Annotated in this window: 54 protein-coding genes, 1 tRNA gene, 6 pseudogenes and 1 riboswitch (1 of these 62 running past the window's edge); of the genes and pseudogenes, 32 read left to right on the forward strand and 29 right to left on the reverse strand. The window is 62.2% G+C overall.

From position 1 onward, the window contains the following. Positions 1 to 30: 30 nt before the first annotated feature. A pseudogene (locus tag AC0L39_RS13740) lies at positions 31 to 1225 on the reverse strand (acyl-CoA dehydrogenase family protein). Positions 1226 to 1459: 234 nt separating this feature from the next. Between AC0L39_RS13740 and AC0L39_RS13745 the strand changes: the two are divergent. The 4 genes and pseudogenes from AC0L39_RS13745 to AC0L39_RS13760 all read left to right on the forward strand — a co-directional run bounded on the left by AC0L39_RS13745 (position 1460) and on the right by AC0L39_RS13760 (position 6550). Next, on the forward strand, positions 1460 to 2893 hold the full coding sequence (locus AC0L39_RS13745) for an MFS transporter (RefSeq protein WP_473258711.1): 1434 nt from the start codon (positions 1460 to 1462) through the stop codon (positions 2891 to 2893). A 96-nt stretch (positions 2894 to 2989) separates the two neighbouring features. After that, positions 2990 to 4329 (forward strand): annotated as a pseudogene (locus tag AC0L39_RS13750) (acyl-CoA dehydrogenase family protein). A 31-nt stretch (positions 4330 to 4360) separates the two neighbouring features. Then, positions 4361 to 5450, forward strand: a pseudogene (locus tag AC0L39_RS13755) (Zn-dependent alcohol dehydrogenase). Continuing rightward, positions 5450 to 6550 (forward strand): phosphotransferase family protein, encoded by a 1101-nt coding sequence (locus AC0L39_RS13760; protein WP_473258713.1) that lies wholly within the window; start codon positions 5450 to 5452, stop codon positions 6548 to 6550. Before AC0L39_RS13755 ends, AC0L39_RS13760 begins: the two are co-directional and overlap by 1 nt. A gap of 9 nt (positions 6551 to 6559) precedes the next feature. Here AC0L39_RS13760 and AC0L39_RS13765 read toward each other — a convergent pair whose 3' ends face one another. Next, positions 6560 to 8980 carry a S8 family peptidase gene (locus AC0L39_RS13765; protein ID WP_473258715.1) on the reverse strand — a complete coding sequence of 807 codons (2421 nt, stop codon included), beginning with the start codon at positions 8978 to 8980 and terminating at the stop codon, positions 6560 to 6562. 170 nt (positions 8981 to 9150) lie between these two features. Between AC0L39_RS13765 and dapD the strand changes: the two genes are divergently transcribed. The 4 genes from dapD to AC0L39_RS13785 all read left to right on the forward strand — a co-directional run bounded on the left by dapD (position 9151) and on the right by AC0L39_RS13785 (position 10715). Next, positions 9151 to 9987, forward strand: a complete 837-nt coding sequence (dapD, locus tag AC0L39_RS13770) for a 2,3,4,5-tetrahydropyridine-2,6-dicarboxylate N-succinyltransferase (protein WP_473258717.1) — start codon at positions 9151 to 9153, stop codon at positions 9985 to 9987. Positions 9988 to 10059: 72 nt separating this feature from the next. Further along, positions 10060 to 10215 (forward strand): hypothetical protein, encoded by a 156-nt coding sequence (locus AC0L39_RS13775; protein ID WP_473258719.1) that lies wholly within the window; start codon positions 10060 to 10062, stop codon positions 10213 to 10215. Between the two features lie 81 nt (positions 10216 to 10296). Then, the gene (locus AC0L39_RS13780) at positions 10297 to 10524 is read left to right on the forward strand and encodes a hypervirulence associated TUDOR domain-containing protein (protein WP_473258721.1); all 228 of its coding nucleotides are present in this window, start codon (positions 10297 to 10299) and stop codon (positions 10522 to 10524) included. Continuing rightward, positions 10524 to 10715, forward strand: a complete 192-nt coding sequence (locus AC0L39_RS13785; RefSeq protein ID WP_473258723.1) for a DUF3008 family protein — start codon at positions 10524 to 10526, stop codon at positions 10713 to 10715. The genes AC0L39_RS13780 and AC0L39_RS13785 overlap by 1 nt, the downstream gene beginning before the upstream one ends. 77 nt (positions 10716 to 10792) lie before the next feature. Here the strand turns inward: AC0L39_RS13785 and AC0L39_RS13790 are convergent, their stop codons facing one another. After that, positions 10793 to 12112 (reverse strand): dipeptidase, encoded by a 1320-nt coding sequence (locus AC0L39_RS13790; protein WP_473258724.1) that lies wholly within the window; start codon positions 12110 to 12112, stop codon positions 10793 to 10795. Positions 12113 to 12160: 48 nt separating this feature from the next. Between AC0L39_RS13790 and AC0L39_RS13795 the strand changes: the two genes are divergently transcribed. The 3 genes from AC0L39_RS13795 to AC0L39_RS13805 are packed head-to-tail and all read left to right on the forward strand — an operon-like array spanning position 12161 to position 13244. Continuing rightward, on the forward strand, positions 12161 to 12616 hold the full coding sequence (locus AC0L39_RS13795; protein WP_473258726.1) for a cupin domain-containing protein: 456 nt from the start codon (positions 12161 to 12163) through the stop codon (positions 12614 to 12616). Next, on the forward strand, positions 12613 to 13011 hold the full coding sequence (locus tag AC0L39_RS13800) for a DoxX family protein (protein WP_473258728.1): 399 nt from the start codon (positions 12613 to 12615) through the stop codon (positions 13009 to 13011). Before AC0L39_RS13795 ends, AC0L39_RS13800 begins: the two co-directional genes overlap by 4 nt. Further along, positions 13008 to 13244 carry a DUF3253 domain-containing protein gene (locus AC0L39_RS13805; RefSeq protein ID WP_473258729.1) on the forward strand — a complete coding sequence of 79 codons (237 nt, stop codon included), beginning with the start codon at positions 13008 to 13010 and terminating at the stop codon, positions 13242 to 13244. The genes AC0L39_RS13800 and AC0L39_RS13805 overlap by 4 nt, the downstream gene beginning before the upstream one ends. 29 nt (positions 13245 to 13273) lie before the next feature. On the opposite strand, the gene AC0L39_RS13810 is transcribed toward AC0L39_RS13805, so the two are convergent. Together AC0L39_RS13810 and AC0L39_RS13815 are read right to left on the reverse strand one after the other, a co-directional pair. Next, the gene (locus AC0L39_RS13810) at positions 13274 to 13525 is read right to left on the reverse strand and encodes an SWIB/MDM2 domain-containing protein (RefSeq protein ID WP_218316808.1); all 252 of its coding nucleotides are present in this window, start codon (positions 13523 to 13525) and stop codon (positions 13274 to 13276) included. A gap of 27 nt (positions 13526 to 13552) precedes the next feature. Next, positions 13553 to 14146 carry a YbhB/YbcL family Raf kinase inhibitor-like protein gene (locus tag AC0L39_RS13815; RefSeq protein ID WP_473258730.1) on the reverse strand — a complete coding sequence of 198 codons (594 nt, stop codon included), beginning with the start codon at positions 14144 to 14146 and terminating at the stop codon, positions 13553 to 13555. Positions 14147 to 14388: 242 nt separating this feature from the next. On the opposite strand from AC0L39_RS13815, the gene AC0L39_RS13820 reads away from it, so the two are divergent. Continuing rightward, positions 14389 to 15930, forward strand: a complete 1542-nt coding sequence (locus AC0L39_RS13820; protein ID WP_473258732.1) for a S41 family peptidase — start codon at positions 14389 to 14391, stop codon at positions 15928 to 15930. Here the strand turns inward: AC0L39_RS13820 and AC0L39_RS13825 are convergent. The 7 genes from AC0L39_RS13825 to AC0L39_RS13855 form a co-directional block, all read right to left on the reverse strand. Then, positions 15874 to 16245 (reverse strand): response regulator, encoded by a 372-nt coding sequence (locus AC0L39_RS13825; RefSeq protein WP_473258734.1) that lies wholly within the window; start codon positions 16243 to 16245, stop codon positions 15874 to 15876. The genes AC0L39_RS13820 and AC0L39_RS13825 overlap by 57 nt on opposite strands. Continuing rightward, positions 16245 to 17099 carry an HWE histidine kinase domain-containing protein gene (locus tag AC0L39_RS13830; RefSeq protein WP_473262395.1) on the reverse strand — a complete coding sequence of 285 codons (855 nt, stop codon included), beginning with the start codon at positions 17097 to 17099 and terminating at the stop codon, positions 16245 to 16247. Before AC0L39_RS13830 ends, AC0L39_RS13825 begins: the two co-directional genes overlap by 1 nt. Beyond that, on the reverse strand, positions 17032 to 17328 hold the full coding sequence (locus AC0L39_RS13835; RefSeq protein WP_473258736.1) for a PAS domain-containing protein: 297 nt from the start codon (positions 17326 to 17328) through the stop codon (positions 17032 to 17034). Before AC0L39_RS13835 ends, AC0L39_RS13830 begins: the two co-directional genes overlap by 68 nt. A 131-nt stretch (positions 17329 to 17459) precedes the next feature. Beyond that, positions 17460 to 17867: a GFA family protein gene (locus AC0L39_RS13840; RefSeq protein ID WP_473258738.1), complete on the reverse strand. Its 408-nt coding sequence runs from the start codon at positions 17865 to 17867 to the stop codon at positions 17460 to 17462. 20 nt (positions 17868 to 17887) lie between these two features. Next, entirely contained in the window at positions 17888 to 18271 is a 384-nt protein-coding gene (locus AC0L39_RS13845) for a hypothetical protein (RefSeq protein ID WP_473258740.1), read from the reverse strand. Continuing rightward, positions 18268 to 18714 carry a COG3650 family protein gene (locus AC0L39_RS13850; protein ID WP_473258743.1) on the reverse strand — a complete coding sequence of 149 codons (447 nt, stop codon included), beginning with the start codon at positions 18712 to 18714 and terminating at the stop codon, positions 18268 to 18270. Before AC0L39_RS13850 ends, AC0L39_RS13845 begins: the two co-directional genes overlap by 4 nt. A gap of 107 nt (positions 18715 to 18821) precedes the next feature. Beyond that, positions 18822 to 19394 carry a fasciclin domain-containing protein gene (locus tag AC0L39_RS13855; RefSeq protein ID WP_473258744.1) on the reverse strand — a complete coding sequence of 191 codons (573 nt, stop codon included), beginning with the start codon at positions 19392 to 19394 and terminating at the stop codon, positions 18822 to 18824. Between the two features lie 213 nt (positions 19395 to 19607). On the opposite strand from AC0L39_RS13855, the gene AC0L39_RS13860 reads away from it, so the two are divergent. Next, positions 19608 to 20891 (forward strand): FAD-binding domain-containing protein, encoded by a 1284-nt coding sequence (locus AC0L39_RS13860; RefSeq protein ID WP_473258746.1) that lies wholly within the window; start codon positions 19608 to 19610, stop codon positions 20889 to 20891. Between the two features lie 186 nt (positions 20892 to 21077). Here the strand turns inward: AC0L39_RS13860 and AC0L39_RS13865 are convergent, their stop codons facing one another. The 3 genes from AC0L39_RS13865 to AC0L39_RS13875 form a co-directional block, all read right to left on the reverse strand. Then, positions 21078 to 21428: an HPF/RaiA family ribosome-associated protein gene (locus AC0L39_RS13865; RefSeq protein WP_473258748.1), complete on the reverse strand. Its 351-nt coding sequence runs from the start codon at positions 21426 to 21428 to the stop codon at positions 21078 to 21080. 85 nt (positions 21429 to 21513) lie between these two features. Then, positions 21514 to 21729 (reverse strand): hypothetical protein, encoded by a 216-nt coding sequence (locus tag AC0L39_RS13870; RefSeq protein ID WP_473258750.1) that lies wholly within the window; start codon positions 21727 to 21729, stop codon positions 21514 to 21516. An 85-nt stretch (positions 21730 to 21814) separates the two neighbouring features. Continuing rightward, a complete protein-coding gene (locus AC0L39_RS13875) occupies positions 21815 to 22027 on the reverse strand; it encodes a cold-shock protein (RefSeq protein WP_473258751.1) in 213 nt (70 codons plus the stop codon). A gap of 276 nt (positions 22028 to 22303) precedes the next feature. Here AC0L39_RS13875 and AC0L39_RS13880 point away from each other — a divergent pair, with 276 nt between their 5' ends. Both AC0L39_RS13880 and AC0L39_RS13885 read left to right on the forward strand, forming a co-directional pair. Continuing rightward, positions 22304 to 22759: a YaiI/YqxD family protein gene (locus AC0L39_RS13880; protein WP_473258752.1), complete on the forward strand. Its 456-nt coding sequence runs from the start codon at positions 22304 to 22306 to the stop codon at positions 22757 to 22759. 164 nt (positions 22760 to 22923) lie between these two features. Further along, a complete protein-coding gene (locus tag AC0L39_RS13885; RefSeq protein WP_473258754.1) occupies positions 22924 to 23244 on the forward strand; it encodes a pyridoxamine 5'-phosphate oxidase family protein in 321 nt (106 codons plus the stop codon). Positions 23245 to 23338: 94 nt separating this feature from the next. Here AC0L39_RS13885 and AC0L39_RS13890 read toward each other — a convergent pair whose 3' ends face one another. After that, positions 23339 to 23872: a hypothetical protein gene (locus tag AC0L39_RS13890; RefSeq protein WP_473258756.1), complete on the reverse strand. Its 534-nt coding sequence runs from the start codon at positions 23870 to 23872 to the stop codon at positions 23339 to 23341. A gap of 109 nt (positions 23873 to 23981) precedes the next feature. Between AC0L39_RS13890 and AC0L39_RS13895 the strand changes: the two genes are divergently transcribed. Next, positions 23982 to 24590 carry a DUF2726 domain-containing protein gene (locus AC0L39_RS13895; protein ID WP_473258757.1) on the forward strand — a complete coding sequence of 203 codons (609 nt, stop codon included), beginning with the start codon at positions 23982 to 23984 and terminating at the stop codon, positions 24588 to 24590. Positions 24591 to 24615: 25 nt separating this feature from the next. On the opposite strand, the gene AC0L39_RS13900 is transcribed toward AC0L39_RS13895, so the two are convergent. Together AC0L39_RS13900 and thiC are read right to left on the reverse strand one after the other, a co-directional pair. Next, positions 24616 to 26310, reverse strand: a complete 1695-nt coding sequence (locus AC0L39_RS13900) for a DUF262 domain-containing protein (RefSeq protein ID WP_473258759.1) — start codon at positions 26308 to 26310, stop codon at positions 24616 to 24618. A 51-nt stretch (positions 26311 to 26361) separates the two neighbouring features. Continuing rightward, positions 26362 to 28262: pseudogene (gene thiC, locus AC0L39_RS13905) on the reverse strand (phosphomethylpyrimidine synthase ThiC). Between the two features lie 35 nt (positions 28263 to 28297). Continuing rightward, positions 28298 to 28406: riboswitch (TPP riboswitch) on the reverse strand. 45 nt (positions 28407 to 28451) lie between these two features. Between thiC and AC0L39_RS13910 the strand changes: the two are divergent. After that, positions 28452 to 29114, forward strand: coding sequence for an SOS response-associated peptidase family protein (locus AC0L39_RS13910; protein WP_473258761.1), 663 nt, complete (start codon positions 28452 to 28454; stop codon positions 29112 to 29114). Here AC0L39_RS13910 and AC0L39_RS13915 read toward each other — a convergent pair. The 3 genes from AC0L39_RS13915 to AC0L39_RS13925 are packed head-to-tail and all read right to left on the reverse strand — an operon-like array spanning position 29084 to position 32203. Further along, on the reverse strand, positions 29084 to 29980 hold the full coding sequence (locus AC0L39_RS13915; RefSeq protein ID WP_473258763.1) for an MBL fold metallo-hydrolase: 897 nt from the start codon (positions 29978 to 29980) through the stop codon (positions 29084 to 29086). The genes AC0L39_RS13910 and AC0L39_RS13915 overlap by 31 nt on opposite strands. Before the next feature lie 13 nt (positions 29981 to 29993). Then, positions 29994 to 30923 (reverse strand): MBL fold metallo-hydrolase, encoded by a 930-nt coding sequence (locus AC0L39_RS13920; RefSeq protein WP_473258764.1) that lies wholly within the window; start codon positions 30921 to 30923, stop codon positions 29994 to 29996. Next, on the reverse strand, positions 30920 to 32203 hold the full coding sequence (locus tag AC0L39_RS13925) for a metal-dependent hydrolase family protein (protein ID WP_473258767.1): 1284 nt from the start codon (positions 32201 to 32203) through the stop codon (positions 30920 to 30922). The genes AC0L39_RS13920 and AC0L39_RS13925 overlap by 4 nt, the downstream gene beginning before the upstream one ends. Positions 32204 to 32355: 152 nt before the next feature. Here AC0L39_RS13925 and AC0L39_RS13930 point away from each other — a divergent pair, with 152 nt between their 5' ends. Then, the gene (locus AC0L39_RS13930) at positions 32356 to 34434 is read left to right on the forward strand and encodes a S9 family peptidase (RefSeq protein ID WP_473258769.1); all 2079 of its coding nucleotides are present in this window, start codon (positions 32356 to 32358) and stop codon (positions 34432 to 34434) included. Between the two features lie 52 nt (positions 34435 to 34486). Beyond that, positions 34487 to 34987, forward strand: coding sequence for a hypothetical protein (locus tag AC0L39_RS13935; RefSeq protein ID WP_473258771.1), 501 nt, complete (start codon positions 34487 to 34489; stop codon positions 34985 to 34987). On the opposite strand, the gene AC0L39_RS13940 is transcribed toward AC0L39_RS13935, so the two are convergent. Next, the gene (locus tag AC0L39_RS13940; protein WP_473258773.1) at positions 34984 to 35979 is read right to left on the reverse strand and encodes a MipA/OmpV family protein; all 996 of its coding nucleotides are present in this window, start codon (positions 35977 to 35979) and stop codon (positions 34984 to 34986) included. The two genes, AC0L39_RS13935 and AC0L39_RS13940, sit on opposite strands and share 4 nt — an antisense overlap. Positions 35980 to 36160: 181 nt before the next feature. Between AC0L39_RS13940 and crtY the strand changes: the two genes are divergently transcribed. The 8 genes and pseudogenes from crtY (at position 36161) to AC0L39_RS13980 (ending at position 45162) form a co-directional block, all read left to right on the forward strand. Beyond that, positions 36161 to 37405 (forward strand): lycopene beta-cyclase CrtY, encoded by a 1245-nt coding sequence (gene crtY, locus AC0L39_RS13945; RefSeq protein WP_473258776.1) that lies wholly within the window; start codon positions 36161 to 36163, stop codon positions 37403 to 37405. A 131-nt stretch (positions 37406 to 37536) separates the two neighbouring features. Then, positions 37537 to 38991, forward strand: a complete 1455-nt coding sequence (locus AC0L39_RS13950) for a phytoene desaturase (RefSeq protein ID WP_473262397.1) — start codon at positions 37537 to 37539, stop codon at positions 38989 to 38991. 43 nt (positions 38992 to 39034) lie between these two features. Further along, on the forward strand, positions 39035 to 39457 hold the full coding sequence (locus tag AC0L39_RS13955) for an endonuclease domain-containing protein (protein WP_473258778.1): 423 nt from the start codon (positions 39035 to 39037) through the stop codon (positions 39455 to 39457). Then, a pseudogene (locus tag AC0L39_RS13960) lies at positions 39454 to 40036 on the forward strand (LOG family protein). The gene AC0L39_RS13955 and the pseudogene AC0L39_RS13960 overlap by 4 nt, the downstream one beginning before the upstream one ends. A gap of 32 nt (positions 40037 to 40068) precedes the next feature. Further along, positions 40069 to 41040, forward strand: coding sequence for a phytoene/squalene synthase family protein (locus tag AC0L39_RS13965; protein WP_473262399.1), 972 nt, complete (start codon positions 40069 to 40071; stop codon positions 41038 to 41040). Between the two features lie 33 nt (positions 41041 to 41073). Then, positions 41074 to 41601 (forward strand): hypothetical protein, encoded by a 528-nt coding sequence (locus tag AC0L39_RS13970; RefSeq protein ID WP_473258779.1) that lies wholly within the window; start codon positions 41074 to 41076, stop codon positions 41599 to 41601. Further along, positions 41598 to 43490, forward strand: coding sequence for an acetyl/propionyl/methylcrotonyl-CoA carboxylase subunit alpha (locus tag AC0L39_RS13975; protein ID WP_473258781.1), 1893 nt, complete (start codon positions 41598 to 41600; stop codon positions 43488 to 43490). The genes AC0L39_RS13970 and AC0L39_RS13975 overlap by 4 nt, the downstream gene beginning before the upstream one ends. A gap of 124 nt (positions 43491 to 43614) precedes the next feature. Next, positions 43615 to 45162 carry an acyl-CoA carboxylase subunit beta gene (locus tag AC0L39_RS13980; RefSeq protein WP_473258783.1) on the forward strand — a complete coding sequence of 516 codons (1548 nt, stop codon included), beginning with the start codon at positions 43615 to 43617 and terminating at the stop codon, positions 45160 to 45162. On the opposite strand, the gene AC0L39_RS13985 is transcribed toward AC0L39_RS13980, so the two are convergent. Continuing rightward, a complete protein-coding gene (locus AC0L39_RS13985; protein WP_473258784.1) occupies positions 45163 to 46449 on the reverse strand; it encodes a multidrug effflux MFS transporter in 1287 nt (428 codons plus the stop codon). A 115-nt stretch (positions 46450 to 46564) separates the two neighbouring features. On the opposite strand from AC0L39_RS13985, the gene dinB reads away from it, so the two are divergent. After that, on the forward strand, positions 46565 to 47698 hold the full coding sequence (gene dinB, locus AC0L39_RS13990) for a DNA polymerase IV (RefSeq protein WP_473258786.1): 1134 nt from the start codon (positions 46565 to 46567) through the stop codon (positions 47696 to 47698). Here the strand turns inward: dinB and AC0L39_RS13995 are convergent. The 4 genes from AC0L39_RS13995 to AC0L39_RS14010 all read right to left on the reverse strand — a co-directional run bounded on the left by AC0L39_RS13995 (position 47695) and on the right by AC0L39_RS14010 (position 50059). Next, positions 47695 to 48174, reverse strand: a complete 480-nt coding sequence (locus AC0L39_RS13995) for an NUDIX hydrolase (RefSeq protein ID WP_473258788.1) — start codon at positions 48172 to 48174, stop codon at positions 47695 to 47697. The genes dinB and AC0L39_RS13995 overlap by 4 nt on opposite strands. Then, positions 48174 to 48809, reverse strand: coding sequence for a 6-phosphogluconolactonase (locus AC0L39_RS14000; RefSeq protein ID WP_473258790.1), 636 nt, complete (start codon positions 48807 to 48809; stop codon positions 48174 to 48176). The genes AC0L39_RS13995 and AC0L39_RS14000 overlap by 1 nt, the downstream gene beginning before the upstream one ends. Positions 48810 to 48894: 85 nt before the next feature. Further along, positions 48895 to 49356, reverse strand: a complete 462-nt coding sequence (locus tag AC0L39_RS14005) for a Dps family protein (protein ID WP_473258792.1) — start codon at positions 49354 to 49356, stop codon at positions 48895 to 48897. Between the two features lie 139 nt (positions 49357 to 49495). Beyond that, on the reverse strand, positions 49496 to 50059 hold the full coding sequence (locus AC0L39_RS14010; RefSeq protein WP_473258794.1) for a hypothetical protein: 564 nt from the start codon (positions 50057 to 50059) through the stop codon (positions 49496 to 49498). Between the two features lie 137 nt (positions 50060 to 50196). On the opposite strand from AC0L39_RS14010, the gene AC0L39_RS14015 reads away from it, so the two are divergent. Beyond that, the gene (locus tag AC0L39_RS14015; RefSeq protein WP_473258795.1) at positions 50197 to 50991 is read left to right on the forward strand and encodes an SDR family oxidoreductase; all 795 of its coding nucleotides are present in this window, start codon (positions 50197 to 50199) and stop codon (positions 50989 to 50991) included. A gap of 81 nt (positions 50992 to 51072) precedes the next feature. Then, a complete protein-coding gene (locus AC0L39_RS14020; protein ID WP_473258797.1) occupies positions 51073 to 52143 on the forward strand; it encodes an NAD(P)-dependent alcohol dehydrogenase in 1071 nt (356 codons plus the stop codon). A gap of 15 nt (positions 52144 to 52158) precedes the next feature. Here AC0L39_RS14020 and AC0L39_RS14025 read toward each other — a convergent pair whose 3' ends face one another. Further along, on the reverse strand, positions 52159 to 52644 hold the full coding sequence (locus AC0L39_RS14025; protein WP_473258799.1) for an anthrone oxygenase family protein: 486 nt from the start codon (positions 52642 to 52644) through the stop codon (positions 52159 to 52161). 178 nt (positions 52645 to 52822) lie between these two features. Further along, positions 52823 to 52896, reverse strand: a tRNA-Gly gene (locus AC0L39_RS14030). Positions 52897 to 53239: 343 nt separating this feature from the next. Between AC0L39_RS14030 and AC0L39_RS14035 the strand changes: the two are divergent. Next, positions 53240 to 53356 (forward strand): annotated as a pseudogene (locus AC0L39_RS14035) (DUF411 domain-containing protein); the annotation flags it as partial. 266 nt (positions 53357 to 53622) lie between these two features. Beyond that, positions 53623 to 54649, forward strand: partial view of a CoA-acylating methylmalonate-semialdehyde dehydrogenase gene (locus AC0L39_RS14040; protein ID WP_473258801.1) — the 5' portion only. Its footprint extends 467 nt past the window's final position; 1027 of the gene's 1494 nt are visible here — the first part of the coding sequence; the start codon lies at positions 53623 to 53625; its stop codon lies beyond the right edge, outside the window.

The following is a 54649-nucleotide window of genomic DNA, read 5'->3' on the forward strand; positions in this document are numbered from 1 at the left end:
CCGGCGGTCCCGGTTATTCGGATCGCCGGATCAGGAGCCGGGAAGCTCGAGAATGCGCTTGGAAATCACGTTGAGCATGACTTCGGAGGTGCCGCCTTCGATCGAGTTCGCTTTCGTGCGAAGCCAGTTGCGCGATGGCTTGCCGCCGCCGGTTTCCTCGCTTTCCCATTCGAGGCTGCGCGAACCGCCAGCCGACATCATCAATTCATGCCGGCGTTTGTTCAGCTCGGTTCCGACATATTTCATCATGTTGGGCTGTGCCGGGTGGGCCTTGCCGACCTTGATCTCGTCAAGGAATTTCTCGCCCATCGCGCCGTAGGCCAGCGCATCGACATCGAACATCGCCAGCTCTGCGCGCAGCACCGGATCGATCTCGTCGCCGGACTTGGCCGCGTGGCGGGTCATGGCAGCGCCGATTGCGCTGGTCCGGTCGCCGCCGCCAGCACCAGAGATCATCTCGCGCTCATGGCCCAGCAGGTATTTCGCAACGTCCCAGCCGCGGTTGATTTCACCAACATAGGCGGGGATCCCCTCGCCATAGCTCTTGGGCACCTTCACATCGTCGAAGAAGGTTTCGCAGAACGGCGAGTTGCCGCTGATGAGCTTGATCGGCTTCGTTGAGACGCCCTCGTTCTCCATGTCGAACAGCATGAAGGTGATGCCCTGGTACTTGTTTTCCTTGTCGGTGCGCACGAGGCAGAAGATCCAGTCGCACTGGTCTGCATAGGAGGTCCAGACTTTCTGGCCGTTGACGACCCAGTGATCGCCCTTGTCCTCGCCGAAGGTCTGCAGGGAGACCAGATCACTACCCGAACCCGGCTCGGAATAGCCTTGGCACCAGCGGATTTCTCCGCGCGCGATCTGGCCGAGAAAGTGCTTCTTCTGCTCTTCGGTGCCGAAGTGCAGCAGTGCCGGGCCAAGCATCCAGATGCCGAAGCTCGAAAGGGGCGGTCGGGCGTTGATGCGGCCCATTTCCTCGCGCAGCACTTTGGCCTCGGCCGGCTCAAGTCCGGCACCGCCATAGGCTTTCGGCCACGCCGGAACGGTGTAGCCCTTGGCGAGGCAGGCTTCGAACCAGGATTTTTGCGCGTCGTTCTTGAAAGTCGCGTTGCGGCTCGCCCCAATAGACGTCGTCTTCATCGCGCACCGGCTCGCGCATTTCGGGCGGGCAGTTGGCCTCAAGCCACTGGCGGGTTTCTGAGCGGAAGCTTTCTAGATCGGACATCACCGACTCTCCTGTTTGATCTCTCACTTAACGCTTACGTTATGGTAATTCGCACCGGCCCTGCAAGCGCGGAATTGGTAGCGCTGCACCCATCTCGCGATGCCGTAGCGTCATCGAGTTTACGTTGACGGGAAGCGCGATGCGCCTAGGCTTGGACCGAGTGTACGGGACAATGTTTGGGAGAGCATTTGTGAGCGGATTCGCATCGCCGGTGGCTGAAAAGGCTCGCCGCAAATGACCATTGTCCAGGGAAAGCTGCCGTTCAAGTTGAAGCTGATCCACGGCTTTGGCGCGGTTGCATTCGGTGTAAAGGATACCGGGTTCTCGTTCTTCCTGCTGCTGTTTTACAATCAGGTTCTGGGCATGGATGCGGGACTGGTCAGCCTGGCCTTGCTCATTGCGTTGCTGGTGGATGCGGTGATCGATCCGATCCTCGGCAATCTTTCAGACCGGACGTACACCCGCTGGGGCCGCAGACTTCCCTGGCTGTATGCTGCGCCAATTCCGCTGGCATTCGCATGGGTGATGATGTGGTCCCCGCCCGGCGGAGAGGCGCCCAGTTTCCTCGGCCTGCTTGGCATCGCGGTCGTCGTGCGTATTCTGCTTTCGGCTTGCGAAGTGCCTTCGGTTTCGCTGCTGCCCGAGATCACCTCTGACTATGATGAGCGCACCACCTTGTTCCGCTATCGTTACCTGTCGGGCTGGATCGGCGGCATCTCGATGATGATCCTTGCCTACACGGTATTCATGCCCGGCCCGGAGGGGTTGCTGCAGCGCGATGGCTATGTTGGCTTCGGCATTTTCGGAGCGATCCTGATGGCAATTTCGGTGCTCGGATCGGCAATCGGCCAGCACAGCCTTGTCGCCCGCCTGCCCGAGAGAAAGCCCGAACCATTCAGTCTGAAAGGCGCATTCTCGGAAATTTTCGAAGCATTCAGCGAAAAGGCGTTCCTGATCTTCGCGGCGGGCGGACTGGCCGCCTATATCAGCCAGGGCATGACGTTTTCGATCTCGAATTACGTCAACGTTTTCGTGTGGCAATTCGACCGGACCGCGCTCAATCTCTACCCGATCATTCTGTTTCAGTCGGTAGTCCTGATGTTCTTTATCGTCAGTCCGATGCACAAGCATTTCGGTAAGCCGAAAAGCGCCGTGATCGGCGCGCTAACTGCGCTGGCCTTGTTTCTGACGCCTTATGCGTTTCTGCTGCTCGGTGCGTGGCCGGCCGTTGGCACGCCGACCTCCACGGCGCTTTATTTCGCATTCCTCCTGCCCGCCAACACGATGGGGATCGTTGTGATGATTTCGGCGAGCTCAATGATCGCCGAGATCGTCGAGGCGTATCTGGAACGCACCGGCAAGCGCGCCGAAGGAGCGTTCTATTCGGGCAACTGGCTCGTCCAGAAATGCGCAACCGGCCTCGGCATTTTCCTGACCGGGCAGATTATCGCCATGTCGCAGCTATCCAACAATGCCGATCCGGGAGATGTACCATTCGAGGTCATCACGGACATCGTCCTGCTCTATGCGGGTATCTCCATCGTGCTTGCTCTTTTCGCTGCCTATTGGCTTGGCCGGTTTCCGATCCGGCGCGAGGATCACGAGGCGCGCGTTGCGGCAATGAAGGCCAGTCAGACGCCGGATCCCGACGTCCGCGCCTTCGAGTAGCCCCACAAATGAGAGCTTGGCGCGACTGGCACGCTCTGCCACGGTCCTGCCCAACAGATTCGATTGCAATTCAAGACTAGAGAGAGGATCAACCCCATGGATTTTCAGCCGACAGAACGTCAGGTCTATTGGCGCGACCAGCGTGCGCGATTTCATCGAAACCCACGTGCGCCCCAACATGGACACTTACAAAACGCAGGACGCCGAAGGTGATCGCTGGAAGGTGATCCAGATCATCGAGGACAAGAAGAAGCTCGCGAAAGAAGCGGGCATCTGGAACCTCTTCATGCCGCCGCGCAATGACAGCCATCATCATGTCGATGACACGTTCGAGTTTGACGGTCCCGGCCTTACTAACCTCGAATACGCGCTGTGCGCCGAGGAAATGGGCCGCATCGGCTGGGCAAGCGAAGTGTTCAACTGCTCTGCGCCTGATACCGGGAACATGGAGGTGTTTCACCGCTACGGTACGCGCGAGCAGAAGGAACAGTGGTTGGATCCGCTGATGAACGGCGAGATTCGCTCCGCCTTCCTCATGACCGAGCCCTACACCGCCTCTTCCGATGCGACGAACATCGAAACGCGGATCGAGCGCGACGGCGACGAATATGTCATCAACGGTACGCAAATGGTGGTCATCGGGCCTCGGCGATCCGCGCTGCAAGGTCGCGATCGTCATGGGCAAGACCGATTTCGAGGCCAAGCGTCACGCGCAGCAGAGCATGGTTCTGATGCCGATAGAGGCGCCGGGCGTGAACATCATCCGCCATCTCCCCGTCTTTGGCTATGACGATGCACCGCACGGCCATATGGAAGTCGAGATGAAAGACGTGCGCGTGCCGGTCTCCAACATGCTGCTGGGCGAAGGGCGCGGGTTCGAGATCGCACAGGGCCGCCTCGGCCCGGGCCGCATCCATCACTGCATGCGCACTATCGGCGTTGCCGAGGAAGCGCTGGCGAAAATGTGCCGCCGCCTTCAGGAACGCGAAGCTTTCGGCAAGCCGATCTACAAGCACTCGGTCTGGGAAGAGCGCGTTGCGCGCGCCCGCATCGATATCGACATGACCCGCCTGCTCTGCCTGAAAGCGGCAGACATGATGGACAAGGTCGGCAACAAATCGGCCAAGCAGGAAATCGCCATGATCAAGGTGCAGGCCCCGAACATGGCGCTGCAGATCATCGACGATGCGATCCAGGCCCACGGAGGCGGCGGCGTTTCCGAAGATTACGGTCTTGCTCAGGCCTATGCGCATCAGCGCACGCTGCGCCTTGCCGACGGTCCTGACGAAGTTCACGCGCGTTCGATTGCGCGCATGGAGTTCGGCAAGCACGTTCCCAATGAAGGTCCGACAGCCAACGCCCTGCGCGGCGATACCGGGCGCGCAGCCAATGATACGGGCGCGCTGAGTTCGGGCGATATGGGCGCGACGCGCTAAACCGCGCGCGGGGCAAGGAGAGAGGCCAGACATGGCGAAAGCAGCAATCCTGGAAACTCCGGGCGAACGGCTCGTGATCGGCGACATCGAGGTCGCCGATCCGATGCCGCATGAGGTCCTGATCGACACCAAAGCGTGCGGCCTGTGCCATTCGGACCTGCACTTCATCGACGGGCACTACCCGCACCCCTTGCCCGCGATACCGGGCCACGAGGCCGCTGGCGTCGTCCGCGCGGTGGGCAGCGAAGTGAGAACGGTGAAGCCGGGCGACCACGTCGTCTCGTGCCTCAGCGCCTTTTGCGGCACCTGCGAATTCTGCGTGACGGGACGAATGGCACTGTGTCTTGGTGGGGCGACCCGCCGCGGCAAGGGCGATGCCCCGCGCATGACGCTTGCAGGCGGTGATCCGGTCAACCAGATGCTGAACCTGTCGGCCCTATCCGAGCAGATGCTGATCCACGAGAATGCGTGTGTCGCGATCGACAAGGACATGCCGCTCGACCGGGCTGCGGTAATCGGCTGCGCGGTGACGACGGGCGCGGGCACGATCTTCAACGCCTGCAAGGTGACACCTGGCGAGACCGTGCTGGTTGTCGGCTGCGGCGGGGTTGGCCTTGCTACGGTGAACGCCGCCAAGATTGCAGGCGCGGGCAAGGTGATTGCGGTACGATCCGCTCCCCGAAAAGCGCGCGCTCGCAGAAACGCTGGGTGCGTCTCACACCGTCGATGCGATGGCAGAGGACGTGGTCCAGCAGATCATGGAGATCTCCGGCGGCGGCGTCGATTGGGGTATCGAAGCGGTCGGCCGTCAGGCCTCGGCCGATCTTGCAGTAGCTAGCCTGCGCCGAGGCGGGACGGCTGTTATTCTCGGCATGATGCCATTGGATTGCAAAGTCGGGCTCGGCGCGATGGACCTGCTCGGCGGGAAGAAGCTTATGGGCGCGATCATGGGGATGAACCACTTCCCGGTGGACCTGCCGCGGCTTGTCGATTTCTACATGCGCGGCCTGCTCGATCTCGACACGATCATCGCCGAGCGCATTGGTCTTGAAGACGTCAATGCCGGTTTCGACAAGATGCGCGAGGGGCATTCGGCGCGCAGTGTGGTGGTGTTCGACTGATGTCCGATCAGAAGAATGCAGGCGGTATGCCCGATATCGATTTCGACAAGGAAATGGTCGGCACGGTCGAAGTGCCAGAGGCGGACAAGCTCGACCTCGTCAAGCTGACCGACTGGTTCGAGTCCAATGTCGAAGGCTTCGCCGGACCGATCAGCTACACCAAGTTCAAGGGCGGCCAGTCGAACCCGACCTACAAGGTAGAGACGCCGGATGCGAATTACGTCCTGCGCCGCCAGCCGTTCGGCAAGCTGCTGCCATCGGCGCGCGCGGTCGACCGCGAATACAAGGCGATGACGGGGCTTTACCCGACCGGCTTCCCGGTCCCGCGCACCTATGGGCTGTGCGAAGACCCCGAAGTTCTCGGCTCAAAGTTTTTCGTGATGAGCATGGCCGATGGCCGGTCCTTGTGGAACGGCTCGCTGCCCGATTCCTCGCCCGATGAACGGCGCGAGATCTACCATTCGCTGATCGATACGATGGCGGAGCTTCACCTGAACCGGCCGGAGCAGATCGGCCTTGGCGATTACGGCAAGCCAACCGATTACTGCGCGCGCCAGATTGCGCGCTGGTCAAAGCAGTACAAGCTCTCTGAAACGGAGAACATGCCGGAAATGGAGCGGCTGATCGAATGGCTACCGCAAACCATTCCGCCGCAACATGAAAGCTCGGTGGTGCACGGCGATTACCGGCTCGACAATGTCATCTTCGCGCATGACGAGAACCGGATCATCGCAGTCCTCGATTGGGAGCTGTCTACGCTGGGTGATCCGATTGCCGATTTCAGCTACCTGATGCTCAACTGGTTCCAGCCTGCCGATGGCCGCGCTGGCCTGCTCGGCCTCGATCTGGCGGCGCTGGGCATCCCCTCGGTCGAGGAAGCCGTGGAGCGCTATGTCGCGCGAACCGGATATCCTGTTCCGCCGATGGACTGGTACTTCGCGTACAACCTCTTCCGGCTCGCGGGGATCATGCAAGGCATCAAGAAACGGGTGATCGACGGCACGGCCTCATCGGCCCATGCCAAGGCAATGAGCGACCGGGTGAAGCCGCTGGCCGAGCGCGCCTATGAATTCGCCCGCGCCGCCGGGATGCCCAAGTAGCGGTCAGACCTAGAACGACGCACTGAAGCTGACGAGCGCGCCCATGTCATCGGATGCGCTTGCGACGTGTCCGGGCTCGCGCCGATAAAACACGCTCGCCCGTGCATAGCCGAAGAATAGCGGCGATCCCCATGCGAATTCGCCCATGATCTCCCGGCCCTCGGGTGAGAGCGACAATCGCTGGCGGCCAATCACGGGCGTCTCGGTCGCGTAGTCATACGCCACAGCCAGATCGAAATTGATCCCGCCCCCGCTTACCCGCAGCGGCTGGCTGACGCGGAAGCCGAGGCTGTCGCCATTCGTCAAAGTGCTTCGCCGCGACAGGTCGAGCGACCATGCCTCGCTCAGCATTTGCGACCCCGCGCCGAGCAATTGCCCTCCGCGCGGCCGGGTGAGACCTGCCCTGATCGCAGCCCCAACTCGCCAGTTCGGTCCGATCCGCTGGGCGAGATCACCATCAACGAACAGAGTGTCCGCTCCGCGAAGGCCGAGTGCAGCATTGAAGTGCCCGCCCAGCAGCGTGTTGTCCTCGGACAGCCAGGTCAGCGCAAGCGAAGTGTCGAGGCCACCGAATGTCCGGTCCGCAGCCAGACTGAAACTGGATGTCGGCCGGCGCTCTCGCACGCCGTAAACAATATCGACCGCCTTGCGATTATCGCCAAGCCACGCGCGCCCGGTTTCGGCGGCGATACTCAGTCCCCACGGGCCGAGCTCATGCCGCGCGGCGAACGAGACATCGCTGCTGGCGAGAAAGCCTGTATCGCTGCCAGCGCGCGGTGCGATGGCGAAGGCGGGACGCTTGGCGCCCTGCAATTGCCCGACGAGACCGCTTGCGCCTTGCGATATGCCGAAACCCAGTTGCAGGTCCGGGGAGACGCGCGCAGCCACTCTGGCAGCCAGGACGCGGGCGCCCAATGCCTCTTGCGGGGTCAATTGCAGCGCGCTTGCCCATCCAAGGCCCGCCGCTCTGGGGCCCCCACCCACGGTTACCGCGAGCGACAGCCCGTCGCCGCCGCTTGCGCGGGTGATGCCCCCACGCTCGACAGCGCCGCGTAACCGCTGGATCTGCGCTGCGTTTGCCGTCTGGTGGCCGAACTCGGCATTGTAGGCCCGGCGGTATTTGTCGAGGACAACCGTACCGATGGATGCTCCATCAAGCGCGTCCCCCATAGCCGCCGAGCCAAGCGCGAAATTGTCCGCCAGCGCGAGCGCGGAGCCGCTGCCCGCGAGAGTTGTCGTGCCGGAAGGGGCGATGGCGGCGGCAATGTCGAGAATGCCCGTGCCGAACACCTGGTCGATCCCCGCAGCGCCAGCATCGCGCGCCGTGTCGAGCAGGATTTCGACGATCTGCTCGCCGGTGAGATTCGGGAACGCCTGCGCGAGCAATGCGACCGCGCCCGCGACCTGCGGCGAGGCAAAGCTGGTGCCGCTAAATACGGTGACGAATTGCTGCCCGCCAACCGTCTCGACGAACACCTGCCCGTCTTCGTAAACGCAGCAGACCCGCTCGCCGAGAGCGGTAAGGTATGACGAAGCGGAATTGCCAGCGCGGTTGCTGAAATCGGAAATCTCGCTTTGCGCATCGACCGATCCGACGATGATTACATTATCGCCGCCGGCCCTCTGGATGCTGGCGGCGAACGGGTCGGGCTGGTCGGGGTCGATCGTGGAATCGCTCCCGTCTCCGCCATTGCCTGCCGCAACGATTACGACCAATCCGGCATTGGCCGCGCGGGCGACCGCATCGAGCACGATTTGCGAAGCCGCGCCTCCGCCAAGGCTCAGATTGACGACCGTGGCGCCCGTATCGACCGCCAGATTGATGCCAGCGGCAATGTCGCGGTCAGCGAACTTGCAGCCCAGCGTGGGATCATCGGGTGTGTCCGTGCCGCACGTGCCCGGATCGTCGGCCCGGATTGCGAGCACCTGAGCGTCGAACGCAATGCCGAGAACGCCCGTATCGTCGCGCCCCGCAGCCGCGACAAGCGCCACATTGGTCCCGTGATCGTCGAGCGGGTCGATGCCCCTGTTGGCGGCGACATCTTGCGATTGCGGATGGATGCGTCCGGCAAATTCAGGGCTGTCGCTGTCTATTCCTGTGTCAACGACCGCGATGATCTCTCCGGTCCCGGTGAAGTTCTGCCGCCAGGCATCATCCGCACCGTGAAAGGCGGGCCCATCCGACCGGCGAAATTCTGCCGTGTCGAAGTTCGTAGGCGGCGGAGGCGGAGGTGGAGGTGGCGGCGGCGGTGGTGGGGGCGGCGGCGGAACCGAATTGATTGGCGTGTTGGAGGATGGCCCTCCCCCACCGCAAGCACTCAGCGCGGCGCAGACGGCGGCGGCGGCTGCGGCCTGCCCCACCCGCTTCCAGCTGATGGGCGCATTCCCCCGCGCCAAGGAACCTTCAGAGGCGCTTCGGGGTTTCGACATGTGTGCGACCTCTAATTGAAATTCCCCCCAACCCCTCCGGCATAGGCCGGAAATCTTAACGAAGGCAAGATTCCCTCGCGGGCAACCGCAATTGCATATCGCCTTGTCGCACCGCCATTCCGCAGCTAGCAGCGCTTCACAACGCTATCCTGACGTCAGCCAGAGGTACCATGACCGAAACACTCATCGCCGATATTGAAACCGCCTGGGAAAACCGCGCGGAGGTCACGCCGGGCAGCGATGTCCGTCACCCGGTCGCGGAGGCGCTCGCAATGCTCGACAGCGGCGAAGCGCGGGTGGCCGAACCCGACGGCAATGGCAGTTGGCGAGTCAATCAGTGGCTCAAGAAAGCAGTGCTGCTGTCTTTCCGTCTGAGAGACAACCGCGTGGTCGAAGGCGCGTCGGCAGGCGATCCCGCGTTCGACAAGGTTCCGACCAAGTTCGCCGGCTGGGGCGACAACCGCTTCCGCGAAGCAGGCTTTCGCGTCGTGCCCGGCGCGGTCGTACGGCGCGGCAGCTTCATCGGCAAAGGCGCAGTGCTCATGCCCAGCTTCGTCAATATCGGCGCTTATGTCGGTGAAGGCACCATGGTCGATACCTGGGCGACGGTCGGGTCGTGCGCGCAGATCGGCAAGGACGTGCACATTTCCGGCGGTGCAGGCATTGGCGGCGCGCTCGAACCGTTGCAGGCCGATCCGGTCATCATCGGAGACGGCGCGTTTATCGGCGCTCGCAGCGAAGTTGCAGAAGGCGTGCGCGTCGGCGAAGGTGCGGTGCTTTCCATGGGCGTTTATCTCGGCGCATCGACCAAGATCGTCGACCGCGCGACCGGAGAAATTCACATGGGCAACGTGCCGCCATACGCGGTGGTGGTGCCGGGCGCACTTCCCGGCAAGCCGCTGCCCGATGGCACGCCCGGCCCGTCGCTCTATTGCGCAGTCATCGTCAAGACGGTCGACGCGCAGACACGTTCGAAAACAGGTATCAACGAACTGCTTCGCGATTGATTTTCCAGCCTTTCCACGATCGGGCTTTCGGGCCGGGTTGCGCTCGGCTATAGCAGTTCAAACGGAGTTATCATGGCTTACAAAGACAAGAACGAAATCCACATCGAAGACGACGATGCACGCGGTGCCAGCACCCCTGGCATCATGCGGTATGTGCTCGGAATCAGCCTTGTTCTTGCGGTGATCGCGATGACGATCGTGTGGATCGTGCCAGCCCTCTGGGGTTGATATCGCCGCTCCGATCGGAGCCTGCCGGAACCTGCAGGCTCTGTTGGCATTTATCTCCTGGACAATATCAGGAGATCAAACGTGAGCAATTCCAACAGCTTCCAGACCAACCAGTACGTCAAGTGGAACTGGGGCAATGGCGAGGGCAAGGGCCAGATCACGGAGCGTTTCGAACGCGAGGTGACCCGGACCCTTCAAGGAACCGAAGTCACCAAAGACGCTGACGAGGACAATCCAGCCTATCTCATAAAGCAGGAAGACGGCGACGACGTGCTCAAGCGCGGCAGCGAGCTTGAAGCGCAGGACTGATGCCCGAAGCGAAGAGCAAAGCGCAGCAGCAAGCGGCAGGGGCAGCCCTGTCCGCCAAGCGGGGCGAGACGGAGAAGTCCGATCTGCAAGGTGCCTCCGTGCAAATGTATGAAAGCATGAGCGAAAGCGAACTGGAGGAGATGGCCTCCACTCCGCGCGAAGATCTGCCTGAAACAGCCAGCAACGACTGATTTCTAACGCCCAGATGCGCGATCCATTGGAATCGCGCCCCGCTTACGCACGGATGAGCGGGGCGCGGCCGATCTCGTCAATCTTCCTTGGGCAAAAGGCTCTCGATCGGAGGCTGGTCGGCGACGCGCGCTGCATATTGTTCGGCGTCGCGCAGCACGCGGATCGCGTTGCGGCTTGAAATAAGTTCAAGCTCGACCTGAGAATAGCCGCGCCGGGCAAGTTCTGCGAACAGCGCCGGGTAACCAGAAGCGTCCTCCATGCCGACCGGACCTGTTGGCATGCCGTCGTAATCTGCGCCGATGCCGATATATTCGACCCCTGCGACCTGTTTGATGTGGTCGATGTGATCGGCCATGTGGCCGATATCGGTCTCGGGCTCAGGGTTGGCTGCGTCCCACTCCGCCATTGCCGCGGAAACCACATCGGGCAGGCCGAGATGAAGCGACTTTTGCCGCGCCTCTTCCGCTTGCCGCTCGGCGTACCATTGCCGCCGCTCGTCATTAAGGAAGCCGGGCAGGCCCACTACCATCACGACCCCGCCATTTTCGGGCAGGCGCGCAAGCACGCTGTCAGGCACGTTGCGCGAATGGCCGTTTATTGCACGCGCGCCAGAGTGACTGAAAATAACCGGGGCCCTCGCTACATCGAGCGCATCCATCATCGCCTCTTCGCTGACATGGCTGAGATCGACCAGCATCCCGATCCGGTTCATTTCGCGGATCACGTCCTTGCCGAAATCGCTGAGACCGCCATGCTCCGGTTCGTCGGTGGCGCTGTCCGCCCACGGCGTGTTCGCTGAATGCGTGATGGTCATGTAGCGCGCGCCGAGCGCATACATCTGGCGCAGCACTGCCAGGCTCGACCCGATCGAATGCCCGCCTTCCATGCCCAGCAACGAGGCCACCCTGCCATCGGCCATCGCTATCTCGACCTGATCGGCGGTCTCGGCATAGCGCAGGCTGCCCGGATAGCGCGCGATCAGCCGCTTCATCACATCGATCTGCTCCATCGTCATTTGCACTGCCTCGGGCTCCGACAGGCTGGCCGGGACATATACCGACCAATATTGCGCGCCTACTTTTCCTTCGGCGAGCCGGGCGAGGTCGGTGTGCATGGTGCGGCCCTGCGGATGGGTTGCACCAGTGCCGGTCGTATCGCTGAAATCGAAATCATTGATTTGATTGTCAAAGCGCGCGCGCAGCTGGATCGGGACATCGTTATGACCGTCGAACACCGGCGCCGCCTCCAATGCGGCGTTGGCGGCGATCACCGCCGGATCGGTCTCGATCTCGGGGGCGATATCCTCGGCCACGCTCTGCGCGGCGAGCGGTGCTCCCATACAGGTGACAAGAGCGGCGATCGAGACGCCGAATGAGGAAAGGAAGGTGTGTTGCATGTTGATCCAAACTCCCGGTAACTGGCCCCGAATGCAAAGGGGCACGACATGACCGGGGTTGATAGCGCGGACGCACTTATCGAACAATTGCAGCTTGCAGCGCATCCGGAAGGGGGCTGGTACCGCGAGACATGGCGCGCGGCACCCGGCGGTTCCGGGCGGGCACGCGGCACGGCGATACTGTTCCTGCTGAAGTCCGGCGAAAGCTCGCACTGGCACCGTGTCGACGCCGATGAACTGTGGTTCTGGCAGGCTGGTGATCCGCTCGAACTGCTGATCGCGGATCAGGATAGCGGGCCGGTTCGCAGCGTGGCGCTCGGCGGGGATATTGGTTCCGGGCACGTGCTACAGGGCATCGTGCCAGCAGGCGCATGGCAAGCGGCGCGTCCTGTACCGCCCAAGCAGGGATCTGCGGGCTTCACACTGGTATCCTGCGCCGTTGTGCCGGGGTTCGATTTTGCCGGGTTCGAGCTTGCTCCTGCGGGCTGGGAGCCGGGAGCATGATAAAGCTGGTTCTGCGCGTCCTGCTCGCTGCGTTCTATGCCTATGCGGGTTATGCGCATCTCGTGCGGCCCGAGCCATTCCTTGCGATAACGCCGGATTGGGTGCCCTATCCCGAAGCTGTCATATGGTTGACGGGTATTGCCGAAATGGCTGGAGCGGCCGGGCTCCTCCAGCCGTTCTCACGCAAATTGCGGCAGGCGGCGGGGATCGGCCTGGCGCTTTATGCCCTGTGTGTCTGGCCAGCCAATATCAATCATTTCGTAATGGACATGGCGCGCGAAGATGGCGGGCTGGGCCTGGGCTATCACATCCCGCGCATGATTGCGCAGCCGATCCTGATCTGGCTGGCGCTGTGGGTGGGCGAAGTCATCGGACCGAGATCGAAAGGCGCATGAGCACCGCCGAGCAGACCATCGAAACATTGCTTGAAAAGCGCGGCGCGGGCCGAACGATCTGTCCAAGCGAAGCTGCACGGTTGCTGGCAGGACCAGGCGAAGACTGGCGCGGCCACATGGACACTGTCCATAGGGCGGCCGATGCGATGATCGCCGCAGGAAAAATCACGATTTCCTGGAAGGGTGAACGAAAAGAGCAGCGGCGCGGGCCATATCGCATCGCGCGCCGCTAGCTCCTATCGTCCGTATAAAGGCTCAGGCCTTAAGTGAGGTGCTTGGACACCGCAGCAGTCATCTTGAACATCGAGATCTGCTCTTTGCCGATCACGGCGCCCAGCTTGTCGTCCGGGTTGATCTGACGCTTGTCCTTCGAATCCTGAAGGTCATTCGCCTTGATGTATTCCCAGACCTTCGAGGTGACCTGAGCGCGCGTCATCGGACCTTTGCCGATTACGTTCTCGAGTTGACCCGAAAGTTGCACCGGTTTCTGCAGTGCGTTGGTCTTGCCAGCCATGGTATTTCTCCCTTTTATGATGGCGGGTTAGGTAGTTTCGTCTTCATCCCACGCCATTCCCACATCGGCTTCGACGCCGGTGAATGGTGCGGTCAGAACTGCGCAGGCGGTAATGCTACCCTTGATCGAGGCTATCAGATCCTCGCGGCTTGCGCCGGGCATCAGGGTGAGCGGAAGTTCGGTTGCGAACAGCTGAAATACGTATTGCCGCGTCTCGCCCACGGGCGGATCGGGCAGAAGCCATTCGGAATTGCCGTGGGCATTCTTGCCGCTGCGGGGCGGCACTTCGCCTTCGAGCAGCTTTCCGCGCTGCCCGGCAAGGCCCCAGACGAGCCAGTGGCATTGCGGCGTGGCACCATCGCTGGTCGCGTCCTCGACAATCAGGATCAGTTCCTGCGATCCGGGAGGCGGCGCGCTCCATTCAAGGGGAGGCGCAACGGCATCTTCTTCCTTCGCCGTAAAGCACGGGTCGAGCTCTTCGCCTGCGTCAAACGCAGGACTGGTGAGCGCGAAGCCGCCCCGGCCAAACGTGCGCGCATCGCCGAGTTCCGCAATCGCGAGGCCGGAATGGCGCGCGGCAGGCGGAAGCTTGGCGGCAAGCCAGTCGGGAAGGTCAGTCATGATTCTGTCTTTCCATATTACCTTAGCTAGTCCCATCGGGGGCAGGAAACGAGGCGTGCACCCCCGATTTGCCCCGGTTTCTGCGGAAAAACACGATAAAAGGACCGAAAATCGGGAAAATCCGGCACATCCCCGCCTTTGACGCGGCAAACCCACTTGCCGCAGCGGCTGGATAACCGCATGTTCATGCAGCTTGTTCATTGACGTTTCTCAGAATTTTCCTGTCCTCGGAGTCGCACCCCATGCAATTTGGTCGTACCGCACTTTCTGCAACCCTCGCGCTCGCCCTTGCGGCGTGTGGCGGAGGCGGAGGCTCCACTCCTCCACCGACAAGCGGCGGTCCGACACCAACGCCAGCTCCTACGCCGACCACGGCGGCGTGTTCGGTCAGCCAGCAGCAACAGGTCGCCTTCGACATCATCGACGAATGGTATCTGTTTCCCGACCTCATCGCCCAGAACGTCAATCCTGCGAACTTCAGCACCACGCAGGGCTATATCGATGCGCTCACCGCGCCGGCACGGGCGGCGAACAAGGATGATTTCTTCAACTTCGTGACCATCGCATCTGAAGAGGACGCGCTGATCAACTCGGGCTCCACAGCAGGATTCGGCATCCGGCTCGCCTATGATACGTTCAACGACCGGGTCTTCCTCGTCGAAGCCTATGAGAATGCACCCGGCTTTGCTGCAGGGATGGATCGCGGGACAGAAATCCTTGCGATCGGGACTACGTCCGGCAACCTTGTGACGGTTTCCTCACTTATGGCATCGGGAGGCCCGCAGGCGGTGGTCAATGCGCTTGGCCCTAGCACCGCTGGAACCACGCGCGTCCTGCAGTTTGCACAGGTCGGCGGCGCCGTTATCGAAACCAGCATTGCAAAGGCTGACTTCTCGCTCGATCCTGTTTCTGATCGGTATGGCGCCGTGACCCTGAACGATGGCGGGAAGAATGTAGGCTATGTCAACCTGCGCACCTTCATCGTCGACGATGCCACCAATCAACTCAGCACCGCCTTCGGCCAGTTCCGCTCGCAAGGGATCGACGAGGTCATCATCGACCTGCGGTACAATAGCGGCGGACTCGTGACGGTTGCGGAAGATCTCGGCGACCTGCTTGGCCGCGACGAGGTTGGATCGGTGTTCAGCGAAACGGTGTGGCGCGCGAGCAAATCCAGCCGCAACCGGACTGAACGGTTCGAAAGCAAATCGAATGCCATTGCGCCGACGAAAATTGCCTTCATCACGACGCGCAGTTCCGCCTCTGCAAGCGAGCTGGTCGCCAATTCGATGCGGCCCTATTTTCCGGACAGCAATATCGCGCTGATCGGCACCAACACCTCGGGCAAGCCAGTCGGGCAGAGCGGCTTCGATGTCGCCAGCTGCGACCTGCGTTTCCGGATCGTGACCTTCAAGACCGATAATGCCAACGGCGAGGGCGAATATTTCGACGGGCTTGCGCCGTTCTTCGTGAAGACCTGCCGCGCGAACGACGATATTTTCACGCAGCTCGGCGATCCGGTACCGAAGCCTCGATTGCGACCGCGCTCGACTTCCTCGCTGGTCGGTCATGCACCGCGATCAGCGGCGGCACCGGACAGGGCGTACAGGGTGTCGGTGGACGCGAGATACTCCAACCTGAAGGACCGAATGCCGCGCAACATGAATTGCCGGGATTGTTCTAGAAAGCTCGCGCCGCGCCTCGGCGCTGCGCGCCGGAATTACATCTCAGTCGTCGTCGTTTTCCGCGCAGGCGATCGCTTCCGCGATCACTTTCTCGGCTGAAACGGGTTTGGGCACAAGCTTCGCCTTCAGCGTGCGGATCGTCTCGTTATGCCGATCCAGATCGCCGGAATGAAGGATGTACGGGATCGAGAGGCCCTCAAGTTTGCGCGCGACCGGAAGGCAGGTTGATCCTTCGCCGAGCGACACGTCAAGGATCGCAGCGTCGATGTCGTCTGCGTCGTCGATCAGCCTCATGGCTTCGCTACAAGACGCCGCGCAAAGCATGGTACAGTCGTGGTCTTCGCCGCTGAACTGCAAATCCATCATGATGAGCGGCTCGTCCTCGAGCACCAGGAGCGTGCAGGGCTTCGGCATCAACTCACCTTGGTCGGGATTTTGACGGTGGCATGGAGGCCGGAAGCCTGCCAATCGCGAGTAATCGAACCGCGTCCGGTCGATAGCAGCCGGTCGACGATGGCCGTGCCAGTGCCGCCGGTTATCGCTTCGGCATCGACCGAAGGGCCGCCGGTCTCGTTCCAGTCAATCACAAGGTCCTTGCCATCGTCCGATAGCGCCCAGCTGACCTCGACCTTGCCGCCTTCTGCGGTCCAAGCGCCGTGCTTGGTCGTGTTGGCGGCCAATTCGTGCAGGACAAGTCCAACGACCGAAATCGCCGTGAACGGCATGCGCGCACCATTTCCGCGCATCTCCAGCCGCTGCCCGTCCTGATCATACGGAGAGAGCACCGAGCGAATTGCGTCGCCGATTGCGATGTTACCGGTCGATGCTTCATCGAGCGTTGTCTCGTACGCGCGGCCCAGCGCCTGGATGCGCGAATTGATCTCGGCTGCTTCACTCTGGACGCCGCGCACACGCCCGGTCACGTTCACGATGCCGGAGATCACCGCGAACATGTTCTTCATGCGGTGCGATAGCTCGCGAGCCATTTCGCGGGCATGTTGTTCTTCAGCTCGCGCAGCGCGCACGTCGGACACGTCCCATTGGCTCCCGAAGAAGTAAGCGAGTTCGCCCTTGTCGTTGTAGATCGGGCCAAGGTGCAGCGCGTTCCAGAAGGAGGTACCATTCTTGCGGTAGTTGAGGATCTCGACCACGACAACGTCTTCCGTCTCGAGCGCCTTGCGAATGCGGGCTACCGAGTCCTTATCGGTCTCCGGCCCTTGCAGGAAGCGGCAATTGCGGTACGACGATTTCCTCTTCGGAATATCCAGTCAGGCGACGGAATGCCCGGTTTGCAAAGACGATCGGGAGATCCTCTGCATGCGGGTCGCTCAGGCAGATCGCCATGCGGGTCTGGGCCATCGCCTGTTCGAACAGCACTCCGGATGCGCCGGAAAACTGGTCGCTTGAATGTCCTGCCCTGAATCGCTCGGGCGAGTCGTCAAACCGCATCGACCCCTGGCCGCCGCGCTTCGGATCGCGTTCGTCATCTGTGTTCACTTGTTACCTGCTTTCCTGCGTCTCGCATCGCTGGAAAAGAGGGGGAGCACAGCGAGCGCAGCTAAATGTCTGTTTCCCTACCAACGGAAAACAGGCTGCTGTGTTCCGAGAATCAGGTGGTCAGACGGCTCTCAGAGCCCTTCGGGAACGGTCTCGAATCCGGGAATTCCTGCAAGATCAATCCATTGCTGTTTGCTCTTGGTGTAGCACTGGATTTTCGGATCCAGCGCCGAAGTATCGTCCAGCGTGCCAGCCTTGATGAACATCATGCCTGCGGGCGCTTCGAGGCGCGTGAAAACAGGCGAGCCGCATGTATCGCAGAACTGGCGTCTGACCGTCGCTCCGCTATCGCCGGTGTCGTTGTAGGTCTTGACCTCGCCTTCGATGTCGAGCGCGGCTTCATCCACCCCGACTATGATCGAAAGCACGCTGCCGGCTTGGCGCTGGCAATTCTTGCAATGGCACACCACGCAGATCAGCGGCTCGGCATTCAGCGTGTATCGCACCTTGCCGCACAGGCATCCACCGGTTTGCGCCATCTCGGCCTCCCTATCCTTGGTCAGGCATCATCGCCCTGCGTGAACAGGAAAGCAAGAAACCCGAGCGCGAACACCGCATCGAGTGCGAGCACACCCGCAATGAGACCGCTGCCTCCATCGCCCAATTGCGGCGGAAGCAGCAGCGCGACCACGCCGATCTTGCCGATCACCCCCGCCCACAACGCCGGGGCATAGCGCCGCGGTTCGCGCGCAACGAGCGCGTAGATCACGCCGAATGCGAACACCATCAGCCCCACGATGCGGTCGTCGAGCGTAGCCTGCGGCGACAGCATCCCGGCCAGCCCGACCACGAAGTTGAACAAAGCTGCCGCCCAGAAGAACGCGCGCCACAGCGGCCCGACCTTTCCGGTGCCCAGCGGTGATCCCACGATACCGTCGCTCATGGCGTTTCTTCTCCCGAAAATGGATTGTCGCTGCTGTATCCGCAGCCGTAAAGTGTCCTGTCGTCGACTGCGGCGGTGACCGTAAAGGGATAGGAGCGATCACTCATGCCGTCGCTGCACAGACCCGGTGTCAGCGCGATCACGACGGTGCGTCCGTCCATCTCCCCGGAAAACCCGAGGCCGTTATTGCCGGCAAAGCGGGTTGCGGTGAACGATGTGCCTTCAAGGTTTTCTGGAGTGGTGTAGGTCGCAAGGTAGCCCTCGCCCTCTGCCACGATCTCGACATTCCAGAATGGCTCCGTGCCGAGCAGGGTCAAGTCTGCGTCCGGCGCGATGCCGCTGTAGACCTCGCCACCGGGATCGATGCCGTCCTTGGTCGAGCACCCCGCCACAGCAAGCGCTGCTGGCGCGATCAGGCACAATATGCGGCGCGTGCAAATCATCGATATTGCCCTCCTCCTGCGGCCTATGGACCTAATGCCCTCAGCGCTCAAACGCAAAAGGCGGGCCCCGCAGGACCCGCCTTCGCGATTACTGATCCGTGCTGCAATTATTGCGGCATCAGCACGGTGTCGATGACGTGGACGAGACCGTTCGATGCCTCGACATCGGTCGCAGTCACGGTCGAGGTGCCGCCGGCTGCATCGGTAAGGACCACCGCTCCGTCGACGACATTTGCGGTCAGCGCGCCGCCGCCCACGGTGTTGACGGTGTAACCTTCTTCACCGGCTTCTTCGATTGCTGCGGTCAGCGTGGCAGCATCGATCGAACCTTCGACAACATGATACTTGAGAATTTCACCCAGGGTTTCGGTGTCGTTGGTGGTCAGTTCGGTCAGGGTCGCTTCCGGGATCTTGCCAAACGCATCGTTGGTCGGCGCGAACACGGTGAACGGACCTTCGCCCGACAGCGTTTCGCCAAGTCCGGCTGCGGTTACGGCTGAGACGAGGGTCGAGAAGGTTTCGTCGCCCTGTGCGACTTCGACGATATTGCCGGTCGCGGTGGCTTCGGCGGTCACCGCGGTTTCATCGGCGGTCATCGCGTCATCGGTGCCGGCTTCACCGCCGCATGCGGCGAGCGCAAGCGCGATGGAAGAAGCGATCGAGAGTTTGAGCGTTTTCATATTGAATCCTTGAATTTTGGGAATGTCAGTGCGGAAAATGGCCCGGGTGGATGCCCGGCCCTCTTGAATATACGAACGGACTGCCGCTCCGGATGTTCCGAGATTCATGTCCGCACCGCGCAATTATCTATCGCCGCCATCACCCATCTTGCCCTGCCACTCGCTTCATCCCGAAGTGCGGAACCCAAGCTGCCCGGTGCGGTTGCCATAGCCATGATCATCGAACCGACCCGCGCAGCTGCCCTCTCCCGCCTTACCGAATTCCTGCCGCGCACGGGGAGAGCCTATGCGAACAGCCGCAATTACGATGACGGCGCACCTGGCGATGGCGTGCGGGGCAATGTCTCGCAGCTTTCGCCCTGGCTCCACGCGGGCCTGATAGGCGAAGCCGAAGTGGTCGATGCGGTTCTTTCGCGCCACGGTCATCAGGCCGCCGACAAGTTCATCGCGGAGGTGTTCTGGCGCATCTACTTCAAAGGCTATCTCGAGCAGCGCCCGACAATCTGGCAAGCCTACCTTGAGGACCGCGACGCCGCGCTTGCTGAAACTGACAGCAACAGCGGATTGCACACCGCGTACACCGAAGCTGTCGAGGGCCGCACCGGCATTGCCGCATTCGATCACTGGGCGCGCGAGCTGGTCGAGACCGGATACCTGCACAACCACGCGCGGATGTGGTTTGCGAGCATCTGGATCTTCACGCTCAAGCTCGACTGGACGCTCGGCGCCGATTTCTTCCTGCGCCACCTGATGGACGGCGATGCGGCCTCCAACACCTTGAGCTGGCGCTGGGTCGCCGGACTTCACACCAAGGGCAAGACCTACCTCGCAAGGCCCGGCAACATCGCGCGCTACACCGCCAACCAGCCGGGTGGCCCGCTTGAGGCCGAGGGGCTTGCAAGTACCGCCCCGCCGCTCGAGGAGAGCCGCGAGCATCCCCGTCAGGACCTCAGGCTGCCAGGCAACCCCGGCGACGGTCTGTTCGGCGATCCCTATGCGTTGCTGCTGCATGACGAAGGCGCAAGTCACGTCCCGCTCGACTTGCACACACCGCCCGCACTGGTGATCGGCGCAGCCCGGCCCGAGGCGCGCTCACCAGGCGAGATCGGCATCAAAGCGCGCGAATTTGCACGCGGCGCAGTCGTGAGCGGCGCGGCGCAGGCCGCCGAAGCGTTCGGATGTGAGGCGGTAATGTGGGCGGCTGGCAGCAATCTTGCCGACCTGCTCGCCAAGGCCGGTGTGAGAAACGTAGCGCTTCCCTTCCTGCAAACCGGATGGACCCGTGATGCGCTCATGCCGGAGCTTGCCCCGATGGTAGAGGCGAGCACGGCTGTGCAATTGCTCGGCGAACTCGACCGGGCGACGTGGCCCTTTGCCAAGGCGGGCTTTTTCGGGGTCAAGAAGAAGATCGAAAGCGTGCTCGCCGAAACCGGGATTACCGGGGTGGGAATGGCTGATCTCGGAGACGATGGCGGCGGGATGGAAGCCGCCGGCTGACGCTCCGATTGCCCGAAGGGCATGAGACACATGAGACAGTGTCCTGGGGCGAAAAAACCGGTCACCCTTGTGCCCCCGGTCTGAAACAGCCTTGCGCCGCGTAACGGGGGAGAGGAAATAAAGGGCACAGCAGCCCCCTATCGCCTCTCGACCCCTGTAGGAAAGTGCGCAGGAAAGCGCGCAGCTTTAGCCGTCGATCGCCTTTTCGGGCCGCGCTTCGTGCTTGTGCTTTTCGCTCTTGCCGAAATGGCGCTCGAGCCGCTGGGACAGGGTCGTTGCCGCCTTGCGAGCCGCGCTGTCGACATCGGCAGCCTTGCCGGTCACGCCAATCGGTTTGCCGCCGCGTGGGCGCGCTTCGATCGTGCAGTGCTTGTCGTCGTCTCCGCCCTTGCGCGCATTCTCGTCCGAGACATGCACTTCGAGCCGGGTCAGCCGGTCTTCAAACCGTGCAAGCCGCTGGCGGACTTGGCTCTCGATCCGCTCCGCGACATTCGCGGTTCCCATGACCGAACTGTCTGAATTGAACTGGAACTGCATGCGGGGTTCTCCTCTTCTTATGATCTCTCCGGCGAATGCATCGCCTGATAAATCATATGGGAAGCGAACCCGCGCTTAACAGGGCCTATTGCTGCTCAAGAGCCTCGGCTGCGCGTTTTGCGGCGCGCTCTTCCTCGGCCTTGGCCCGGTCGCGCGCGACGGCGCGTGCCTGATTTGCGAGTGCGCGCCAGGTCTTTTCCGAGCGCAGCTCACGATCGCGGACATTTTCAAGTTTTGCTTCTTTCGCCTTCGCCGCAGCTTCGTCAGCGCGGTCGCGATAGAATTCGTACGTCTGGGCCATGCATGGCTCCTGCTGGAGTGGAGGAAGTGCAGTTGCAGGAAAACAAAGGCGCGGCAGTTTCCCGCCGCGCCTTCGAAAATTCTGCTTAGTCAGCAGCCGAGAGGTTCACGGCGCTTTCCTTGCCGTTGCGGCCCTGCTCAACGTCGAAATTGACGCGCTGGTCCTTGTCGAGGCTGTGCATGCCGGCAGCCTGAACCGCGCTGATGTGCACGAAGCTGTCAGCCGAGCCGTCGTCGGGCTGGATGAAGCCATAGCCCTTGTCGGTGTTGAAGAATTTAACGGTGCCAGTCTTGGCCATGATGTGTTCCTTTCGAAGAACGTAAGTGCCCGTCCGCAAGATTGCAGATGGGGTCGTGCGTCAAATCGTTCAGGGAAAGGAAGTCGTCGTCTGGTTTACGCCGGGGCCGATGCACGAAAAGGGCAAGGGCAAGCGGCGGCAAGTCAAATTTCGAAGTCCGTCGCAAATTCCGACGTCAGCGCTGGCGGTGTAGCACGGCTTTGCCCGAATACCTAATTATTGCTGGCATGCGTAATATTTGGCCTCCCGGCGATCCTCCGGCTAATGCCATTTTTCATGACCATTACCATTCTCATCGATGCCGATGCCTGCCCTGTGAAGGACGAGGTGTACCGGGTTGCGGGCCGCTTCAAGGCGGAGGTCCGCGTCGTCAGCAATTCGCCGTTCCGCATTCCCGATCACCCCCGGATCAAGCGCGTCGTGGTCGATAACGGTTTCGACGCCGCCGATGACTGGATCGCCGAACACGCCGATGCCGGCAGCGTTGTCATCACCGCCGACATCCTGCTGGCCGAACGCTGCCTGAATGCCGGGGCGCATGTCCTCGCGCACAATGGCAAACCGTTCGACAAGGCCGGCATCGGCAGCGCCATCGCCACGCGGGCAATCATGGAGGACCTGCGCGCGGGAATGGATGGCATCACCGGAGGCCCGCCGCCCTTTTCCAAAACCGACCGCTCGCGCTTCCTGCAGGAGCTGGACCGGGTGATGGGCAAGCTATCCCGCTCCTGAACACGGCACTTTTTCGGGGCTTGCGCATTGAATTCCTGAACAAAACTTCAGGAGAACCTCATGACCGACCGCACCCTTTCCGACATTGCTGCCAAGCTCAAATCGGTCGACATCGCCATGCTCGTCACCAAGACCGGGCCGATGGCAAGATCGCCGCGCGCCCGATGTCCAACAACGGCAATGTCAGCGCTGAGGACGGCGCCACCTATCACTTTGCCACCGACGATGGCCGGATCGACGACGACCTGCGGCGCTCCAGCGAGTGCGGCGCGACCTATTCGGACGGCGAGTTCTACTGCGCCGTGCAGGGCACCGGCACGGTCATCCGCGACCGCGCCACCCACGAACAGCACTGGGTCAAGGATCTGGAAAAATGGTTCGACAAGGGCCTCGACACCGAAGGACTGATCCTGATCGAGGTTGCGCCTGCGCGCATCGACTGGTGGGAAGGCCGCGAACAGGGCGAGATCACGCTGAACGGGTGACACATTGTCCAACATGTCATGCGTATCCTACACGAGGAAACCGCGCGTTGCCGCCATTTCGGCGCTGTAGGATACGGGTGACAACTCTCCAACATCACGCGCCCTCTCCCCCCGCATCCTCCTCCCCGCCATAAAGCTCTTCATATTCGAGGCGGCTTTCCTCGTCCCATGTCTCCGGCCCGTTGGCGACACGCTCCACCAGCGGGCCGAAATCCTGCGCGCCGTAGCCCGAGGCCGGATGGGTCGAGCGCGCGCGCGGCGGACCAAAGCGATCGCGCATGGCGAGCAGCGCCACCGTCAGCCGCTCGTCGAAGCGGCGCGAGGTATGGACCAGCTCACCCTGGTAGAAATGCGGAACCTCGACCCCGTGCATCGCCCGCTCCAGCGCAGCCTCGGCCAGTGCATCGAAGCGGACATGCAAGGCCGCATGCCACGCCAGATCGAACGGCTCGCCCTTCAATCGCGCGCGCAAAGCGTAGGCGGACTGGCGCGACATCCCCACAGCTCGCGCCGCCTGCGTAACGGAATGCGTCGATGCTAGCGCGGTGAGGAATTGGGCTTGCCGCCCGGACGTCCATTGCGGGGTGGCTGCGGTGAGGGCGGTGGTGGTTTCGGGAGTGTCTGCCATCTGCGAGTTTAGGGCAGATTTTGGCGGTGTAGGAAAGGCCTAGGAGTTTACCACGGATTGCCACGCCAAACCGGATGTTCAATAGTGTGACCACAATTCGGGAGCACTTATGATCGAATCAATTCTTGGATCGAATACTAATCTTGGGCTTGTTTTTATCGTCGTATTCGCCGTGGCCGTTTTCCTTTTTAAAGAGTTGCTAGGCTCGCCGAAAAAGGGAACGCGAAACCGAAAAGGCAAGGTCTACGAGACAAAGAACTGGAAGAAGGGAAGCGGCACAAATCACAAGCGGATTACTGACGCTGCTGACCAGCTCAAATTGATTATGAAAGCGGATTTCAAATCACGCGCACTGCTAAACAAGCCCGAAGCGAAGGTCTTCAAGGCGCTCGATGCTGCGGTGATTGAACGCAATTCTGGTTGGCAAGTGATGGCGCAAGTTTCGCTCGGGGAATTTCTTTCAAGCCCAGACCGAAGCGCGTTCTTTTCTGTGAATTCAAAGCGCGTCGATTTTGCTCTGATGGACGAGAAGTGTTGCGTGATCCACGCGCTAGAATACCAAGGGAGCGGACACCATCAGGGCAGCGGAGCGGCGCGCGATGCGGTGAAGAAGGAAGCGCTGCGCAAGGCAGGCATAGGCTATCACGAGATCGTCGCTGGCCACACCACACCGAGCGAACTCAAAGCGCTGGTAGAGAAGCTGGTTCCGGCGGGTTGAATGCAAAATCTGCGACTTACCGATTTTAGACCTTCCACACTCTCTCCCGAGCGACCTCTGACATCCGAGCGGTATTTGCTCGGATCACTTTTTCGTCAAGCTCATCGGCTTGCTGGAGGATGTCAGGTAAGATGTATCCACGCTCTTTGAGGATTTGCTTCTTCACCCCGAAATCGTTCGTCGAAAGCATTTCATTTGTTTTTGCATCAACAAGGATCAGGTTCCCGAGCTGGCCGATCACTTGTTCGTCGACTCCGTCCTTCATTTTCGACTGCGAGACTAGATGCTCGATAGTCAACTCATCAGATTCACCAATGGAGGGTTGGCCCTCAAAAATCGCTATCCTCTTCAAAATGTATTGCACGAGCGCTTTTTGAGACGAGTGAACTTTCGTATATAAGATTTGCTCAAATCCCGCATCGAACTCCGACGGAATCGGTTCACGTTCGCGGAGTTTTTCGACAAGTTCTGATATATGCTGACCAACTTCGTTGCCGTCATCCGCGTTGAAGATGGCCCTACCAAATGACGAATACATTCCGGAGATGCCACCAGACGACCTTGAGGAAGTCACCGCATTGAATGAAAAATGAAACTTCTCAATTGCCTCAATAGCGTTTCGCAGACTGCGATACTTGATAAATTGATCACGGTAAGCTCGAATAAGCGATAAGACTCCCGGCGTAGGCTGGACTACGCCAAACACCCTTAGGGCTTCGAAAGACTTCGCTACGTCTCGCTCAGATTTCCCCCACTGATAGTCAGTGTCGAAAATCGAACGCCAATGGCTCGCATCAGAAACAAAGCGGTCGAGATGTGACTTGGCGTTCTTCTTATCGATTCGTTGCTTAGCCTTTTGAAAAGTCTTTGCTTTCGTAACGAAGTCGTATCGAGATTGCCAAGAGTGGACAATAAACGTGTCCGCGTTCAATCGCATCGGAGCACTATCGATTGTATCGAGAACCTTCGTCCATTTCAGCTTAGCGTTATCGACCCCCCCGGACGGTTTGATGAATTTGGTAAAATGATTTCTCAGCAGATCTGACAGCGCCAGATCTTTGCCGCGTGTGTTGAGGGTCTCGAATATCAGATATGCGTCATCCTCATTCTCAAGTGTAACTGTGATGACACTTAGATCAAAAACTGTGTCCCTTAGCCCTGAAAGCCACTTGATCGCGTCATTGACATTATCTTCCTTGGCCTGTTCTTTGTTATGAAGAAATTCATCAACGTGTTCTTGAATGTTTGATTTAAACAAGTCGAATGCTCGCTCAATAGCGATCTCTTCGTGCCCGATGTCGAATGGTGCTTCTGCTGGGCCATTCTTGAGGACCTCTTCTTGTAGATAGGGAAAAGAAGATTCTGTCTGGAGAACATACTCTGTCTGATTCTCGCGATTCCGCTGTTCGATATATGCCTGTAGGCCGTTAGCCAGATTGATTTCGCCCAACGAATTGAACGCGTCCCGGATCGCACACAGCAAAATTGTGATTGTGGTGAGTCGCTGTTGCCCATCAACTACAGCGACGGAGGAACGCCCCTTCTCGTATACCACCATCGAACCGATGAAGTATGCGCTGCCATACGCGTCCAAGACATCTTGCCAAAACTGACTGATCTGGTCCTGTTCCCACGAATACGATCGCTGAAAGCGCGGGATTACAAAAGTGCTCGCTTTCAGCAGCTGCTCGACAGTTTTGTCTTGCGATTCGATCTTCATTGTCGGTCATCATCCATTGGCTAAGAAGTCATATCTGGCTGCGCCAACGTGTTAGTGCCTTTCATCTTCAGGCAGGTAAAGCTTCTCGCCCTTCTCTTTGTAGACCCGGCTCATCTCTTCCATCCCCGCCTCGTTCTCGGCGCGCTCTTCTGGCGTGTTTTCGCCTTTCAGCTTTTCCGCGGCGAGGAAGCTGTTGGGGTCGTTGTTCTGCTTCGCGGCAAACTCGCGCACTTCCTGGCTGATCTTCATCGAGCAGAACTTCGGCCCGCACATCGAGCAGAAATGCGCGGTCTTGGCGCCTTCGGCAGGCAGCGTCTGGTCGTGATATTGCTCGGCCGTGTCGGGGTCGAGCGAGAGGTTGAACTGGTCGCGCCAGCGGAATTCGAAGCGCGCTTTGCTCAATGCATCGTCGCGGACCTGTGCGGCGGGGTGGCCCTTGGCAAGGTCGGCGGCGTGCGCGGCGAGTTTATACGTAACCACGCCGACCTTCACGTCGTCGCGGTCGGGCAGGCCGAGGTGTTCTTTCGGCGTGACGTAGCAGAGCATCGCGGTGCCGTACCAGCCGATCTGTGCCGCCCCGATCCCGCTGGTGATGTGGTCGTAGCCCGGCGCGATATCGGTGACGAGCGGGCCGAGGGTGTAGAACGGAGCCTCGCCGCGCGCCTCCAGCTGCTTTTCCATGTTCTCCTTGATCTTGTGCATGGGCACGTGGCCCGGCCCTTCGATCATGACCTGCACGTCCTGCGCCCAGGCGCGCTTGGTCAGCTCGCCCAGCGTGTAAAGCTCGGCAAATTGCGCCTCGTCATTGGCGTCCGCGATGGAGCCGGGGCGCAGGCCGTCGCCCAGCGAATAGGCGATGTCGTACGCCGCGCAGATCTCGCTGATCTCGTCGAAGTGCTCGTAAAGGAAGCTCTCCTTGTGATGCGCGAGGCACCATTTCGCCATGATGGAGCCGCCGCGTGAGACGATGCCGGTGACGCGCTTGGCCGCCATCGGGACGTAGGGCAGGCGCACGCCGGCGTGGATGGTGAAATAGTCGACGCCCTGTTCGGCCTGTTCGATCAGCGTGTCGCGGAATATGTCCCAGGTGAGGTCTTCGGCGACGCCGCCGACCTTCTCCAGCGCCTGGTAGATCGGCACGGTGCCGACCGGGACGGCGGAGTTGCGGATGATCCATTCGCGGGTGTCGTGGATGTTGCGGTACGGTGGAGAGGTCCATGATCGTGTCCGCACCCCAGCGCGTCGCCCACACCATCTTGTCCACTTCGGTCGCCACGTCGGAGGCGACGGCGCTGTTGCCGATATTGGCGTTGATCTTGACGAGGAAGTTGCGCCCGATTGCCATTGGCTCGGTTTCGGGGTGGTTGATGTTGTTGGGGATGATCGCCCGTACCGCGCGCAACCTCGTCGCGCACGAATTCGGGGGTGATCACATAGGGGATTTCCGCGCCCCAGCTCTCGCCGTCGCGCTGGAAGTCGGCGGCAAGCTCGCGGCCAAGGTTCTCGCGCTCAGCGACGTATTCCATCTCCGGCGTGATGATGCCCTTGCGGGCGTAGTGCATCTGCGTGACGTTCATGCCCGCCTTGGCGCGCAGAGGTCGCTTTATGGTGCTGGGGAATTGCGGGACGCCGCCGGAGCGATCGGGGCCGAGCTGGCCGTTGTCTTCGGGCTTTACCTCGCGCGCGTCGTATTCCTCGACGTCGCCGCGGGCCATGATCCAGTCTGCGCGCTTGGCTTCGAGACCGGCATTGATGTCGATCGCGACATCCGGATCGGTGTAGGGGCCGGAGGTGTCGTAGACGCGCACCGGGTCTTCGCCGCCCTCAAGGTCGATCTCGCGCATGGCGACCTGCACCCCGCTGCCGGTGCGCGCGCCAACATGGACCTTGCGGCTGCCACGGATCGGCCCGGTGGTTACGCCAATTTCTACAGGTGAATTGATATCGGCCATGCCTGCGAAGTCTCCTCAAGGGCAGACGGGACTTCGGGCGTCGAAAGCGCCCTTCCCTCCGCCCGTATTAACGGGTTCAGGTTCAACGGGTCGGGCAGCACAACCTGCCCCTCTCAGCGAATGCTCGCTCCCCGGGGATGCTTCAGGAGATAGACCCTGCCTGCCGCCGCGTCTAGGGCGCAAGGAGCGATGACGCAGCTTTACCGCCTCGATTGCAGCGCCGCCCGGATTGCGGAGCGCTTTGGCGCCCGTGCCGGAGGGGACCCGTGGGCGGGCGGTTATGTCGCTCCGTCAAACTTCGCGCCAATCGTGACGGCGGGGCGCGAGTTCATTGTGGGAGCGCGCCCTGCCACTGGGCGGCTGGAGCCGCGCATGACGCCAAGATTTTGGGGCGTCATGCCGCCGCCGGGTGCGGACGATCCCGCGCGGCGGATCACCAGCGTGCGCAATCCCGACAGCCCGTTCTGGATCGGCAATCTGCGCAACAGCGAGTTTCGCTGCCTTGTCCCGGCGACCGCGATCATGCTGTGGGGAAGCGGCACCGATTACGAGGGGCGCAGGCTGAGGCACTGGTTCGCTTCGGAGGGGCAGGACCTCTTTGCCATGGCAGGGGTCTGGAAGGACGAGGATGTGCCCGCCTTTGCCATCCTCACACAGAAATCGCGCGGCGCAGCGCGGGAGGCAGGGTGCAAGGCGATGCCGCTGATCCTGCCCGATCACGAAGGGGCACGGCAGATCTGGCTGCATGGCGGGTGGGACCGCGCTTGTGCGATAATCGGCACTCCGCAGCTTGCTTTGACCGGGATAGCCGCTCCGTCAGTTCAAGGTGTGGATGGGATCCGCACTTCCTGACCTTCGCCGGTGAAATAGGCGCTGCCGTTGCCGGCGAGCCAGTCCGGTTCCTCGACCGGCACGTGCATTCCCACCTTCTCTTCGGCGTTGAGCGTTTCCCCGATCAGGCTGCCTGCATCCTCCTCTCCGAGAAACCAGAATGGCACGATAGCGAGGCCCGTCCGCGCGCTGCTGAGAAATTCGGCGTGCGGCTCGAAATGTTCGAGGCCGGTGTCGGCATCGCCAAGGTGCATGACGCGGTGCGCACCATCCGGGCCGCCCTGTGCCGTTACCCGGTAGGTGATGTTGTGCACATCGGCATGGCGCGCGGGCCAGCCGCTATGCGGCGAGCGAAACGCCTCTATTGTCGCGCCTCCAATGGCGATCGGCTGCGCCTGCTCTCCATTGGCCAGCGAGATGCCGCTGATCCGCGCGGCGAATGCCGGGTCCCAGCCTTGTGCGCTTCGCATCATGTCGACCGCCTGCATCGGCGCGACCAGCCGCACGTCCGGCTGCGCTGCCATCAGGCGGTTGATGTGCATGGCAGAGAAGTGATCGCCATGCGCGTGGCTGACGAACACCGCGGCGATATCGTCATAGGGCGGCGCACCCTCGACAATCCGGTCGATCAGACCCGCATCAAGCGGCTCAAGCGTGCCGAAATGGCTGTCATAGAGCGGGTCGAACAGGAACTTGACCGGCTGCTGCGGAGTGCCGATCCGCGTAGCCACACCCGCATTGAGGATCGCGGTCGCCTTGGCGTTGTCATCGGCTAGCGGGGCCTGGTCTGGCAAACGGGTAGAGGCTTCATCGCGCACCTGCTCGGGCGAACAGCCAGCCAGCGCCAGAATTGCTGCCAGTGTGATCATCGCTTGCGCTGTTTGCATCGCCGTTGCCTTTCTATCCGTCCGCTCCTGCAAAGCAGTATCGCATCCCCCGCCGGGCAACACCGAAGCCGCGCTCGATAACCTCCCGGCTCTCGGCGCTTTCGGGATCGCGGATCGGGTTGGTGTGGTTGTAGTGAATGAAGTGAACCTTGGAGCGCGCCTCCTCGGGAATCCCGGCCAGCCGGTCCATCGTGCGCGAGACGCGCGGGTGCGGTATCTCGCTCATGTCGCGGCCCGGTAGCTCGTTGTCGTCCCAGAAAGTCGCATCGATAAACGCGTAATCGAACACGGCCAGGAAATCGGCGAGCGACTGGCTCGTTGCATCCTCCAGCCCGTCCCAGCTATCGAGATCGGGCAGATACAGCACGCGCTTGCCGGCGGCCATGATGACAAGGCCCACCGTCTCGGAATATTCGTCGCGGTGCGGCACGGGAATCGGGAGCACGCCCAGGTCGCCCGAGACGCGCGTGGCGGTGTCTGCCGCCATTTCGGTAATGGCGATATTGCCCAGAGAGACCAGCTGCTCCCACGGGCCGTTCGATTGCAGGAACCGGGCCATGCGCGGCATCGCGAAGACTGGCACGTTGTCCGCGCCCGCTGCCTCGCGCCCGAAATAGGCGAGGCCGAGATAATGCCCGATATGCGCGTGGGTCAGGAACACGCCGTCAATGCCAAGCCCCTGTTCCGGCGGCTCGATCCGGTCGAGCATTGCGAGCTGCTCGGTGATCGCGGGCGCCGCGTCGAACAGGTAGCGCTGGCCATTCTCGCGGTCGATCAGCGCAATCGAGGATGGCAGCAGGCGCGGCCCCGCATCATCCGCATTGCCGATCTGCGGCGCGCCTGCATCCTGCCCGGCTCCGAGCACCACCAGCTCGAGGGCGCACGGCTCGGGCGCAGCAGCGGCGAGCGCCGCGCTGGCCGCAATCACATGCGACAGGATCACTCGATGATCCGGTCGCGCACCATCACGAAATCGACATCTTCCAGCACGGTGACATCGGTGAGCGGGTTGCCCTCGACCGCGATGATATCCGCCGAATAACCCGGCGCGATGCGGTCGATCTCACCTTCCATCCCGATCACTTCCGCAGCGATTGTGGTCGCGCTGGCGAGCGCTTCGCGGTCGGTGAAGCCGCCCGCCTTCATCAGCGCGAACTCGCCTGCATTCTCGCCATGCGGGAACACACCTGCGTCGGTTCCGAAGGCGATTTTGACGCCGTATTCGCGCGCGCGCTCGACTATCGTGCCGGCAAACTGGCCGACCTGGTTGATCTTCGCATCGACAACCGGGGTGTAATAGCCGGTGCCGACATTGCTCTTGATCCCCTCGAACGCCATCAGCGTCGGGATCAGGACCGTGCCGCTCGCCTTCATCGCTTCGGCGGCGGCTTCGTCGATATAGGTGCCATGCTCGATCGTGTGCACGCCTGCGCGCGCCGCCGCTTCGATCCCGCGCGCGCCGTGGGCGTGGGCGGCAACCTTGAGTCCGAGCGTTTCGGCTGTGTCGACAATCGACTTCATTTCCGCATCGGTGAAATGCGCCTCGAGTCCGCGTCCCTGCTGTGAAAGAACGCCGCCTGTGGCGGTGATCTTGATGAGGTCCGCGCCGTATTTGGAAGCAGTGCGCACTTTCTCTGCACACTCGACAGCACCGGTGCAGGCAAAACCCGATGACAGCGCATCATTTACGTGACGGGTGAAGCCATTGGTGTCGCCGTGCCCGCCGACAATCGCAATCGTGCGTGCGCTGGTGACGATGCGCGGCCCCGGCACGACCCCGTCGGCAGTGGCACGGCGCAGGCTCTGCATAACCTGATCCGTGCGCGATCCGACATCGCGAACCGTGGTGAACCCGGCAAGCGCGGTTATGCGGGCATTCTTGGCCGCGATCAGAGTGTACCATTCGGGAGGATTGGTCGCCCGGCGCCAGAACTCGCCCGAGGGATCGCCGGACAGGTGCGTGTGCAGGTCGACGAGGCCGGGCAGGACGGTCTTGTCCCGCAGGTCGATCTGGCGGTCCGACCCGTCCACGAGCGCGATACCCTCCTCAATGCTGGTGATGCGTCCATCGACGACGACGATGGTCGCCTCTCCGGTCGGCTCGCCGTCTGCATCGGTGATGACCGACCCGGCGTGAATGACCACGGTTTCGGCGGCTGCAGGCGATGCGAGTGCGGCCAGCATTGCGGCTGCGGGAACCGCAAGTTTCGTCAGGACTTTCATTTGTATCATCTCCCTTTGCCTCCTTGATGACGCGGCACGGCGCTCAGCACAAGAGCAAGACTTTCCGCCCGCGCCCGTGCTTAATTTGCCATACAAGTGCTGATCGTTATGAAGGCGGGCAATATTCAACCAGACAGGGACAACAATCGCACATGACCCGCACGATCCTGAAAGCCGCCGCCTTCACCGCCGCGCTGCTCGCCAGCGCCTCGCTCACCGCGACTGCGCAGGCCCGCCCGATGACGCCGGAAGACGTCGCCAAGCTTGAAAGCGTCGGCACGATGGCGATTTCTCCCGACGGCAGCCGCATCGCCTACACCACGTCGGCCCTGCCGGACGTCACCGAAGGTGAGGACAATGGCAGCTTCAAGCAGGAGCTGAAGATCGCCACCGCGCCCGGCTTCGACCGCTCCTACCTGCCCGAAGACATCAGCCCGTCCGGCGTCGCATTCTCGCCCGATGGCCGCTTCGTCACGTTCCTGTGGGCGGATGAGGACGAGGACCGCGCCGTATGGGGCGTGCCCGTCGATGGCGGCACCTATGTGAAGCTCGCCGCGGTCGAAGATACGGGCGTGCGCTCCTACAAATACAGCCCCGATGGCGCGACGATCTACATGCTTACCGGCGCAGGCGAGGACAAGCAGCGCGAGGAGCAGTCCGAAGGCGGTTTCAATGCGCGCGTCTACGAGGAAGAATTCCGCCCGGCGCGCATGTTCGCGGCTACTGTCGGCGCAGAGCTGGACGAGAGCCCGCGAGAAATCGGAGTCCCCGGCTATGTGAGCGCGTTCGACATTTCGCCCGATGGCTCGTTTGCGATCATCGACACCACGCCCAGCCCGCTGGTCGATGACAGCTACACCAAGAAACGGGTCAATATCGTCGACCTGTCGACCGGCACGGTGCGCGCGGAAGTCGCCACGCCGGGCAAGATCGACGACGTTGAAATCTCGCCCGACGGAACGCAGCTTTCGCTCATCGCCGGGATCGACATGAACGACCCCGCCGCGACAACGCTGCACTTCGTCGACACCGCAACCGGCGCATTCCGGGCGCACAATCCCGAAGCCGCCGAAGCGGTCGTCGATGCCGAGTGGCTCGATGACGGGCGGCTCGCAGCGATCGTTCACATCGGCGTTCGCAGCGTCCTGCGGATGCACGATGCCGAGGGCAATCTGCTGGAGGAAATCGATCCGGGCGCGCTGATCCTGACCAGCATCGAGGCCGAGGGGGACCGCATCGCGGTTTCCGCCAACTCTCCCACGCACCCGACCGAACTGTTCGTGCTCAACAATGGCAGCTTCGAGCGCTGGACCACGCACAATCCGTGGCTCTCGGAAATCACGTTCGGTGAGCAGCGCGCCTACACCTATACCGCGCGCGATGGTCAGCAGGTCGAAGGCGTCCTGATCGAGCCGGTCGGCGGCGCGCCCGCTGGCGGCGCTCCGACGATCATGAACGTGCATGGCGGCCCCGAGGCGCATGAAAGCAATGGCTGGCAGACCGCCTATTCCAAGCCGGGCCAGATGGCCGCCGGTCAGGGCTATGCCGTGTTCCTGCCGAATTATCGCGGCTCGACCGGATACGGCGTCGCCTTTGCCAAGCAGCACCAGGGCAATTACACCGACCCCGAGTTCACCGACATCGTCGATGCCAAGCGCGCGCTTGTCGCCGACGGGATCACCGATCCGGACCGCACCGGCATCACCGGCGGCTCCTATGGCGGCTATGCCAGCGCATGGGGTGCGACCTATCACTCGGCCGAATATGCAGCCTCCGTGATGTTCGTGGGTATCTCCAACCAGGTCAGCAAGTTCGGCACCGGCGACATTCCGTACGAAATGTACAACGTCCACAGCCGCAAATGGCCGTGGGACGACTGGACCGCGATGCTGCAAGTGTCGCCCGTCTATCACGTCGACAAGGCAAATACGCCGACGCTGATCATGCACGGAGAAGAGGACACCCGCGTCGATCCGGGCCAGAGCCTCGAGCTGTACCGCTCGCTCAAGGTGCGCAAGCCCGACGTGCCGGTGCGCCTCGTCTTCTATCCGGGCGAAGGGCACGGCAACCGGCAGGCGGCCAGCCGTTACGATTACAGCCTGCGCATGATGCGCTGGTTCGACACGTATCTCAAGACCGGCGACCGCCGCGCAGAAATGCCCGACCCGCGCCCGCAGCTCGCCGAAGGCGCAGCCGGCGCGGTGATGGACGAGGATGACAGCGAGGATTGATTTAAGGAAATGATAGCCAGCGCGCGTGTATAGATCCCTTCGGGAGGTATTCATGCGCGCTGGCTTGTCATTGCTGATCGCGGCCGGGTTCCTGCTGGTGGCATCGGGCCTTGCGCGCGAAGTAACCGGCGAAGTGCCCGCGCTTGTCCGGCTGTTCTTGCTGATAGCGGGCGGATCGCTCTTCGCAGGCGGCATCTATCACGGATTCTTGCGGATCAAGCGGCGCGATGCCTACCGGCATGGCAGACCGGTGACCGGCACGATCCGGCTGGGTGAAAAGCTCGATTCCGACGACACCACGGCGACGCTCGTTTTCGAAAGCGCAGGCGGCTCTTGGCTGATCGTGGTCGATGCGGGCGGTGTCTCGATCCTCGAAGATGATGCGCAGCGCCTGCTGGATGCGACCGCATATCTTGGTGACGACAACCGCATCTATGCGCTCGATTATGGGCGGCGAAAGCTCATGCCACTAAGTCCCGGAAAGACAGTCACTGCGGATACGATCCGGCAATTGGAAGCCAAGCTGGACGACGCCTTGAGGGCGCAAGCCTAGAACGTGTAGCCCACACCTAGCCCGCCGATGAACTGGTCCGCGCTGCCTCGGATTTCCGTGTAGGGCGTATCGGCTCCGTCGCCCAGCAGCCGCGAATATCCGCCGATTGCGTAGATATTCCAGCCGCCATTGGCGAGATTGTTGTCGAGATCGATCGTGCCGATGGCATTCAGACCGAGGCTGTTGAGCCCGCCATCTGCCTGGAATTCGGGCAATCCGCTGGCCGCGCTTTGGGCCGGGGACACCGAATAGTAATAGTCGGCGAAATTGTCGTCCACGAACTGCGCGCCGATGGTCAGCAGTAGCGCCGATCCGCGGCTCATGGGCGAAAAGTACGACACGCTCGGCTCGACCAGCATCCCGTCATGCGCGCCCAGCACGTCCCACCGGACTGCAGTCGAAAGGCTCACCCGGTCGAACTGGTTGAGCACGCCCGGAAACGTCACGCCGGCATTGGCCCCGACCTCGAGCGCGGTGTCGAGCTCGCCCGCCGCGATCACGACCTCGTCCTCGATCTGGTTATCGCGTTCATTGCGCAGCCTGACCGATGGGCCGAAGGAAAAGCTCGTCTCGGGCGGACCATCGCCGGGAGGCTGCGAGAGGATATCGAAATTGAAGCCGGGTCCGTTGGGACTGATGCCGATACCGCCAACCCGCCCGACCAGCAGTGGCAGCGGAAACACGACATAATCGTCCGACCCCGAATAGCTCGGAACCAGCCCGGCTCCGATGCCCACGGTGAGCCAGGTATCGTCGAACACGATGTCGGACATGTCGATACCCGGAGGCGGTCCGCCCGCTGGTGGTCCCTCAGGCACGGCCTGCACCGGCGCGCTTTCGGCTTCGGCGGCGGCGCTTTCGTTTTCAGAGGCGGCTTCGGCCTCGCTCTCACTGGCGGCAATGGCCGGGACCGGCGCAAGCAATAGCGCTGCGGCGGCGGTCATTGTCGGCAGTGCAGTGCGGCGCGAAGGACTGGTCTGGGGTGCTTTCATCGTATTCCCTTGTATTTTCCCCAACAACTCGCCGCGGACCCTTTCGTTTCCCCTAGGCCGCTGCCCTCACCCGTGCAAGGATTGCCCGCGGGCTGCCCCTGCGCCGCTAAATGCATGAAATTGCGGGCGGCACCGCGCGATTATTGCCCCGGCGCGTCCACTGGCCTAGGGCGGCAGTCGCATGACCGATTCCTCTCCAGATGCAGCCCCCGATTTCGCTTCAGATGCGGCGTACGACATCGCGATTGTCGGCGGCGGGCTGGCAGGCGGGCTCATCGCCCTCGCACTGCATCAGAGGCGCCCCAACCTGCGCATCGCCGTAATCGAAGGCGGACCGGTGCTCGGCGGCAACCACCGCTGGAGCTGGTTCGAAAGCGACCTCGACGCATCTGGCAAGGCGCTGCTTGAACCGATCGCGCAGACCGCGTGGGACGCCGGATACGATGTGCGCTTTCCCAAATATTCGCGCGCGCTCGATACCGGTTACCGGTCCATGTCCTCCGCCGATTTCCACGAAGCCTTGTCCGAGATACTGCCCGAAGGCACGCTGCATCTGGGCCGCCGCGCCGCCGCGCTCGATGCCGGCGGTGTCGATTTCGAAGACGGCTCGCGCCTCGATGCGCGCACGGTAATCGACTGCCGCAGCTTCGCCCCGAGCGAGCATCTGCGCGGGGGCTGGCAGGTTTTCCTCGGCCGGCACATGCGGCTTGGCGAGGCACACGGGATCGGCCGGCCCGTCATCATGGACGCCGCCGTCGATCAGGTTGCGCCGCACGGCAATGGCGGGGCCTACCGCTTCGTCTATGTCCTGCCCCTCAGCGAAGAGGATGTGTTCGTAGAGGACACCTATTACGCCGACGATCCGATGCTCGACCGCGCGGCTTTGTCGGCGCGGATCGACAGTTATTCGCGCGAGCATGGCTGGGACGATGGCGCGGTCGTAGGCCATGAAAGCGGCGTGCTGCCGGTGCTGACCGGAGGGGACTTTACCGCCTATCAGGAGGAGGTCCGCATACCCGGCGTCGTGATCGCTGGCGCGCGCGGGGGCTTCACCCACCCGCTCACAAGCTATACGATCCCGATCGCGGTCGGCAACGCGCTCGCCATCGCCGAGAAAGCCGACCTGCCGTCCGCCCGCCTTGCCGAGATCATGGAATCGCGCGCGCGGCGTCACTGGCGCAGCACCGGCTTTTACCGCCTGCTCGGCAGGTTTTTGTTCTTTGCTGCGGACCCGGATGCCCGCGTGAACGTATTCCAGAGGTTCTACGGGCTTCGGAAGGGACTGATCGAGCGGTTCTATGCAGCCCGTTCGACGCGTCTGGACCGGGCCCGCGTCCTTTGGGGCAACCCGCCCGTATCTATACCGCGCGCGATGACCGCGATGTTTAAGCGAGGGAAACCCCTCAAATCGGAGAAAACGGCATGAATGCCCCATTGACGCAAGATGCCAAGCTCAACCTCAATCCCTCCGTCACTGGAGGAAAGGGCATCAACCCCGACATCGCGAGGAAATACGAAGGCAAGACTGCCTGCGTGATCGGCGCAGGCTTCGGCGGCATGGCGCTCGCGATCCGGCTGCAATCGGCGGGCATCATGACCACCGTGGTCGAGAAGCGCGACAAACCCGGAGGGCGAGCCTATTACTGGGAAAAGGACGGCTTCACCTTCGATGCCGGCCCGACCGTCATCACCGATCCGCCCTGCCTGAAAGAGCTGTGGGAGCTGACCGGGCACGATATCGCCGACGACGTCGAGCTGATGAAGGTCCACCCGTTCTACCGCCTCAATTGGCCCGACGGCACCAACTTCGATTATTCGAACGTCGAGGATGAACTCAACGCCGAAATCGCCAAGCTGAACCCCGACGATGTCGTGGGCTATCAGCGCTTCCTCGAATATTCCGCCGGAGTGTTCGAAGAAGGCTACGTGAAGCTCGGCCACAAGCCGTTTCTCGATTTCAAGTCGATGCTGAAAGCCGCCCCTGCACTGGTCAAGAAACAGGCGTGGCGCAGCGTCTACGATCTCGTATCGAGCTACATCAAGGATGAGCGGCTGCGCGAGGCGTTCAGCTTCCACACGCTGCTGGTCGGCGGCAGCCCGATGAAAACGAGCGCGATCTACGCGCTGATCCACAAGCTGGAGAAAGACGGCGGCGTCTGGTGGGCGCGCGGCGGGACCAACCGGCTGATCGCGGGCATGGTGCGCCATTTCGAGCGACTCGGCGGCACGATGCGCCTCGATGACGGGGTCAAGCAGGTCCACACGCTCGGCACAAAAGCGACCGAGGTCGAAACCGAAAGCGGCTGGAAACAGCGCTTTGACGCGGTTGCCTCCAACGCCGACATCATGCATTCCTATAAAGACCTGCTCGGCGGATCGGAGCGCGGCAAGAAATACGCCAAGTCGCTGAACCGCAAGAGCTTCTCACCCTCTTTGTTCGTTGTGCATTTCGGCCTCGAAGGGGCATGGCCGGGCATCGCGCATCACATGATCCTGTTCGGCCCGCGCTACAAGGGGCTGGTCGACGATATCTACAAGCACGGCGTGCTGCCGCAGGATTTCTCGATCTACCTTCACCACCCGACCGTGACCGATCCGAGCATGGCACCGGAGGGCAAGAGCACGTTCTACGCGCTCGTCCCGGTCGCGCACATGGGCAAAATGCCGGTCGATTGGGACGAGGTCGGTCCGGTGCTGGAAAAGATGATCCTGGATGAAATCGACCGCCGCCTGATCCCCGACATCCATGACCGGATCGTCACCAAGTTCAGCTACGCGCCCAAGGACTTCAAGCACGACCTCAACGCCCATATGGGCAGCGCTTTCAGCCTGGAACCCGTGTTGTGGCAAAGCGCCTATCTGCGCGGCCACAACCGCGACGACGTGATCGACAATTTCTACCTCGTCGGCGCCGGCACCCACCCGGGCGCAGGCATCCCCGGCGTGGTCGGCAGCGCGAAAGCGACCGCAGGGCTGGTGCTGGAGGATTTGGCGAAAGCATCCTCCCCGTGACGGGGAGGGGGACCAGCCGCAGGCTGGTCGAGGGGCACCCCGGATGATCACCGGCCCACGCCAAACGGTGAAACTCGCGCGCAAATTGCGCAGTGAAATGTCGCTCCCCGAGACATTGTTATGGCGCGCATTGCGCAACCGCCCCGGCAGCCACAAGTTTCGCCGCCAGCACCCGGCAGGACGCTACATTCTCGATTTTTACTGCGCCAAGGCAAAGCTCGATATCGAAATAGATGGCAAGGCCCACGATGGAGCCGAAACTGCAGCCAAGGACGCTATCCGCAGCCGTTTTCTCCGCTCGCAAGGGGTCGCGACAACGCGCATCCCTGCAAAACTGGTGCTTGAAGATTTGAATGCAGTGGTTAGGCGTCTGGTGCAGATTTCCGATGACAGGATGAACGAATTGACTGTGCCCCTCCGCCAGCCTGCGGCTGGTCCCCCTCCCCATGCTGGGGAGGATGCATGAAACGCCTCGCCGTCTATTGCGGATCGGCTTCGCCCGAGGATCCGCGTTATCTCGAACTCGCTCGCGATATCGGCACCGGCCTTGCCGAGCGCGGAATTGGCGTTGTTTATGGCGGCGGCAGGCTTGGTCTGATGGGCGCGGTTGCCAATGGCGCGAAGGAAGCGGGCGGCGAGGTCATCGGCGTGATCCCCGAAGCGCTCGTCAATTCCGAGGTTGCCAATCACAAGTGCGATGAGCTTCTCACCGTGCGCGGAATGCACGAGCGCAAGCAAAAGTTCACCGACCTTTCCGACGGCTTCGTCACCATCCCCGGCGGTGTCGGCACGATGGACGAATTGTGGGAGGCGATGAGCTGGGCGCAGCTTGGCTATCACTCCGATCCGGTCGGTCTTCTTAACGCGTTCGGCTTCTACGACGACCTCATCAAGTTCAACGCGAAGATGGCCGCGGTCGGCTTTGTCCGTCCGGCGCACCAGAACATCCTGATATCGTACCGATACGCTCAATGAATTGCTGGCCAAGATGGAAAGCTACAAACCGCATACCCCGATCTTCAAGATGAAGGCCGACGATTTGTGACCACCCGCGAGCGTCCCCTTGCCGCGAATTTTGTGCGCGGCACGCCAAGCGTTGCGGGTGGCGGGCGCAACCGGGCCGCGCTGGTCGAAACCGCGCGCGTCAGCATCCGCGAAGGCTCACACAGTTTCCACGCCGCCGCGCGTCTGTTCGACAAGACGACACGCGAACGTGCCTGGCTGCTTTATGCGTGGTGCCGCCGCTGCGACGATATTGCCGATAATCAGCACATGGGCGGCGAGCTGGGCGATCAGGCCGATGCCGAACAGCGGCTCAAATCGATCCGGCTGCTGACCCGCCGCGCGCTCGACGGCCTCCCCACCGCAGACCCGGCGTTCGACGCCTTCGGCCTCGTCGCATCCGAAGTCGGGCTGACCGAAGAAATGGCCGAAGCGGTGATCGAAGGCTTCGCGCTCGATGCCGATGACTGGCGGCCCCGGACCGAGGCCGACATGATGCGATACTGCTATCACGTGGCGGGTGCGGTCGGAGTGATGATGGCGGTGGTCATGGGCGTCGATCCACGCGACAGCGACACGCTCGACCGCGCCAACGATCTCGGCCTTGCCTTCCAGCTTTCCAACATTGCGCGCGATATCGTCGAGGACGATGCCGCGGGCCGGTGTTATCTCCCCGCCGAATGGCTGGCCGAACAGGACATCGAGCCGGGCCAACATACCAAACCGCACCACCGCGAAGAGCTTGCCGAAATGGCCGCGCGGCTCGTCGACCTTGTCGAGAGACACGAAGCCGCCGCCCGCATCGGCGCCGCCCGCTTGCCTTTCCGCAGCCGCTGGGCGGTACTGTCCGCCGCGCGCATTTACGGTGCAATCTACCGCAAGGTGCGCGCACGCGGGACCGAGGCGTGGAATTCGCGCACCTATGTGCCGCGCTGGGAAAAGGCGTGGCACGGCGCGCGCGCTTTCCTCTCCGCAGCGATCAATCGCGAAAAACCTCCTGCCGATCCAATAACATGGGGAATTGCGGATTTCCGACCAAGTGCTTGAAGCGAAGGCCGTGCTGTCTTATCGCTGGCAGCCATGAAAAAACTGAACGCACTTGCCGCGCTCGCCCTTGCCAGCGCCGCCACCGTCACAGCCACCCCGGCCCACGCCCAGGCCGATGGCTTTAACATCACCGAAAGAAGCGATGTCATCGACGCCGCCGAAACGTTCCTCGCCGCCTTGAGCAGCGACGACCGGACGGCGCTTTCGGCGGTGATGATCCGCGAAGGCACGATCTTCGTCCACGACCTCACCAATGCCTCGCGCCCGAAAGTGACGATCGTGCCGGTTGCCGATCACCTCAAGCGCTGGGCCACGAGATCGGGCGATATCGATGAGCGCATGAGCTACGACCGGGTGCTTGTCAGCGGCAACATGGCGCAGGTCTGGGGGCCCTACAGTTTCTGGGTCGATGGCGAAGTGACCCATTGCGGAGTCAATTCCCTTAGCCTCGTCAAGCGCGGAGGCCGGTGGAAAGTCGGCAATACCAGCTACACCATGGTCCCGCCGCGCCAGTGCCTCTTGCTCGGTGCGCCGATGCTGAAACCCGGCATCGCGCGGTGATACGCAAGCTGCTGATCGCCAATCGCGGCGAGATAGCTTGCCGAATTATCCGCACCGCGCGCACCATGGGTGTGGCGACCGTCGCGGTTTATTCTGACGCCGATGCCAAGGCGCTGCACGTGCGTTCAGCCGATGAGGCGGTGCATATCGGCCCCTCGCCCGCTGCCGAGAGCTATCTTGTCGGCGACAGGATTATCGCGGCGGCGAAAGAGACCGGCGCAGACGCAATCCATCCCGGATACGGCTTTCTGTCCGAGAACGCCGATTTCGCGCAGGCAGTGCTGGACGCGGGGCTGATATGGGTCGGGCCAACGCCTGACAGCATCCGCGCGATGGGCCTGAAGGACGCCGCCAAGACGCTGATGATGGAGGCGGGCGTGCCCGTCACCCCCGGCTATCTCGGCGAGGACCAGTCGGTCGAGCGCCTGAAATCCGAAGCGGACGCCATCGGCTATCCCGTGCTGATCAAGGCTGTCGCGGGCGGCGGCGGCAAGGGAATGCGCAAGGTCGAGAAGGCGGCGGACTTCGAGGCCGATCTCGAAAGCTGCCGGCGCGAGGCCAAGGCCAGCTTCGGCAATGAAGAGGTGCTGCTGGAAAAGTGGATCACCTCGCCCCGCCATATCGAAGTGCAGGTCTTCGGCGATAGCCACGGCAATGTCGTCCACCTGTTCGAACGCGACTGCTCGCTCCAACGCCGCCACCAGAAGGTGATCGAGGAAGCCCCCGCCCCCGGCATGGACGAAGCGACCCGCGCAGAAATCTGCGCCGCCGCCGTGCGCGCCGCCAAAACGGTCGATTACGAGGGCGCAGGCACGATTGAATTCATCGCCGACGCCAGCGAGGGCCTGCGCGCCGACCGCATCTTCTTCATGGAGATGAACACGCGCCTTCAGGTTGAGCACCCGGTGACCGAGGAGATCACCGGGGTCGATCTGGTCGAATGGCAGTTGCGAGTTGCGAGCGGCGAGCCGATCCCGCTCAAGCAGGAGGAGCTGAGCATCAACGGCTGGGCCATTGAGGCGCGGCTCTATGCGGAGGACCCAACTTCAGGTTTTCTCCCCAGCATAGGACGCTTGGAGCGTCTCGATCTCATGGACCACTCAGGCCGCAGCGACACTGGGGTGGTCCAAGGCAGCGAGGTTACCCCCTTCTACGATCCCATGATCGCGAAGATGATCGTGCACGAGTTTGATCGCTCGGATGCGATTGCTGAGCTCATCGACAAACTCGAAACTGCCGTCGTTTGGCCGGTAAAAACCAACAAGGGCTTTCTGGTCAGGCTACTCAATGACGAGGACGTGCAAGCTGCCGATCTCGACACCGGCTTGATTGCTCGAAAGTTTGACCAGCTAACGAGACGTCCAATGCCGTCCGACCGCGTCCTTAGTGACGCGGCAGCATGGCTTCTGCGCGAAAGCAGCGATTTCGATAGCGTTGTCACAGGCATTGGCGCCTTCCGGCTCAATGCGGCCTCGCACACAAACATGCGGTTGACAGTTGACGGGGAGGAGCGCGATTTCGAATTTTCGCCCACTCCTGAGGGTCAGTACTTCGAGCATGGCTTTGCTCCTATCGAGGAGCCGGGTCGCCAGTTTGTTCAGATTGACGGCGATGTTATCGCAATTTCTCTTCCTCGAAATGACGCAGGCGGCCACGCCTCCGCCGCCGATGGTGCGATCCTCGCGCCGATGCCGGGGAAGGTCATTGCGGTCGATGTGGCCGAGGGCGATGCGGTCACTGCAGGCCAGCGGCTGATGGTGCTCGAGGCGATGAAGATGGAGCACGCGCTCACCGCGCCCTTCGACGGGACCGTGACCGAGCTTTCCGCCAGCGAAGGCGGACAGGTGCAGGTCGAGGCGGTGCTGTGCGTGGTGGAGCCCTCAGAGTGAAAGTTGCCGTCAGGCGACAAACGGTTGCGCAGCAACCGCAAGGGCGACCGCCCGCCCGCAGCGACGCGATCTTTGATCGCATGAGCGAGGATTTCGCGCGCCGGATGGCGTGCGGAACACATAAATGACCTGGCAAAAGGAACTCGAAGAACTGCGCCGCCGCGAAGCGCTTGCCGAGGAAATGGGAGGGCCGGACAAGGTCGCCAAGCAGCATGGGCGCGGCAAGATGGATGCGCGCGCGCGGCTCGCGGCGCTCTGCGATGACGGCTCCTTCCGCGAAATCGGCAAGATCGCCGGCAAGGGGCATTACGACGATAATGGCGATCTGACCGGCGTTACCCCCGCCCCCTTTCTGTTCGGCAAGGCCACGATCAACGGCCGTCCAGTCGTCGCCACGGCGGACGATTTCACCATTCGCGGCGGTGCGGCAGATGCGGGGATCAGCCGCAAGATGGTGCAGGCCGAGACAATGGCCCACGAACTCAAGCTCCCCATCATCCGCATGATCGACGGCACCGGCGGCGGTGGCAGCGTCAAAACGCTCGAACAGATCGGCGCGACCTATATCCCCGCCGTTCCCGGCTGGGGCGACGTGGTGGAGAACCTCGACACCGTGCCGGTCGTGGCGCTGGCGCTCGGCCCGACCGCCGGGCTGGGCGCAGCGCGCACGGTGGCGAGCCACTACTCGGTCATGGTGCGCGGGCTCTCACAGATCTTTGCCGCTGGTCCCGCCGTTGTCGGCGCGATGGGCGCGAATTACGAGCAGGCCAAGGATCACGGGCAAGCCAAGGAGGAACTCGGCGGCGCGGACATCCATACCCGCAACGGCGTGGTCGATGACGAAGTGGCGAGCGAGGCGGAAGCCTTCGCCCGCGCGCGGCATTTCCTCGCCTTCATGCCTGAACATGTCGGCCAGCTGGCGCGCCGATCCAATTGCACCGACCCGGTTCATCGCCGCGAGGAGGAGCTGCTCAGCCTTGTCCCGCACGATCCCAAACAGGTCTATTCGATGCGCCGCTGCCTGGGGTTGGTGTTCGACCAGGGAACCGTGTTCGAAATCGGCAAGAACTGGGGCCGCGCGGCGATCACGGCCCTCGCCCGGCTCGATGGCTATCCGGTTTGCGTGGTGGCGAGCGACCCGAGTTATCTCGGCGGATCGTGGGAGGCCAAGACATCGGAAAAGGTCGAACGTTTCGTCAAACTGGCCGACCAGTTCCGTCTGCCCATCGTCCACATGGTCGACAATCCCGGCTTCATGATCGGGCGCAAAGCGGAGATGGCGGGAACGATCCGCTACGGCGTGCAGGCGATGAACGCGATCTACCGCGCCACCGTCCCGCTCGCCAGCATCGTCCTGCGCCGCGCATACGGCATCGCGGGCAGCGCGATGAGCAATGCCGAGAGGTATCAGTACCGGTTCTGCTGGCCGAGCGGCGACTGGGGCAGCCTGCCCATCGCGGGCGGGCTGGAGGTAGCCTACAAGTCAGAACTCGAAGCCAGCGATGACCCCGCAGCCGAGCTGGAAGCGATTAGGGAGCGGCTGGCAAAGGTCACTTCGCCCTTCCGCAGCGCCGAGCGGTTCAACGTCGAGGACATCATCGACCCGCGCGATACGCGGCCCTTGCTGTGCGAATTTGCGGAACTGGCGTGGCGTAAACTCGAGACCGAGTAGTTATTCCGCAGGCGCCGTGCCGGGGCCCATCTCGTCTTCGGGCGGGCCGAACAGCTTGCCCTTTTCGCTGAACAGCACGAGCGCGAGGCACGTCAGCCCGCTCGCCAAGAGCGCCAGTGCGAGCGGCTGCGCGGTGCCATCGAAGGCGTAGCCAATCGCCGCGCCCAGCACCGCCGCCATGGTCAGGCGGACGAAGCCGTGCACGCTGCTCGCTGCGCCTGCAATGGCGAAGAACGGGTTCATCGCGATCGAGCCGAAATTGCTGCCGATAAAGCCGAGCAGCATCATGTTGGTCGCCATCAGCGGTACGAAGACAAGGAGGCTCTGCTGCGGCTGGAAGGCAAAGAACACCTGCGCCGCAGCCACTGCGATGAAGGCAAACAGGGCGGTGTGGCTCACCCGCCGCGCACCGAAGCGTTCGACAATGCGTGAATTCGACCAGCTTGCCAGCGCCATCGACCCTGCGCAGATGCCGAACACGATGGGGAAAAGGTCGCCTGCGCCGAAGGTCTCGGTGATCAGCTGCTGCGAGGAATTGATGAACCCGAACAATGCGCCGAACACGACCGCGCTGCCAAAGATATACCCTACGACGCTCGGCAGGCTGACCGCGCGCGCCATGTTTCGCCCGATCACGCGTGGACGGATTTCCTGGCGGTTATCCTCTGTCAGGCTTTCCGGCAGGCGGAAATAGACCCAGCTTCCGATGATGATGCCTTGCAAGGCCATCGCTACGAAGATCGCGCGCCAGTCCGCGACCATCAGGATCAGCTCACCAATGCCGGGTGCGAGTGCGGGGACCATCAGGAAGATCACGAAGATCAGGCTCATCATGCGCGCCATCTTGTCGCCGCCCACGCGGTCGCGGATAATCGCGGGGGGAAGCGCGACGATGCCTGCGCCGAAAAATCCCTGCGCGGCACGAACCGCAATCAGCGCCTCGTAGGAGGTGACCAATGCGCTTGCGAAAGAGAGTGCGATATAGACGCCGATAGACCCGAGCAGGATGGGCCTGCGCCCGAACCTGTCCGCCAGCGCGCCCGGCACCAGCGCGCCGATCCCTGCGGTGAGCAGGTAGACGCCGATCACGAATTGACGGTCATTCCCTTCAACCGAGAGCGCCAGCGCAAGCTCGTCGAGCGCGGGCAGGATCGCGTCGATGCCGAAAGCCTGCAAGGCCATCAGCAGCGCCATCATCCAGATAAGCTCGGTCTCTCCCATCGATCTGGGAGTGCGCGAGGCGTCTGCCTTTTGGGCACGCGCAGGAGGGGTGGTCGTGGTCACCATCGGCGGCCCTTTGCCCAAAGGCTCGCCGGAAGACCACTGTTCTTTTCGCATGTGCACAAAATCTTTGTGCACGCGAAAGGTTCCTCAGCGCGGCGCTTGACCCTATCTTTGCCGCATGGCTGAACCGGCAACCAGCGATGAAGATGAAGAGGCGGCAGGCCTGCGCAAGATCATCCATGTCGACATGGATGCGTTCTTTGCCAGCGTCGAGCAGCGCGACAATCCTGAATTGCAAGGCAAACCCGTCGCGGTCGGCGGATCGGGCGGGCGCGGCGTGGTCGCAGCGGCGAGTTACGAGGCGCGCAAGTTTGGCGTGAAAAGCGCGATGCCATCGGTCACAGCCAAGCGGCTGTGCCCCGACCTGATCTTCGTCAAAAGCAATTTCGACGCCTACAAGGAAGCCAGCCGCCAGATCCGCGCGATCTTTGGTCACCACACCCCGCATGTCGAACCGCTCAGCCTCGATGAGGCGTTCCTCGACGTGACCGAGGACAAGCTTGGCATCGGCAGCGCAACCCGCATTGCCGAACTGATCCGGCAGGAGATCAAGGCCAAGACCCGTCTGACCGCGAGCGCGGGCGTGTCCTACAACAAGTTCCTCGCCAAGCTGGCGAGCGACCAGAACAAGCCCGACGGCATGTGTATCATCCGACCCGGACAAGGCGCCGATTTCGTCGCTGGCCTGCCGATCCGGCGATTTCACGGCGTCGGGCCGAAGGCGGAGGAGAAGATGAAGCGGCTCGGCATCGAAACCGGAGCGGATCTCGCGGCGAAGGACATCGCGTTTCTGCGCGCCAATTTCGGCAGCTTTGCCGATTACCTGTTCCGGGCTGCACGCGGGATCGACCTGCGACCGGTGCGCGCGCACCGGCAGCGCAAATCGGTCGGCGGGGAACGCACCTTCAGCGAGGATATTTCGAGCGGGGCGCAGCTGCGCGAGACGCTGGATAACATTGTGGACATCGTGTGGACGCGCGTGGAAAACGCCGGCGGAAATGACAGGAAAGTGCGCGGGCACACCGTGACGCTCAAGCTGAAATTCACCGATTTCCAGCTGATGACGCGCGCAAAATCTGTGTCCCACTGGGTCGAGGACAAGACCGAATTTGCCCGCCTTGGACGCGCATTGCTGGAAGAGGCGCTGCCGCTGCCCATGCCGATCCGCCTGATGGGTCTGACGCTGTCCAATCTCGACCGCGGCGACACCAAGGACCCCGCACCCGACAACGCGCAGCTATCGCTGCTCTAATCGGCGCCTGTCCCGCGTGCTTTCCACGCCGCAATGCGCGAGCGGGTTAGCTTGCCCAGCGGTTCGGGGAGCGAATGCGAGGGGAAGAAACGCGCGGCGATCACTTCGCGCCGGTCCGGTACAGGGCGGGTGTTGCAAATGGCGGCGAACAGGTTGGCGGTATGCGGCGCTCCGGACAATTCCTCCTCCAGCGTTGCCACCCGTTCCAGTGCCGTGATCTCGACACCCAATTCTTCGCGCACTTCACGCCGGGCGCATTCCGCCGGGTCTTCACCGGGTTTCAGCCCGCCGCCTGGTAGCGCCCATACATCAGGCCCGTAGGAGTGGCGCAGCAGCAGCACATCGCCGTGCATATTGGTCAGAACCACGCTGACGCCCGCAATCGGCTTACCGTGAAACTTGCGCCAGCGGTGCCGGATCTTGTGCGCCAGCGGCATCAGCGCGCGGTGCAGGGGAGCGGGGATCAGACCAATCATCAGGTGAAGCAGGCGATCTCTATGTCGCCGCGTGCCTGCGCGGCTTGCAACAGGCGCGCGGCGGGCAAATCATGCTCGCCCGCAGCAGCCCCCTCGAACACCGCGAGCTTGTCCTTCGCCCCGCCGAGTGTGAACAGGATGGCGTCCGTATCCAGCAAGGCTGGCAATGTCAGGGTGATGCGGTCGAACGGCGCGTGAGCAGGCAGCGGATCGGGGGTGAGGCGGCGGACACGCTCCGGATCGTCCAGTTGGGGATCGGTGTTCGGAAACAGCGATGCGATATGACCGTCTGGTCCCATCCCGAGCCACGTCAGGGCAAAGCGCGGGGGTGCGCTCTCTTCTGTGAGCGTGATCACTTTCGCGCCCGCCGGCTCGAGCAGCGCGCGCATCTTGCCGGTGTTGGAGGCATCGTGATCTTCGGGCACGATCCGGTCGTCATTGGGCCAGAAGTGGAGGCGCCCCCAATCGAGATCGCGTTCGACCAGCTCGGCCAGGATCGGAAACGGTGTCGATCCGCCCGGTATGGTGACGGCGACCGATCCCTCGGCCGCTTCCAGCGCCGATGTGAGGCGGGATTCGAGCCAGTCGGCAATCGTGCCTGTCGGGGCATCATGGGTGAATGTGACGGTGTTCATGGCGCGAACTATAGCAAAAGGGCCGCTCCCGGCTATGCGGAAACGGCCCCTTGGACGTGTGCGCCTGTAAGCGCATTCGTATTTCTTATCCGAGCAGCGAGTTGAGGAACCAGACGCGTTCCTCTGCCATGTCGGTCCAGTCGTCGATCAAGCCGTCGGTGGCGTTGTCGCCTGCCTGTTCGGCAAGGTCCTTCATGCCCTTTAGGCGGTCAACCATTGACTGGTTGTCGTCACGCAGTTCGGTGATCATGTCTTCGGCGCTCAGCGTGGCGCTATCCTGGTTTTTGACCTGAGTCATTTCCGAAATCATGCCGACCGAGGTGATGGTGTCGCCGCCCTGCTTGCGGGCACGCTCACCGATCGCATCGATCTGGTCGCGAATTTCGATCGCCTGTTCGTCGAACAGCAGGTGCAGGTCGCGGAACCGCGGACCCTTCACGTGCCAGTGAAAGTTCTTGGTCTTCACATACAGCGCAAAGTGGTCTGCGAGCAGCCCGTTAATCTCGGCGATGAGTGCGGTTTTCGAATTGTTGTTGGGATCAAGCATGCTTGTCCTCCTTGTCATGTGGATGGGTGACGCCCGGCTCTTGGGGAGAGTGAGACGCCTTTTGTTCGTTCACTAATGCAACGGTTCGGCAGGCGATTTGTTTCGAGGAAAACCCAATCGCACTAATCGGGTAAACCGATCACATGGCCGCGTAACGAGCGTTCAATCCGATCAATAGCGCCGCAACAATCAAACACACGCCAATGGCTCGCCGTATCCACAGCAGCGGCGCGCGCTCCAGCCGGTCCTTGCCCAGCAACCAGCCCATCGCGATGGCCGCAGCGCCGCCCAGCGCGCCGCCGATCACGGTCACCAAGGGGTAGACGGCCTGCGCGGCGAAGGCGAAAATCACGAAGCGGGCAGCGTCCATGATCTGGCGGGTGAACACGACCGCGCCGATGGCGACGTAGCTGCGCGTGGGTTCCTTCATGCGTTTCAGCTGCACTGGCCACAGCATCTCGATCCCGGCCATTCCCAGCGCGATGGCCACCAGCATGTCTGCGGCGCGAGAGGGCAGCAGTCCGGCGATGCTCCAACCGGCATAGGCCATCACCCCAGCGCTCGCCGCGGCGCAGGCAATGCCGACCACCAGGATCGGCAATGTGCGGCCCGCCGCGTCGGAGAACTGCCCGACGATGAGCTGGTCGCGCCCGCCCAGCGCGATCACGAATGTCAGGATCAGAGTCAGCAGGAAAGCATCCATTACGCCCGCCGCCCTAGCACGCTGGGCCGCACTGACCAGCCCGGCGCGCCGCGATCCGCGCCCTGCTTCATTTTGGCGGGTGGCAGCGATCCGCGAACCGGCCTAGGCATGGCCGGGAGAGACATGAAGGAGAGGCAATGAAGCTCGAACAAGGCATGGCCGCCATCGTCACCGGCGGCGCATCGGGACTGGGCCGGGCCAGCGCGGCGGCACTCGCGGAAAAAGGGCTGAAAGTCGCGATCTTCGACATCAATGACGAGGCGGGAGAGGAGCGCGCCGCCGCCATCGGGGGCACTTATCACCATGTCGATATCACCGACGAACAAAGCGCACTGGACGGCTTTGCCGCCTCCCGCGCCGCGAATGGCCAGGAACGCGTCACCGTCCACTGCGCAATGGCATCGAAGCGCGGCAAGACCGTAGGTTATGACAAGGAGACCGGCGGATACAAGCGCCTGCCGACCGAGGATTACGCGTTCGGCGCCGAGGGCATTCTCGTCGCCAGCTACCGCATCGCCAGCATTTCTGCGCTCGGCATGGCGAACGCCGATCCGGTCAATGCAGACGGGGAGCGGGGCTCGATCACGCTTACCGCCAGCGTGGCGGCGCAGGACGGGCAGATCGGGCAGGTCATCTACGGATCGTGCAAGTCGGGAGTGAACGGCCTCGTCCTGCCGATGGCGCGCGACCTGATGGATCTCGGCATCCGGGTAAACTCGGTCATGCCCGGCATCTTCGCGACCCCGCTGATGCTCGGCATGAAGGACCGCAACCCGCAGATGTGGGACCAATTGAACGCCAGCGTCCCCTTCCCCAAACGCCTCGGCGAACCGGAAGAATTCGCGTCGCTCATCGTCGAGATCGCGCGCAACAGCTACATCAACGGACATCAATTGAGGCTCGACGGAGCGATAAGAATGCCGCCCCGGTGATCTCTCACGGCCTACCGGCCGGCGGGCAGTCGCCCTTGCGATCCTACGGCCCGAATTCCTCTAATCTGAAAGGTTCTCCACGTGGCCACAACTACCAACGAATACCCGACCAAAGCTTACGGCGCGACCGCGCCCGACAGCGGCGTTGGCCCGATGGATATCACCCGCCGGGGCCTGCGCGATGACGATGTCCTGATCGAGATCAGCCATTGCGGCATCTGCCATTCGGACCTGCACTCGGCGCGCAACGATTGGGGCTTTACGACCTACCCGATCGTTCCGGGGCACGAGATCGTCGGCACGGTCAGCGCGGTTGGCGACGATGTCACCAGGCACAAGGTCGGCGACCGGGTCGCCATTGGCTGCATGGTCGATAGCTGCCTCGAATGTAAGCATTGCGAGGCCGACCTTGAACAATACTGCCTCGATGGCGGCATGACCGGCACTTACAACGGCAAGGACCGGCGCGACGGATCGACCACATTTGGCGGCTATTCGGAGCGGATCGTGTGCCGCGAGGAATTCGTTCTGAAGGTGCCGGACGCTCTGCCAATGGCCGAAGCTGCACCGCTGCTGTGCGCCGGGATCACATCCTATTCGCCGCTGCGCACGTGGAAGGTCGGCCCCGGCTCGAAAGTCGCGGTCGCAGGGCTTGGCGGGCTTGGTCACATGGGCGTGAAGCTGGCAGCGGCGATGGGCGCGGAAGTGACCGTCCTGTCCCGCAGCGAATCCAAGCGCGAGGACGCCGAAAAGCTCGGCGCGCACGCCTTTCTAAACACCGGCGACAAGGCCGCGATTAAGGCCAAGGCGGGCTATTTCGACATGGTGCTCAACACCATCCCCGTGCGCCATGACGTCACCCCCTATCTCCAGCTGTTGCGGATCGACGGGGTGCAGGTGCTGGTCGGCATGATTGACATGCTGCCCGAGCTTCACACCGGCGTGCTGCTGGGCCGCAAGGTGCTGACGGGTAGCGGCATCGGAGGCCTTGAGGAAACGCAGGAGATGCTCGATTTCTGCGCCGAGCATTCGATACTGCCAGAAATCGAGACGATCGCGATGCAGGACATCCAGACCGCCTATGACCGGATGGAGGCAAGCGATATCAAGTACCGCTTCGTCATCGACATGGAGAGCCTGCGCGAGGGGTGAGTGCGCGCGTCTCGCTTACGACCGCTCGGCCAGCGCCAGTATGAGCAATCCGAGCGCAATGGTGCAGGATAGTGTCCGTACGTGATTGAACGGCAACCAGCGCTGCATGTACCGCGCCCACATCTTTTCTGCGTCATCGCCCCGCGCGGCGGTTGCTTCGAGAGCGTTGTTGAGCGGCACATTGCCCGCGACCGTGACGACGAACATGCCCGCGACGTAAATCGCGCTCCCGGCCAGCATCGCTGCCGCTCCCGGCGCAGACAGATCGAGCGCAGCGATTACGAACAGCGCCGCGCAGACGAGAGTGCTTGCGAAGAATAGCGGCAGGAAAGCGGATTGCACGATCACTCGGTTTATAGACTGCATCGCAATCATCCCCATCGGACGCTCGATCCGGTCGAGCGAGCGCATCACGAATACCGAGAAGGTGAAGTAAACCCCCGCCATCACCCCGACAGACAGGGCTGCAAACCACAGCGCCAGGTCAATCGCAAATGCCATTCGAATACCCCCTCCGGATGCAGTGATCGAGCAGCGGGTTTCATAGCAAATCGCACCGGGCGCGGCCAATGAAGCGAAAAACCGAGGAACGTGCCTGACCGACCGCGCTCAAATAGCGAAGCGGTAGCGCAAAGAAACACGCGCTCAAGAAGCGCAGCGGTAGCGCAGACAAAAACTCTGGAGCGGGTGAAGGGAATCGAACCCTCGTCGTCAGCTTGGGAAGCTGCTGCTCTACCATTGAGCTACACCCGCTCGGCGCCGCAGCGTTTGTCGTGTGAGGCTGCGCGCGTCAACGCGAATCTTGCTCGCCGGCAATCCGGTGCGGCGAAGAACTCGATTGAAAATTGCTGCCTGGTTGCGCTAAACGGCGGTCATGAATTACGCTGCAAAGAACGTCCTCCGCAAACCCGTTTTGGCCCTCGCGCTGCTGGTCTCCGCTGCGTGCGGTGGCGCCGCGCAGGCCGCCGAAGTGACGATGTTCCGAAGCCCTTCGTGCGGGTGCTGTCTCGAATGGCTCGAACACATGCGCCAATACTGGACCGCTGCCGGTGAGACCGGCGAGGTGAAGTCGGTCAGCACTCCGGATATGCAGTCGATGAAACGGCGCGCCGGTGTGCCCGCCGACCTTTCCTCGTGTCATACAACGCTGGTCGATGGCTATGTGATCGAGGGTCATGTGCCCGCTGCCGATGTGGCCCGTCTGCTCAAGGAGCGGCCCGAGGGCGTGCGCGGGCTGGCGGTCGCGGGAATGCCGATCGGCTCGCCCGGCATGGAGTATGGCGACCGCCAGCAGGCGTACAATGTCGTCGCTTTCGGGCCGTACCGGACGCACCATCTGGTCGAGCTATCCGGCAAGCGGCGGCTAAACCTCTCCGCCTGCCAAAGCGTCAAAAACAAGCACTTTAGCGAGGCGGCTTCCCCTTGCCGCTGCGCGCGCGCTGTTGCATTGGCTGCAGCAAGGAAGAGGAGATTCCCCCCATGCGTCAGATTGACCATTTCATTGTCGGCGACAGCCCCGCCCCGACCCGCAAGCATCAGGTCTGGAACCCGTCCACCGGCGAGGTCCAGGCAGAGGTCGGCCTTGGCAATGCCGCCTTGCTCGACCAGGCGGTCGCGACGGCGTTGAAGGTCCAGCCCGAATGGGCCGCGACCAACCCGCAGAAACGCGCCCGCGTCATGTTCAAGTTCAAGGAGCTGATCGAGGCGAACATGCAAGCCCTCGCCGAGCTGCTTTCCTCGGAGCACGGCAAGGTGATCGACGACGCAAAGGGCGATGTGCAGCGCGGGCTTGAAGTGATCGAATATGCCTGCGGCATCCCGCAGGTGCTGAAGGGCGAATACACGCAGGGCGCCGGTCCGGGGATAGACGTCTATTCGATGCGCCAGCCGCTTGGCATCGGGGCCGGCATCACCCCGTTCAACTTCCCGGCGATGATCCCGATGTGGATGTTCGGCATGGCCATCGCTGCGGGCAATGCGTTTATCCTCAAACCGTCGGAGCGCGATCCAAGCGTTCCCGTGCGCCTCGCCGAATTGTTCCTTGAAGCGGGCGCGCCCGAAGGGCTGCTGCAAGTCGTGCACGGCGACAAGGAAATGGTCGACGCGATCCTCGATCACCCGGCGATTTCGGCGATCAGTTTCGTCGGGTCGTCCGACATCGCGCAATATATCTACTCACGCGGGACCGCGAATGCCAAGCGTGTGCAGGCCTTTGGCGGCGCCAAGAACCACGGTATAGTCATGCCCGACGCCGATCTCGATCAGGTGGTGAACGACCTGGCGGGCGCGGCCTTCGGCTCGGCGGGTGAGCGCTGCATGGCGCTGCCGGTGGTTGTCCCGGTTGGCGAGGACACTGCGGAGCGGCTCAAGGAAAAGCTTATCCCGGCGATCCACGCGCTCAATATCGGCGTGTCGAGCGATCCGGACGCGCATTACGGCCCGGTCGTGACCCCGGAGCACAAGTCCCGCATCGAAGGCTGGATCGACACCGCCGAGAAAGAAGGCG

This window comes from Erythrobacter sp. K21-9 (genome assembly GCF_055808355.1).

What these genes read in the sequence shown, in the direction of transcription:
- AC0L39_RS13745 (WP_473258711.1), top strand. Translation starts at nt 1,460, where the DNA reads ATGACCATTGTCCAGGGAAAGCTGCCGTTCAAGTTGAAGCTGATCCAC.
- AC0L39_RS13760 (WP_473258713.1), top strand. Translation starts at nt 5,450, where the DNA reads ATGTCCGATCAGAAGAATGCAGGCGGTATGCCCGATATCGATTTCGAC.
- AC0L39_RS13765 (WP_473258715.1), bottom strand. Translation starts at nt 8,980, where the DNA reads ATGTCGAAACCCCGAAGCGCCTCTGAAGGTTCCTTGGCGCGGGGGAAT.
- dapD (WP_473258717.1), top strand. Translation starts at nt 9,151, where the DNA reads ATGACCGAAACACTCATCGCCGATATTGAAACCGCCTGGGAAAACCGC.
- AC0L39_RS13775 (WP_473258719.1), top strand. Translation starts at nt 10,060, where the DNA reads ATGGCTTACAAAGACAAGAACGAAATCCACATCGAAGACGACGATGCA.
- AC0L39_RS13785 (WP_473258723.1), top strand. Translation starts at nt 10,524, where the DNA reads ATGCCCGAAGCGAAGAGCAAAGCGCAGCAGCAAGCGGCAGGGGCAGCC.
- AC0L39_RS13790 (WP_473258724.1), bottom strand. Translation starts at nt 12,112, where the DNA reads ATGCAACACACCTTCCTTTCCTCATTCGGCGTCTCGATCGCCGCTCTT.
- AC0L39_RS13795 (WP_473258726.1), top strand. Translation starts at nt 12,161, where the DNA reads ATGACCGGGGTTGATAGCGCGGACGCACTTATCGAACAATTGCAGCTT.
- AC0L39_RS13800 (WP_473258728.1), top strand. Translation starts at nt 12,613, where the DNA reads ATGATAAAGCTGGTTCTGCGCGTCCTGCTCGCTGCGTTCTATGCCTAT.
- AC0L39_RS13805 (WP_473258729.1), top strand. Translation starts at nt 13,008, where the DNA reads ATGAGCACCGCCGAGCAGACCATCGAAACATTGCTTGAAAAGCGCGGC.
- AC0L39_RS13810 (WP_218316808.1), bottom strand. Translation starts at nt 13,525, where the DNA reads ATGGCTGGCAAGACCAACGCACTGCAGAAACCGGTGCAACTTTCGGGT.
- AC0L39_RS13815 (WP_473258730.1), bottom strand. Translation starts at nt 14,146, where the DNA reads ATGACTGACCTTCCCGACTGGCTTGCCGCCAAGCTTCCGCCTGCCGCG.
- AC0L39_RS13820 (WP_473258732.1), top strand. Translation starts at nt 14,389, where the DNA reads ATGCAATTTGGTCGTACCGCACTTTCTGCAACCCTCGCGCTCGCCCTT.
- AC0L39_RS13825 (WP_473258734.1), bottom strand. Translation starts at nt 16,245, where the DNA reads ATGCCGAAGCCCTGCACGCTCCTGGTGCTCGAGGACGAGCCGCTCATC.
- AC0L39_RS13840 (WP_473258738.1), bottom strand. Translation starts at nt 17,867, where the DNA reads ATGGCGCAAACCGGTGGATGCCTGTGCGGCAAGGTGCGATACACGCTG.
- AC0L39_RS13845 (WP_473258740.1), bottom strand. Translation starts at nt 18,271, where the DNA reads ATGAGCGACGGTATCGTGGGATCACCGCTGGGCACCGGAAAGGTCGGG.
- AC0L39_RS13850 (WP_473258743.1), bottom strand. Translation starts at nt 18,714, where the DNA reads ATGATTTGCACGCGCCGCATATTGTGCCTGATCGCGCCAGCAGCGCTT.
- AC0L39_RS13855 (WP_473258744.1), bottom strand. Translation starts at nt 19,394, where the DNA reads ATGAAAACGCTCAAACTCTCGATCGCTTCTTCCATCGCGCTTGCGCTC.
- AC0L39_RS13860 (WP_473258746.1), top strand. Translation starts at nt 19,608, where the DNA reads ATGATCATCGAACCGACCCGCGCAGCTGCCCTCTCCCGCCTTACCGAA.
- AC0L39_RS13865 (WP_473258748.1), bottom strand. Translation starts at nt 21,428, where the DNA reads ATGCAGTTCCAGTTCAATTCAGACAGTTCGGTCATGGGAACCGCGAAT.
- AC0L39_RS13870 (WP_473258750.1), bottom strand. Translation starts at nt 21,729, where the DNA reads ATGGCCCAGACGTACGAATTCTATCGCGACCGCGCTGACGAAGCTGCG.
- AC0L39_RS13875 (WP_473258751.1), bottom strand. Translation starts at nt 22,027, where the DNA reads ATGGCCAAGACTGGCACCGTTAAATTCTTCAACACCGACAAGGGCTAT.
- AC0L39_RS13880 (WP_473258752.1), top strand. Translation starts at nt 22,304, where the DNA reads ATGACCATTACCATTCTCATCGATGCCGATGCCTGCCCTGTGAAGGAC.
- AC0L39_RS13885 (WP_473258754.1), top strand. Translation starts at nt 22,924, where the DNA reads ATGTCCAACAACGGCAATGTCAGCGCTGAGGACGGCGCCACCTATCAC.
- AC0L39_RS13890 (WP_473258756.1), bottom strand. Translation starts at nt 23,872, where the DNA reads ATGGCAGACACTCCCGAAACCACCACCGCCCTCACCGCAGCCACCCCG.
- AC0L39_RS13895 (WP_473258757.1), top strand. Translation starts at nt 23,982, where the DNA reads ATGATCGAATCAATTCTTGGATCGAATACTAATCTTGGGCTTGTTTTT.
- AC0L39_RS13900 (WP_473258759.1), bottom strand. Translation starts at nt 26,310, where the DNA reads ATGAAGATCGAATCGCAAGACAAAACTGTCGAGCAGCTGCTGAAAGCG.
- AC0L39_RS13910 (WP_473258761.1), top strand. Translation starts at nt 28,452, where the DNA reads ATGACGCAGCTTTACCGCCTCGATTGCAGCGCCGCCCGGATTGCGGAG.
- AC0L39_RS13915 (WP_473258763.1), bottom strand. Translation starts at nt 29,980, where the DNA reads ATGCAAACAGCGCAAGCGATGATCACACTGGCAGCAATTCTGGCGCTG.
- AC0L39_RS13925 (WP_473258767.1), bottom strand. Translation starts at nt 32,203, where the DNA reads ATGAAAGTCCTGACGAAACTTGCGGTTCCCGCAGCCGCAATGCTGGCC.
- AC0L39_RS13930 (WP_473258769.1), top strand. Translation starts at nt 32,356, where the DNA reads ATGACCCGCACGATCCTGAAAGCCGCCGCCTTCACCGCCGCGCTGCTC.
- AC0L39_RS13935 (WP_473258771.1), top strand. Translation starts at nt 34,487, where the DNA reads ATGCGCGCTGGCTTGTCATTGCTGATCGCGGCCGGGTTCCTGCTGGTG.
- AC0L39_RS13940 (WP_473258773.1), bottom strand. Translation starts at nt 35,979, where the DNA reads ATGAAAGCACCCCAGACCAGTCCTTCGCGCCGCACTGCACTGCCGACA.
- crtY (WP_473258776.1), top strand. Translation starts at nt 36,161, where the DNA reads ATGACCGATTCCTCTCCAGATGCAGCCCCCGATTTCGCTTCAGATGCG.
- AC0L39_RS13950 (WP_473262397.1), top strand. Translation starts at nt 37,537, where the DNA reads ATGGCGCTCGCGATCCGGCTGCAATCGGCGGGCATCATGACCACCGTG.
- AC0L39_RS13955 (WP_473258778.1), top strand. Translation starts at nt 39,035, where the DNA reads ATGATCACCGGCCCACGCCAAACGGTGAAACTCGCGCGCAAATTGCGC.
- AC0L39_RS13970 (WP_473258779.1), top strand. Translation starts at nt 41,074, where the DNA reads ATGAAAAAACTGAACGCACTTGCCGCGCTCGCCCTTGCCAGCGCCGCC.
- AC0L39_RS13980 (WP_473258783.1), top strand. Translation starts at nt 43,615, where the DNA reads ATGACCTGGCAAAAGGAACTCGAAGAACTGCGCCGCCGCGAAGCGCTT.
- AC0L39_RS13985 (WP_473258784.1), bottom strand. Translation starts at nt 46,449, where the DNA reads ATGGTGACCACGACCACCCCTCCTGCGCGTGCCCAAAAGGCAGACGCC.
- dinB (WP_473258786.1), top strand. Translation starts at nt 46,565, where the DNA reads ATGGCTGAACCGGCAACCAGCGATGAAGATGAAGAGGCGGCAGGCCTG.
- AC0L39_RS13995 (WP_473258788.1), bottom strand. Translation starts at nt 48,174, where the DNA reads ATGATTGGTCTGATCCCCGCTCCCCTGCACCGCGCGCTGATGCCGCTG.
- AC0L39_RS14000 (WP_473258790.1), bottom strand. Translation starts at nt 48,809, where the DNA reads ATGAACACCGTCACATTCACCCATGATGCCCCGACAGGCACGATTGCC.
- AC0L39_RS14005 (WP_473258792.1), bottom strand. Translation starts at nt 49,356, where the DNA reads ATGCTTGATCCCAACAACAATTCGAAAACCGCACTCATCGCCGAGATT.
- AC0L39_RS14010 (WP_473258794.1), bottom strand. Translation starts at nt 50,059, where the DNA reads ATGGATGCTTTCCTGCTGACTCTGATCCTGACATTCGTGATCGCGCTG.
- AC0L39_RS14015 (WP_473258795.1), top strand. Translation starts at nt 50,197, where the DNA reads ATGAAGCTCGAACAAGGCATGGCCGCCATCGTCACCGGCGGCGCATCG.
- AC0L39_RS14025 (WP_473258799.1), bottom strand. Translation starts at nt 52,644, where the DNA reads ATGGCATTTGCGATTGACCTGGCGCTGTGGTTTGCAGCCCTGTCTGTC.